This window comes from Kordia sp. (assembly GCF_965283645.1).
Lineage (GTDB): Bacteria > Bacteroidota > Bacteroidia > Flavobacteriales > Flavobacteriaceae > Kordia.
On the sequence record NZ_CBDIPG010000001.1, the window covers coordinates 288,358 to 346,028 of the forward strand.

Here is a 57,671-nt window from a genome sequence, read left to right on the forward strand (position 1 = left end):
CGACGAAATGATTGCCTCTCGATACGAACAGCAACTAGAAGATGTTCAAAAATGGTTATCGCTAACCGAATGGAGTCAGGAAATAATCGACGAAAAAACAGTTACCAAAGTACAAGACAAGTTACTCAGCTTGGACATTATTCCTGAAAAATGGAACTATAAAGATTTGACACACAAACTTCTATAAAATACAAGCGAACGCATCAGTTCGCTTTTTTTTTGTGCTAATCATACACACTACAAGCTACGCATCTATTCACGTTTCACGTATAAACACCTATATTCTTAGGGGCTTTTTCCCCTTTTTAAAAGGGGAAGATTGTCGGCGAATGGTTGTTTTTCCTCTACGAATCGACATAAATAAGCGTTTTTATGTCATTTAACGATAATTTAAACATGTAAACGATTAAATGTTTCGATTAAATATCGAGAATATACATTTGTATCAGAAAGTAATAAGGGCAAAATATTACTTCTAGGCTTATAACAACCAATTTATCAGATTATTAACATTACAACTACTATCATTATGAAAAAATCATTATTATTAATCGCAGCAACAGGATTATTATTAGCATCATGTGGATCAAACTGCATGGGAAAAGGTGTTAACTTTGCTGACACTGATGACGCTAAAGAAAACTATATCATGACAGCTGAAGACGCTTCATGTGTAGAAGTTTACTAAGAAAATACTATCCAATTATATATACATTTAGGTTGTAGCATTTTATGTTACAACCTTTTTTATGTTTTAATTTATCTTTATGTCATTCTTGGAACTCGTGCTGAACTTGATTTAGTAAGAAAGGAATCTAAACTTCCATCAAGATTCAAAATGACAAGATTCCGTATTTTGATTACTCTTTAACATTTATTCCGCATAGTTATTTAGATGCTGAATCAAATTTAGTATAATTTTTAATTTCAAAAGAAATTAAAAATTACCACCGAATTCCTTCAATGCGTTTGCTTACCAAATAATCATTACAGCGACTAAAGTGTTTATTGTCAAACCAAAAACCTCTATTCGCACTCAATGGTGACGGATGACCAGACGTTAAAACATTATGCTTCAATTTATCAACCTTTGCTCCTTTTTTCTTAGCAAATCCGCCCCAAAGTAAAAAGACAACATTTTCTTTTTTCTCAGAAATCACTTTAATCACTGCATCTGTAAACGTTTCCCAACCTTGTTTTTGATGGCTTCCAGCTTCATGCGCACGAACGGTTAACGTAGCATTTAATAACAACACACCTTGTTTTGCCCAACGTTCTAAATTTCCACTTGTTGGAGGTGCAATTCCAATATCACGTTTAATCTCTTTAAAAATATTTTGCAATGATGGCGGATGCGAAACTCCATCATTTACAGAAAAACACAAACCATTTGCTTGTCCAACTCCATGATATGGATCTTGGCCAATAATCACCACTTTCAATCGATGAAACGGACAATGATCAAACGCTGCAAAAATATCTTTTCCGCTTGGAAAACATTGATTTTGTGCATATTCTGACTTTACAAACGTAATTAAGTCTTTAAAATAGGGCTTTTCAAATTCGTCTTGTAAGTGGAATTTCCAGCTTTCTTCAATTTTTATATTCATCAATTTTATATTAAGAAGTACATATTACGAGTAGTCAATTTCAAAATAAACATATAAATAAGTACCTTTGCATTCGGCTAAAAATCTGCGCTGTTATGCAGGTTAACATTAGTTCAAATTTACAATGATTAAAATACATTCCAAAACATTAGACGATTTAGAATTTGAAACAGTTTTACAACAAGTTTCAGAACATGCAGTTACCGCATACGGAAAACAAAAAATTAGCAATACACAACCTTTTCGCGATAAAGATGTATTGCTAACAAACTTGGCGTACGTAAATGAATACTTAGCATCTTTTGAAAATGAAAACGTAATTCCAAACCATGGTTTTGAAGGAATTTCATTGGAAATTAAACTATTAGCCATAGAAAATAGTTTTCTGGAGATTCAAGGATTTCGAAAAATTTCGGCAATTTCGAATGCTGTCAATTTATTATTGAAATTTTTTAAAAAGTTTCATGAGTACTATCCAACCTTACAATCACGAGCAGAACAAATTGAATTTACAAAAGAATTAATTACAGCAATTGACAATGTAATCAATCGTTTTGGAGAAGTAAAAGACACGGCTTCGGCAGAATTATCAGGTATCCGAAAAGGAATTTTAAGTATTCGCGGAAAAATAAATCAAAGTTTTTCTTCAGCGTTGAGCAGATACAATCAAGCAGATTATTTAGATGAAATTCGGGAAACAGTTGTAGATAATCGTAGAGTTTTAGCTGTAAAAGCCATGTATCGCCGTAAAGTGAAAGGTGCCATCATGGGAAGTTCTAAGACAGGAAGTATTGTGTATATAGAACCTGAAATTACATTGCAATATTCGCGTGAGCTGACAAATTTAGAATACGAAGAAAAGGAAGAAGTTACACGTATATTAAAAGAATTGACAAACTTTGTACGTCCGTTTGCACCGCTTTTAGAAAACTATCAAGACTTTTTAAGCGATTTGGATGTAAGTTATGCAAAAGCAAAATATGGAGCTTCCATGGATGCTATTTTGCCAGAAATTAGTGAAAAACGTGAGTTATTACTAAAAGATGCATATCATCCACTACTCTATTTAACAAATAAAGAACGAAACGAAAAAACATATCCGCAAACCATTGAACTCAGTCAGGATAATAGAATTATTGTAATTTCTGGGCCAAATGCTGGTGGAAAAAGTATCACACTAAAAACCATTGGTTTACTTCAATTAATGCTGCAGAGTGGCATGTTAGTTCCTGTACATGAACGCAGTAAAATGTGTTTGTTTGAACGAATTTTAACAGATATTGGTGATGGTCAGTCAATTGAAAATCATTTAAGTACGTATAGTTATCGTTTGAAACAGATGAATTACTTCTTAAAGAAATGCAACAATAAAACACTGTTTTTAATTGATGAATTTGGTACCGGAAGTGATCCAGAATTAGGTGGCGCATTGGCAGAAACGTTCTTGGAAGTATTCTACGAACGTGAAGCATTTGGAATTATCACGACGCACTATTCAAACTTAAAGTTATTGGCTAACGAATTGCCATACGCAACGAATGCAAATATGATGTTTGATCGTAAAACGTTGTTGCCAATTTACCAACTCGCTTTGGGCCAAGCTGGAAGCTCGTTTACGTTTGAAGTGGCACAAAAGAATGGAATTCCTTACAGTTTGATTAACAAAGCAAAGAAGAAAATTGAACGTGGAAAAGTTCGGTTTGATGCAACCATTGCCAAGTTGCAGAAAGAACGCAGTGCCATGGAAAAGACGTCTAAATTACTAAAAGAAGAAGAAATTAAAGCGCGTGAAGAAAATGAACGTTTGGAAGTTTTAAATACAAAGACGAAGACAAAATTAGAGAGTTATCAGCAATTGTATGATCATGATAAACGCATGATTCATTTGGGAAATAAAATCAACGAAATTGCAGATCGTTATTTTGATAATAAAAAGAAACGTCCATTAATTTCTGAGTTTTTACGTATTGTAGAAACGGAGAATTCGAAACGTAAAAAGCAATCTGTACAAGAGAAAAAAATACAGAAGGCAAAACAAAAAGAAGCAAAAAAAGAAGTTGTGCAAAAAGTAGCGGTAATTCGTGAAGAAAAGAAAGTTGAAAAGAAAAAAGCCGCTAAAAAGGAAGCTTCAAAGCCAAAACCAATCTTAAAAGTTGGCGATCGTGTTCGTATGCACGACGGAAAAGCGGTTGGAAGTATTGATAGTTTAGAAAAAGGAAAGGCTGTTGTGAATTACGGATTGTTTACCACAAATATTTCTATAGATCAATTGGAATTGGTACAAGCGAAGAAGTAGTATTCAGTTGTCGGTTGTCAGTTGAACGCACTTTGCTCTTTGTATATTAGTGGTTTAGCTTTTGCTATAAATTTTAACTTTACTAATTCCTCATACCTATACTTTTGATTCGCTTAGCGCTTAGGTTTTGGTAGAAACACTTCTCAATACGCACTTCTAATATCTCAGAACTATTAAATGTTGTATCTTTGTACTGTTTTTTAAGAAGAAAAAATGATTGATCAATTACCAAAAGATAAGAAAATAGTATTGTTTGATGGCGTTTGTAACTTGTGCAATGGCTTTGTCAATAAAATTATTGCGCGTGATAAAAACGATACTTTTCGTTTTGCTTCTTTACAATCGGGTATCGGAATTGCGATCCAAAAACACTTACAACTTGACACTACAAAACTAGATTCTGTTATTTTATATGAACCTAGTGTGGCATATTATCATAAATCGACAGCGGCTTTAAAAATCATGAAAGAATTTGGCGGTGCTTGGAGTTTGATGCAGGTATTTATGATATTACCAAAGTTTCTCCGTGATGGAGTTTATAATATAATTGCCAAATATCGCTACAAATGGTTTGGTCAAAAAGATAGTTGTATGATTCCAACGCCTGAGTTGAAAGCGAAGTTTTTGTGATTTTTTAAGTATCAACTTTACTTTCTAACAAATTAGAGTAGCTAAACGGTTTTCCAAAGAAAAATTTTTGTTTTTTCATGTAAGCAGGTCTTTCGTCTTTGTTATTATTTTCGACTTCTAAATTTGAAATTTGATTCTTAAAATAACTTATTTGTTGTTCTCTTCTATTGTCTAATTTTTTTAATTGATATTTAGCTATTTTATTTTTATTTAAAAGTCTAAAACCATTACTCCAACATAAATCTTGTTTAAAATTTTTATTATTATAATTATAAATTGTAACTCTTCCTGTTGACATTGAAATTAATCGTTGCTGAAGACTAAATATTAGTTGTCTTTTACTTTTCCTTGAAAATGTACTTATTTTACTCAAATTCTGTTTGTGATCCATGCCAATAGCAACTAAAACTTTTTGAGTTTCCGATATTTGTTTTTTTATTTCTTTATTTATCGAATCTTTTCTTACTCTAATTTCTCGTTTATAATTTATCTGATATCCAACAAATGATAACCAAGGAACATTATTTATTCCATTAAATTTGTTTCCCCAATAATAAGGTTCTTTTGATTTAAAAGTCCAAAAATATTTCCCATTTTCTTCATAATTTTCAAACTTTTTAGGTTCGTGAAATAGTAAAAAGCATTTTTTAATATTTAACTTATATGTTTCTAAAGCTTCTTTACACACTTTTCTATTTGGATGCGCTATGATCATATCATCACAATACCTTACATATAAAATATCTTTATGTTTTTCTAAAACAGATTGATCAACTCTGTTTAATATTAAATTGGCTATAAAGCAAGAAACTGCATTTCCTTGTGGCACTCCGATTTTGAATTTTTTTGTATAATTTTCTCCAAATTCAGCTTTTAATTCCTTCATATTCCATCCAAATTCGTGATCTTCTTTGAAAAAGGTTAGATCATTATTCTTAGGTAATACATCTCGATTAAATGAATAAGAATTTAAAAAGTTCAAAAATATCTTTTTTACTTTTGACGTTATTTTTACACCATTTTGCTTTAATTTTTTGATTTCTTCAAAAAATATAGATATTAAATATTCATGTTGTACAGTGTCAAAGAATTTTTGTATATCGCATTCTGAAACCCAAAGCCTTTTATTCTTTTTTTTATACTTTAAAATTTGTACTATCGAATCATGATGTGAAGGAACTGTATTATTTTTGCGCGCTCTAAATGCGAATGAACAATCTAAGAATGTTTGATCAAAAACCTCTGTAAGATATTTAGCGAATCCGGAAGTAATTATTTTATCTTCTAAAGAATATTGTGCTATCGGTCGATAAATATGTTTTCCTTTTTCCTGTTTAAAAGATTTATAAATTGAGAATATTTCAGGCTTATTAATAAAGTAGCTACCATCAAAAATTCCATTAACTTTCTCTCGAATATTAGAACAAAAAAACAATAAATTGATATACCATTCATCAGGAACTTTACCGTCTTTTTCAACAAGAATTTTTTCAACAGAATATGACTTCCAAAGTCTTTCAGTATTTTTTTCAATACTATTATTTAATCTATTTGGACACAATCTTTCTTTTTTATTAAGCTTTTTCCAATTCCTTCTTGTAGGAAATAACTTTTGTATTTTCAAGAAATCTGGATGTGATTGCGAAACATGAATTTTATTAGTTTTATTATGCTTACTGATATCTCGTAACATATGCTTTTTATGGCGAGCGTGTGACATTTTTGCTCGATGCCTGCATAAATTTTTTATGATTTGTATATCGGTATAATATTCTTCTAATTCTTTCATTTAAAATGGCGTTGGCGTAACAATCAATATTGAGATACATAGCCGCATATACAAATACAGCTGAGCCCATAATTATCAGGATTTTAGGAACTCTTTAATTATTTAAGTATTTTCGGTCGTAATTTAAAAACTACTCTACTAACACCTAGAGAAAATAGATTCTCGTCCTGTTCTACGTAATGGATTTCCACTCTTGCCTACGCCATTTAGATACAATAAGCTATTCAAATATAATAAATTTGAATTTATTAAACTATAATTACATAATACTAATAGCTAAAATTTCAAAAGAAAAAGATTACTTTTAAAACTCTCTTTATTTACTAATATGATAATTACACTAAAAGAATTATATTTAATGCCCATACTACAATTTATAAATGAAAGTATCTAAGTTTAAAAATATTTACTCAAAGACCACTATTGTAAGTGACCTAGGTCAAGAATTGATGGATATTAAAAATGGTAAATATCAGAATGAAATAAAAAAATGTAGGTTTTACACTAAAGCTAACAAATATGATGAATACAAAACTTTAAAAATAAAATTACCATTAGTAGCATTTTGTGGCACTTTTGAGAAAGGAAGAAAATTAGAGAATTTGAGTATCTACAATAGATTAATAATTCTTGATATTGATCATATTGAAAAAACAGAAATTCTTGATGTCAAAAAGTTACTTAAAAATGATATATATATATATTCTGTATGGATATCTCCATCTGGTGAAGGGCTGAAAGCTCTTGTTAAATTAGATGGTGATATAGATGACCATAAGTCAAGCTTTGAATCATTAAAAAAGTATTTTCTTGATAATTATAATGTAAAGTTGGATAATAGTGGAAGTGATATTACAAGATTATGTTTTGCTTCTTGGGATTCTGAATTACATCTAAATGAATACTCTGAGGTTTATAAAGATAAAGTAGAAATAGAATCTAAAGTAAAAACTTCTAAAAAAAGTATTCGAGACAGATCTTTAAGTAAAAGTGCTTATGCAACGGAAGGACTTAATAAACCAGAACATAGACAAATAATTAAATTAATTATTAAATTCTTAAGAAAAAAAGAAATTTCAATTACAGAATCATTTGATAATTGGTTTAGAGTTGCAATGGGAATCTCCAGTACTTTTAGCTATGACTTAGGGGAGAAGTATTTTTTGAATCTATGTGAGCAGGACAAAGAAAATCACGATGAATTAGAAAGCATAAATATTTTAAGATACTGTTATAACAACAGAAAAATAGGCATTTCTACATTAATAACATTTGGAACAATTATATTTTATGCTAAGGAGAAAGGTTTTATTACAAAAAAAGATAAATTCTTGTAGTACGCATCAAAACACATTTCATCCAAAAAATCAACATTTGGTATACTTTCTACTAAAAAAACAGCAACGATTTGCATCATGCGAAGTTGAAGTACTATTTTTACATCATCAAACTAAAAGATATGAAACACTATATAGCAACAGCATTCCTCCTATTGGTTACAATTTCAACTTTCGCACAGAAAAAAGAAAAAATTAAAGGAAATCGTGAAGTAACAACCGTGATTTATGAATTGGATCCGTTTACAACACTTGAAATTAAAGAAGACTTAGAAATTGTATTAATCAACGGAACTACGCCACAAGTGGAAGTCAATACTGATGAGAACCTTCATGAAGTATTCAATATTGATGTTGTGAATGGAACACTAAGCATTTCAACATCAAAAGAAATTAGAAGTAGCAAAAAGCTTGAAATATTTGTAACCATTTCTGAAAATTTGGAACGTATTCATGTAGAAAGTGATGCGGAATTGAAATCATTAACTACATTGAATATCAACAAAGCAGAAATCAATGCTATGGGCGATTCTGAGTTGGATTTAAAGATAAAATCAGATTCGTTAGCCATCAATAGTTATGGAAAAGCAGAACAACGCTATGAAATTGACACCAACGAATTAATTTTAACAGCATTTGAAAATTCTAAAGTAAAAGCAAAAGTAACAGCTACCAAAGTAACGTCGCAAGTAGAGTTTGCAAATGTTCAGTTAGAAGGAAAAACAGATAGTTTATTTTTAGAAGTAAAAGAAAGAGGCGAATTTGTCACACCATTATTTACTGCAAAAGAAATCAGCGTTACAGCTACCGAACAAGCAAAAATTGTAATCAATGCTACAGAAAAGGTTACGATTGATGCGCATGACAATTCGGAAATTGATTTGTTAGGAAATCCAACTTCAATTATAATCTACAAATTTGAAGAAGAAGCCGTTTTGCGTAAAATTAGCGAAAACAGAAAAGGATTTTTGAAGCGAATTTTTTAAAATCCAGAATTTAATAAAATTGACTGTTTTGAGTAAGTTGAGCATCCATACTTTTTGTATTTTTGAATTCCTGTCTACACAGGAATGACACTAAGTTTATAAACAAACTCACACTTTACATGGGCACATTTTTCATCGTTTTTATCATTTTTGGGATTTTAGTTGTTGGCGGATTTGTAGTTTTAATTGCTTTTATCATTAAAAAAGCTACAGAACCAAAAACTGCCAAATTTATTGAAAATGAAAAGAAAGTAATGTACGAAAACGTTACTAAAAGTCGTAAAAACTTAAGTCCGCACAAAGCAAATATGTATGCGCAAGTAACAGATGCAATGGAGTTTAACTATAGAAAAGCTGTTACATATTACAAACTTTCTGGAACTATTTTTAATGAAAATCGCAAACCAATTGTAGCTTTTGAGCGCATTGAACGCGGTATGTACACCAAAGGTCATATGTATGCTATGACCAAAAAACAAACGTTTTATTTTGAATTTACAGGTTTGGAAGCTACGTTTTATTGTGACAATGTACTTTTAGGTCGATTTGATAAAGAAGGTATTATTTATGATGATACTAATCAAGCAATTGGTAAAGCAAAACATCCGATAAAAGCTTCTTTTCAAATAGAATTTTTCAAAAAAACAAATCATCGTTTGGGTGAAGGATTGTTTCCATTACAGCTAAACAACAGACAGTTAGCAACCATAAATGTGGCTCCAAATTATGATGATATTCCGTACGGACATTCGGTAAGTTCTGTATTTGATACTTTAGGATTTGGAACGCCAATCATAACAATTTCAGAAAATGAACAACCTACTTTAGAAGAAGAAAAATGGTTGCTTGCATTTGCTATTTTTGAAACTGCTTTTCATGGACATTGGCTTATTCCGTAATTAAAAAATAAAATCATTTACTAATTCAAAAAAACAGCGTCAATTCAAAATATGAATTGACGCTTTCTAGTTTTCCCTAAAACTGTCTGCTGTTTTTAATCTTAGTAGTGATCAGGACAGCAAAAACCTCCGCCACTACATGCCCAATTTGGAGGACAATCTGAATCTCTATCACAATAAATCATAATTCCTCCATTAATTTTCGATTGTGTTTCTTTCGTTAGTGTTTCCGCATTTTTTACGTTTAAAATTTTGTTTAACATACTTATTTGTTTTTTGATGATCCCTACTCTATTAAGGCTTTTCAGGTAACGCCTTTGTGAAAATCAAAGTAGCATTTATTAGTAAATAAACTGTCCATACCGATAAATGTTGATGAATTATAACAAAGATTGACATTTTTTAATTCAACTTATATCGTAGAAATAAAGCCTGTAAACTAAAAAAAATACTACAGGATAATATAGAGCTATCGAAATTTAATTAAAACTTTGAATTCACGTAAGTTCTCTACTTTACGCTGACAATTAGTTAATTTTAATAACTTAAGATACAGTGTCTGGGTTTTTATATTAAACTAATAAAGTTGTTATCTCTCAAAAATTTGGTTTAAAATGTTTTTTAGAAGTTGTAACGCGGGTTTTAGAAAGCGAAAGGGAAAAGTGGATAATTTTTAGCTTAAATTTATTAGGAAACCCTTTAACTACCTTTTGCATGAAACATAATATATCCCTGATTTTCATACATATACTAAGGTTTCCCTGTTGTAAACATTCAACACAAAAAGACGATGACAAAGAATCATATCGTTTTTTTGATACAACTGAGAATATGTATTCGTTCGAAAATATCAAAGATGTCTGGAATGCCCTATTGGAAAGAAACGAAATAGCTCAAAAAAGTAACAGCATACAGATAAAAGAACTCACAATTGAAGTGTTAACAGATAAAATAAATGATACAGATCAGCATGTGATTTTGGGCGAAACAAACAAAAATGGTGTCATGATCGTATCTAAATTAATGGTCAAAAACGAACATTATGTCTTATCAAATGAAATTGCAATGTATCATGATTGTACATCAATTTCAAATATCACTCTTATGAATGGTCATTGGACTTTTGAGAACAAAAATAATAAAATCGATACGATTGAGATTATATCAATACACTAGGTTTTAGCATTAAAACAAACCGATTTGTCCATCACCAGAAGGTTTTTCTCCACTTTCATCACCTTTTACAGTTTCTTCATCAACCACTTCTATTTCTTCCGCAGGCACTTCTTTTTCCTCTTCATATGGCAATGAATCCAACGTATTTATTTGTCGAACTTTGTCAGTTGTAAGTTGATTTCCAAGCGCTTTTATTCCTTTTACTGAGATGAATTCTTCTAAATTCACTTCCATGTTTGGCTTTTGATCTTTTCCACGTTGTTTGTAAAAAACTATTTCCGCCATTGGTCGCCAATCGGTCATTACAATTTCTAATTGTGATTTTGGATGATCGGTAATGAATTGTTCTACTTTGGAAGTGTTTTCAACCAAGAAACGTTTTACATAATACCGTTCTTTTTCTCCATCAAAATAGATAGCAGAAATTGGTTTTTTAGGATTCCATTTTTCTAAGACAATCATATAGCTATCAAAATGTGCTGTTAATTCTGGAAGAATTGTTTTTAATTCTCCTTTTTGATTGATGATTAGCAGACGATCTTCACCTCTAAATTCGCCGATCAATTCGCCTCTTTCGTCTACATTTAAACGTTGAACTGTATCATCAAACCATATTTTACGCGGTTTTAAAGTAGAAACTCCTTTTTCTTTGAGCTCAATACGTTTGATGGAATATTTTGTTACAATATTACCTTTTACACCACGACCTTTTATGGATAAATCGGCAAAATCAATATCCCATTTAAGCTTTTTAATGCTTCCAGCTTGGCGCAATAAAACTGTTACAACTTCAGCTTCTCCATTAGGATTTGCAGAAAAATACGTAACCATAGAACCTTTATTTCCTTGTGTTAAATCGTATTCTTTGTCACGTGTAATTGAAGTAACTGCAAATCGTTTTATATAACTTGCACCGCCTTTTCCATCACGATAAATCATGTTATAAACGGTGCGTTTGTCTTTTTTCTTAAAGATGGCGACATGAATGATGTTTTTACCAATAAATGTTTTCGAATCTACACGTGTAACTTGCATTTTACCATCTCGTGTAAATACGATAATATCATCAATATCAGCACAATCCGCTACGTATTCATCTTTCTTTAAAGAAGTTCCAATGAAACCTTCTTCCCTATTTACATAAAGTTTTGTGTTTCTAATTACAACTTTTCGAGCGTCTACATCATCAAAGATTCTGATTTCTGTTTTGCGCTCTTTTCCTTCTCCGTATTGCTTTCTTAATCGTGTAAAATAATCAATAGCAAACGTTATTAAATTTGCCAAATGATGCTTCACTTCAGCAATTGATTCTTCTAACGCATCAATTTTTTGTTGTGCTTTGTCAATATCAAATTTAGAGATACGTTTGATTCGAATTTCTGTCAAACGTGTAATGTCTTCAACCGTTACAGCACGTTTTAAATGTGTAATGTGTGGTTTTAAACCTTCATCGATTGCATTTATGACACCTTCCCAAGTTTCTTCTTCTTCTATTTCACGATAGATTCTGTTTTCAATGAAAATTCGCTCTAACGAAGCAAAATGCCATTGTTCTTGCAGTTCAGCTAATTGAATTTCTAATTCTGCTTTTAACAATTCTACAGAATGATCTGTTGAACGTCGCAACATTTCCGAAACACCAATAAATAAAGGTTTGTTATCGTAAATGATACAACCTAACGGCGATATAGAACTTTCACAATTTGTAAAAGCATACAACGCATCAATTGTTTTATCTGGCGAGATATTATTGGGTAAATGCACTAATATTTCAACATCTGCGGCAGTATTATCTTCAATTTTCTTAATCTTTATTTTTCCTTTGTCATTTGCTTTCAGAATCGATTCGATTAATGAAGTTGTATTTGTTCCGAAAGGAATTTCAGTAATGACCAAGGTATTTTTGTCTAATTGTGAAATTTTTGCGCGTACGCGAATTTTTCCACCACGCAAACCATCATTATAATTGCTTGCATCCATGATTCCCGAAGTTGGAAAATCAGGTAATATGGTAAAACGCTTTCCTTGTAAATGTTTGATGGAAGCGTCAATAAGTTCTAAAAAGTTATGTGGTAATATTTTGGTAGATAAACCAACGGCAATTCCTTCTGCACCTTGCGCTAATAGTAATGGAAATTTTACAGGCAGATTGATGGGTTCATTTTTACGACCATCATAGGATAATTGCCAATTTGTAATTTTTGGACTGAATACTACTTCCAACGCAAATTTAGACAAACGTGCCTCAATATAACGCGAAGCCGCCGCTCTGTCACCTGTGAGAATGTTTCCCCAGTTTCCTTGTGCATCAATCAATAAATCTTTTTGCCCAATTTGAACCATTGCATCAGCAATACTTGCATCACCGTGTGGATGATACTGCATTGTATGTCCAACAATATTGGCAACTTTGTTATAACGACCATCATCTAAATCTTTCATAGAGTGCATGATACGACGTTGTACAGGTTTAAAACCATCTTCAATTGCTGGAACTGCTCTTTCTAAAATCACATAAGAGGCATAGTCCAAAAACCAGTCCTTGTACATGCCTGTAACTTTAGTAATGGTATCTTGCGGATTGTTTTCTTGTTGCTGATTCTCAGCATGTAATTCGTTATTTTCTTCCATTAAGAAACTGCGTTATTATGCTTTAAGACTTTGTCTAATGATTGTTTTAATGCTTTTCTTTTTCTACTACTCAATAATGAAATATTGAATTGTAATCGTTTTGTTTTGTTACTTTTCGATTTGACATAGATATATAGCTTACAGAAAACTATGTAATTTTGTATGCGATACCGTTTTAGTTTTTCCTTTGGAAATTCAGCTCGTTGTTCTCTATAATTGATAAAGTTTGAGATAAATAATCCTTTATTTATGAACGTTAATACATTTCCATCACTATCAAATTCAAAATATTTGGCAGTACTGTATACGATTCCTAAAGTTATTAGTAAACATAAAGGAATTACATACCATAGTTTTCCTTGATTGAATTCATCCTGGAAAAAGATAATATACAGTATGGCCAAAATACTCGCCATTGTTAAGAAAAAGTAGAGAAAAGGAATCCACTTTTTTGTTTGTGCGTTATCAAATCGCATATACCCGATTATTTTTCTTCTATAAGGTCTAACTCTACCTTTAGATTGTTAATTATAAACTCTTGTCTGTTCGGGGTATTTTTACCCATGTAGAATTTTAATAATTCTTCAATGGACGTTTCACGATCTAGCATTACAGGATCTAAGCGAATGTCGTCACCTATGAAATGCTTAAATTCGTCAGGAGATATTTCTCCCAATCCCTTAAATCGTGTGATTTCTGGTTTCCCAGATAATTTTAATATGGCGGTTTGTTTTTCTTCTTGACTGTAACAATAAAATGTTTCTTTTTTGTTTCGAACTCTAAATAATGGTGTTTGTAGGATGTACAAATGTCCTTCTTTTATCAATTCTGGAAAGAACTGTAAAAAGAAGGTAATTAAAAGTAATCGAATGTGCATTCCATCCACATCGGCATCAGTTGCGATTACAATGTTGTTGTATCGCAAATCCTCCATAGATTCTTCAATGTTTAAAGCCGCTTGCAATAGATTGAATTCTTCATTTTCATATACAATCTTTTTTGACATTGCATACGAGTTCAATGGCTTTCCACGCAAACTAAATACAGCTTGTGTATTAACATCTCTTGATTTTGTGATGGAACCTGATGCAGAATCTCCCTCGGTGATAAATAACGTAGATTCTAAACGTCTATCTTTTTTTATATCTCCTAAATGAACTCTACAATCACGTAATTTTTTATTGTGTAAACTTGCTTTTTTAGCACGTTCTTTGGCTAATTTTCGAATGCCTGATAATTCTTTACGTTCACGTTCTGCTTGCAGAATTTTACGTTGTATTTTATCAGCTGTATCCGGGTTTTTATGTAAATAATTATCTAAGTATTTTCCAACAAAATCATTGATATAAGTACGAACTGTTGGTAATTTTCCGCCCATTTCGGTAGAACCCAATTTTGTTTTCGTTTGTGATTCAAAAACAGGTTCCATTACTTTAATGCTTACTGCAGAAATAATTGATTTACGCACATCAGACGCTTCAAAGCTTTTTCCGTAGAAATCACGAATTGTTTTTACAATGGCTTCTCTAAATGCTGATTGGTGCGTTCCACCTTGTGTGGTATGTTGTCCGTTTACAAACGAATGATATTCTTCGCTGTATTGGGTTTTACTATGGGTTATGGCTACTTCAATATCATCACCTTCTAAGTGAATGATAGGATATAGCATGTCTTCTTTGTTGTTGTTATCTTCCAAAAGATCTTTTAAACCATTTTCAGAGAAGAATTTCTCTCCATTGAAAAGAATTGTTAATCCTCTGTTTAGATAGACATAGTTACGAAGCATTTTTGCAACGTATTCTGTTCTAAATTTATAGTTTTTAAAGATTACTTCATCTGGAACGAATGTTACTTTTGTTCCGCGTCTTCTAGAAGTTTCGTCTAAAAATTCTTGATCGGTTAAATTTCCCTGAGCAAATTCTGCAGCGCTCGATTTTCCATCACGAGAAGATTCTACTCTAAAGTATGAAGATAATGCGTTTACGGCTTTTGTACCAACACCATTTAAACCCACAGATTTTTTAAAGGCTTTGGAATCGTATTTTCCTCCTGTGTTCATTTTGGAAACTACGTCTACTACTTTTCCTAATGGAATTCCACGACCATAATCACGAACAATTACTTTTGTTCCTTGAATGGAAACTTCAATTGTTTTTCCTGCGCCCATGACATATTCATCAATGGAGTTGTCTAGTACTTCTTTTACAAGAATATAGATTCCGTCATCGGCAGAAGATCCATCACCCAATTTTCCGATATACATTCCAGGACGCATACGAATATGCTCTTTCCAGTCAAGTGAACGTATATTATCTTCGGTATATTGTGTGTTTCCATCCATGGATTGAAGTAGTATTAGGGTTGGATGCTAATATAACACTTACCATCAAAAAATAAAACAGGAACGCCCGAAAATAATCAACAAAAAGCGCAATATTTTTGTAAATATTGCGCTTTTTTAAAGTATTATGAATTATTCTGGTTATTCTGACCAATAGCTAAGTGTTACAACGGCTTCTCCATTGTTATCAACTAAGCTTGGATCTAAGGTTAAGATGACACTTGATGCACCATCAAAATATCCATCATACGCATCAAAACGATACGTTCCTGCTGGCAAGTTTGAAAAGCTATCAAAGTTGTAACGGTCTGTGTAAAAAATTTCTCCCGTTGCTTGATTTGTAGCCGCATAGCCAGGTAGTGTTCCTGCTGGAACTGACGCACCTGAATTTTCATCCACTAATTCTATACGTACATTGTACGTAATTGCCAATGATTTTAGCGCAGTTGCTTCCGTTTTAATTTCTTTTGCTAAATTAATTTGATTGTTTAGTAAAGTTCTAATTTCACGAATTAACTGACGCGCCGTATTTCTGTTATTTTGCTGAATTGCAGTTGCTAATGCAGCACTTTTGATACGAACAAAATCTTCGTTTCCTTCAATGGTAGAAGCTTTGCTTTGAATACTTGCAGGATCAATGTTACTGTTTCCTTGCGCGGCTTGTCCGATGTAATAAATTACTTCATCACTGAACTCTTCAACAACTTCCATGCTTACATCCATAACTTGAAGATATGTAGCAACATCAGCATTTACGTTGTTGTTTACTAAATAATCAACTGTTAAGGTTTTTAAAGCGGCTTTTACTCTTTTGGCTTCAATACGAATTACGTCTGCGGAATCAAATGTTTCATCTAAATCGTCAATTACAGATTGCTGCGCTTGTGTTTGTACGGCGAAAAACATAAGTAATGCGCTTAATACATAGGTAATTTTTTTCATGGTATTATGATTTATTTGGTTATACCGTAAAAGTACGACTAGCATGTATCTAAATGATTACTGTAATATTATAAAAATCTTAATGTTTTCTATTACTTTTTAAAGCTGTTTTGTGTGAATTGCGCTGTTAATTTTAATATTACAATTGTACATAGAAAATTAATGAACTCATGAATGGCAGATTTCGAAGGCTTTAGAAGGTTTAAGGTTTTTTTTTCTTTAAATTAATCAATACGATTCCCAAAATAACAATCAGCGCGCCAAAATACTGTAAAAGGCTTAGTTTTTCTCCTAAAAATAGAACCGCCAAAATTATGGTAGCAATAGGTCCGATTGCTGCAATAATAGCAAAGTTTGAAGAGCTTATCCGCTTTATAGATTCTGAAACCAAAAATGAAGGAATTACAGTAGCAAATAACGCGATTAGGAATCCTAATAGGTATACTTCCCACGAAAAATTGAAGATATCAAAACTTCCCGCTATTCCATAATGAACAAATACACATATACAAGAAACCAACATAACATATGCAGTAAATTTTACAACGCCAAATTTTGGAATTAACCAACCGCTTCCTACTAAGTATACTGCATAAGTGAATGCGCTTAATAAGATAAATGCACCTCCAATGTATGTGTCGTTTCCAGAAAATTGAACTTCTTGTCCAAACGCAATGATGATTCCTATATACGTTATACCAATTACAAGCAGTTGCTTAGCTGTTATTTTTGTTTTTAAGAACAAACGATTTAATAAGAGTACAATGGTAGGATATAAGAACAAAATAATTCGTTCAAGACTTGCTTTTATATAAGTTAGCCCAATAAAATCAAACAAACTCGCTAAATAATAGCCAACAAATCCAAATACTAGTATCCATACATAATCTTTGTGTGTTGTAGGAGCAGAATTTTCTTTGTTTCTGTATAGATACGCAATCACAAGATATATGGGAAACGAAAAAAGCATTCTTAGCAATAAAGCATCTAAGGAATTTACTTCATAGTTGTACATTAATTTAACCATGACAGCTTTTGAAGAAAACAGTATAATTCCTAAAATACCTATACAGATTCCATATAAAAATGTGTTCCTAGATTTCATCCAATAAAAGTATGATTAGTTTAGATTAAATAATTATCAAATAAAATCATTTTACAACACTCAAACCTATAAATTGACACTAAAAAAACCTTCAAGTCTAACTTGAAGGTTTTAGTATATTATTTCATTTTTTTTGTTTATACATTGAATAAGAAATGCATCACGTCGCCATCATTAACAACATATGCTTTTCCTTCTACAGATAGTTTTCCAGCTTCTTTTACTTTGGCTTCTGTTCCGTAGGTTACATAATCATCGTATTTGATCACTTCTGCACGAATGAATCCTTTTTCAAAGTCTGTATGAATGACGCCAGCCGCTTGTGGTGCCGTTGCTCCAATAGGAATTGTCCATGCACGTACTTCTTTTTCACCAGCTGTAAAATAGGTTTGTAAATCTAATAATTTATATGCTGATCTGATAAGTCTTGAAACGCCAGCTTCTTCCAACCCGATGTCTTCTAAAAATAATTGACGCTCTTCATAGTCTTCTAATTCTGCAATATCTGCTTCCGTTCCGACAGCTAATACAATAATTTCTGCATCTTCATCTTTTATTGCTTCACGTACTTTTTCTACATATGCATTTCCTGATTTTGCTCCAGCTTCATCAACATTACATACATATAAAATTGGTTTTGCTGTTAACAATTGAAAACCTTTCATGAGTTCGGCTTCATCTTCGTTTACTTCTACGGCTCTTGCAGATATTCCTTGCTCTAATGCATCTTTAAATTTCGTAAGCACAGCTTCTTCTTTTTGTGCTTCTTTGTTTCCTGTTCTTGCGGCTCTTTTTACCTTTTCTAAACGTTTTTCAACAGTTTCAAGGTCTTTTAACTGCAATTCAATATCAATTGTTTCTTTATCTCTGATTGGATCAACACTTCCGTCAACATGAATAATATTGTCATTATCAAAACAACGCAATACGTGCATGATGGCGTTGCATTCGCGAATGTTTCCAAGAAATTGATTTCCTAAACCTTCTCCTTTACTTGCACCACGAACCAATCCGGCAATATCAACAATCTCAACAGTTGCTGGTAATACACGTTGCGGATTAACCAATTCTTCCAACTTTTCAAGTCTCAGGTCTGGTACATTTACAACTCCTAAATTAGGCTCAATAGTACAAAATGGAAAGTTTGCACTTTGTGCTTTCGCACTTGACAAACAGTTAAATAAGGTTGATTTTCCAACGTTCGGTAATCCTACAATTCCAGCTTTCATGTGATAGATAAAAATTTTGTGGTGCAAATATACTATTTATGCGTTGATAATATAATTTATTTTTAGACAACTTAGACCGTGTTAGAATGTTAACTAATTTGTGGTTGATTTAAATGAAAATATATTATTTTGTAATTATAGATTTTACAATTTCATAAAAGAAATCGCCAATACAATGATTGACGATTTCTTTAAACTGATATTTACTTTGATTGTTTTAACGCGCTCTTTTACGCATACTACCAAGCGAACGTAATTTTTTCTCAAATAACTCCATTGATCTTTGAAGTCCATCCTCCATTCCTTTTGTAAATACTTCTTGAATGATTGCTTCATCTTTTTCAGTAAGTCGTCTTTTAGGATTTCCAAATTTATCTTTCAATCTCGCAATTCCCATTCCCAAAGCAGTTCCTACCATTGGTTGATAATTAACAAATTGATTGTGAATTGCGTCTTCACTTGCATCACGTTCCTGATTCCAAACATCTAACTTTTCTGCCAATTCAGGCGCAACTGATTGCAACATTGTAATACAAAAGTCAAGTGCCTCTGCGGGAGATTCTTCACAACTAATAATATCTATCATATGCATTCCAATAATATATAAGTCAGACGTAGGAATTTCTTCCGCCTTCATATTCATATCCAAAATACTAGCTTCCAAAACTCGCCCAGAAAGCATTGTATACATAGTGTATCGAATGTAATGACACAATCGTCTTCTATGTTTGGCAATCCACTTGGTAATGTTTTTCGGATATTGATAGACAACTTGTAATGTTTGCGCATCAAAACCTTCAAGATTGATATTTAAAAAGTGATGCCAAGTAGAATCTACCACAATTCGTCCAACATCTGCTATGCGACCTTCAAAGGTGTGAACAGCAGGAAAACAATGTGGTTGTGTTGGTGATTTGTATCCACCAGTATTTCCTGAAGGAACAAATGATATTGCGATAGTTTGCGTTCTAATTTTATGAATTAAGCCCGTTTTTGGATTTTTAACATGAAATGTAGTTTCTGGCTTACATTCACCTTCATGCGGATGATCTGGTAAAATATCGATGATTCCAGAAGGTTTGATCGATCTCTTTATAGACAATACTGGATGCGGATACACATTAGGATAGGCTCCGTATAATCTTGTATGAATATCTTGTGGCAATTCGTCTTTTTGATCGTCGACGGTATATGAGGAAAAATTGCCTTCTGGTGGTTTATTGGTGTCATTTCTTCTATCTCCTATCATACTTACTTCGCCATTACCAAAATTTTCCCAATGGCGCATGTCTTTTACTCTAGTAACATTTCCTGAAAGACCTGAACCTATATTTCCGTGATCGCCTGTAGCAAAAACGCCGCCGCCTTTCACCATAAAGTCATCAATTACTGTTAATTCAGCTTTGGTAATCGGATTAGAAGTATGTCCCATTAGCCAAATTTGATCATATTTTTCTGGGTCAAAATGCGCAGGATTGTCAAATTTGAAGTCTACAATTGTTCGAACAAAATCTGGGTTTGACTCTTGCATAGCTACACTTCCAGGGTTTTCTCTGTGTGCTAGCGTAACTTTAAGTTTTAAATTGGTGTTACTTTCTTGCTCCATTTGTTTGAAGATGGTTAAAAAGCTAGACAAACCAAATTCACCAAGTCCGTAATTAATAATACCATCTGCTACCATTAACACCTCAAAGTCACAAGATACATCAAACCACCAAGGTTCTAACATTTCTGGACGATTTAGCATAATTTCATTTCGGAGTTGTACATGCTCATCTTTGGTCATTGAGCTCAGGTTTTTGAGACGGTTTTCAAAATCATTTTTTTCCATAATTTGATACATTAGTTGTTAGTAATACTCAAAGCTATAGTATTAAAACAAGCTAACAATCAGTAATTTACCTGTATTTCAGGTGAAATATCCCCTTTTTGAATAATTTAATTCTTACAAAGTTCTTTTTAAAGAATGTATAGTCGTATTTTACGAACTTCACTCAAAATTATTTTGATACGAAACGCTTCAATTTTGTTAAATACGGTATTCACGTTTTGAATTGAATCTCAAATAGTTGATTTTTGTGTTTCAAACCAATCAAAACTATTATATGTCTCGATTTTTTAAGCTCGTATTTTCAGTACTTTTCCTAAGTGTATTTGTGATGAATGCACAAGAAGCAACTTCTCTTTCATACTATTTACCACAAGATGTAACGTATAATAAAAACATTCCAACACCAGAAAGCGTGATTGGTCACGAAGTTGGAAAATGGCACGTAACACATGACAAATTGGTGATGTATATGAAAGTCTTGGCGAATAGTTCGGATAGAATTACGTTGGAAGATCGTGGTAAAACGTTTGAAGATCGTCCGTTGTTACTATTAACAGTTACATCTCCAAAAAATCATCAAAATATTGAAACCATTCGTAAAGAACATCTTGCATTAACGGAAAGAGACGGTCGAAATACAGATGTTTCTAACATGCCAATTGTGGTGTATCAAGGTTTTTCTATTCATGGAAACGAAGCTAGTGGAAGTAATGCGGCATTACTCCTCGCCTATTATTTGGCCGCCGCTGAAGGAACAGCAATTGATAATTTATTAGCTACGACTGTTATACTTTTAGATCCTTCTTACAATCCGGATGGCTTACAACGTTTTGCGAGTTGGGTAAATCAGCATAAAAGTGAACATTTAATTTCCGATCCGCAAGATAGAGAATTTGCAGAAGCTTGGCCGCGCGGACGCACAAATCATTATTGGTTTGACATGAACAGAGATTGGTTGCCTACACAATTGCCAGAATCGCAAGCACGTATTAAATCGTTTCATAGTTGGATGCCAAATATTTTGACAGATCATCATGAAATGGGTTCAAATTCTACGTTTTTCTTTCAACCTGGAATTCCGTCGCGAACACATCCATTAACACCACAAATGAATCAAGATTTAACCAAAGAAATTGCAACATACCACGCAAAAGCTTTTGACAAAATTGGTTCATTATATTATACAGAAGAAAGTTTTGATGATTTCTATTATGGAAAAGGCTCTACGTTTCCAGATATTAATGGAAGTATCGGAATTTTGTTTGAACAAGGAAGTGCGCGCGGACATGTGCAAGAAAGTGAAAATGGTTTGATTACGTTTCCGTTTGCAATAAGAAATCAATTTACAGCGGCTTTGTCTACGTTAGAAGCTGCTAAAAATATGCGCCCGACTATTTTAAAATATCAACAAACATTTTATAAAAATGCAGGACAATTTAAATCGCCACAACTTGGAAACGCAATTGTTTTTGGTGATGAAAAAGACGCAGCAAAGACATTTCATTTTGCAGAAATGCTACAACGACATAAAATTACATTTCACGAAGTAAAAAATGATTTTACGCACAACGGGAAAACGTATAAAAAAGGGGCAAGTTTTATTGTTCCAACTGATCAGCGTCAAAGTAGATTGATTACTGCAATGTTTGAAAAACGCACACAGTTTCAAGATAGTTTATTTTATGATGTTTCCGCATGGACATTGCCTTTAGCGTTCAATTTACAATATGATGCATTAAATTCTACAGCAAATGCAGGAACCGTTGTTTCTGAGTTAAAAGCTCCAAAAGGAACCGTTATTGGAAATGGTACTTACGCGTATGTTTTTGAGTGGAATGAGTATTATTCACCAAAAGCATTGGCACACATAAAAGCAAAAGGATTGCGAGCAAAAGTTGCCATGAAACCATTCACACTTGAGGGAAATAGTTATGATTATGGAACGATTATGATTCCTGTGCAAAATCAAAAATTGAATGCGCAAGAGTTGAAGCAATTTTTAAATAAGGTCGCTGCAGAAAGTCATATGAATATTACGGCTGTTCGTTCTGGCTTGACCGAAGGAATTGATTTGGGAAGTAATAATTTTGAAGCTGTAAAAGATATCAAAGTTGCTATGATTATTGGCGGAAATATTAATTCATATGATGCTGGAGAAATTTGGCATTTATTTGATCAACGTTATGAAATTCCATTGACAAAGCTAGATGTAAGCAATTTTGGTAGAATGAATTTATCAAAATATACACATATAATTTTACCTAATACTTTTTCTTTATCGACTAATGAAACTAGTAAATTGAAAACGTGGGTACAACAAGGAGGAACTCTTATTGGCTATAGAAATGCAAGTCGTTTTTTAACTAATAAGAAGTTTATCAATTTAGATTTCAAAAAGACTGGAATAGAATCAAAAAATGTTTCATTTGCTGCTAAAGGAAATCATAGAGGTGCACAAGTAATTGGTGGCGCTATTTTTAATACTAAAATTGATCGTTCGCATCCAATTAATTTTGGGTATATGTATGACGAATTGCCAATGTTTAGAAATACAACATTATTTATAAATCCAAATGAAAGAAGTTATAACAATCCAATTCAGTATACTAATACTCCTTTGTTAAGCGGATATATTTCAGAAGAAAACTTAGAACTTTTAAAAAACAGTGTTCCTTTTCAGACAACGAGAATGGGAAGTGGACGTGTGATTGTTTTTACAGATAATACAAACTTTAGAGCATTTTGGTACGGAACCAATAAGTTATTGATGAATGCAATTTTCTTTTCGGGAATGATGTAGGTTGAGTTGTGAGTTGTGAGTTGTGAGTTGTAAGTTGTAAGTTGTAAGTTGTAAGTTGTAAGTTGTAAGTTGTAAGTTAAATTAATTTAAAATTCAACATTTAGCACTTAACATCTAGATTTTTACGAGATTTTTAAACCATTTGGAATTTTAGCAGAAGGTTGCATCAAAATAACATCATCATTATCAACTGCGCCCATAACTAAACATTCTGAAAAGAAATTAGCAATCTGTTTTTTAGGGAAATTTACAACTGCCATAATTTGTTTTCCAATCAATTCTTCTTGCGAATAACGTTTTGTAATTTGTGCGGATGATTTACGAATTCCGATTTTCTCACCAAAATCAATTGTGAGTTGATACGCTGGTTTTCTGGCTTTTGGAAAATCATTAACTTCAATAATTGTCCCGATACGCATGTCTATTTTTTCAAAATCATTCCAAGTTAAGTCGCCCATTGTATTTTTTTGAGTAAATTTAAACCATAAAAACGATATATCAAATGGCACTTACACCTTCCAACATGCTTTCTTTAGGAACGAAAGCACCAGATTTTATGTTATACGATACTGTTTCAGGAGAAAATGTTTTTCTGACGCAAGAAAAAGGAACTAAAGGAACTGTTATTATGTTTATTTGCAATCATTGTCCATTTGTGATTCATGTGAATGAAGGTATTGTGAAATTGGCAAATGATTACATGTCAAAAGGAATTGGTTTTATAGCGATTTCTAGCAATGATGTTCGGAATTACCCAGCTGACTCACCTGATTTGATGCGAAAAAATGCTAAAAAGCATAAATTCCCTTTTGTGTATTTGTATGATGAAACACAGCAAGTTGCGCATAGATATGATGCGGCATGCACACCAGATTTCTATATTTTTGATGAAAAATTAAAATTAGTTTACAGAGGTCAATTAGACGATTCGCGTCCCAATAATGGAATTCCCGTTACTGGAAAAGATATGCGATCAGCACTAGACTCATTACTAAAAGGAGAACAAATTTCTGAAGTTCAGAAACCGAGTATTGGTTGTGGAATTAAGTGGATTTCTTAGGTTTTTTGCGTAAATGAGTTGTGAAAAGAAAAACTTTTACATTCAAAATGTAGCATTCAGTATTCATAATTTCATTACTTCCAACCTTTACGAATCATCAATTGTTCAATATGCGCATAATGGTGATTGCAATGCCATGCGTAGATTCCTATGTTTTCTTTAAGAGATACTTCTTCATTTCCATCTGGATGAATGAAAATTTGATTTAAATCATCATCATTCAAACCTTTTAAAAAATACACCCATTTTGCATGCAAAGCTGTTAATGTGTCTAATGAAAGTTGAATTGGTGCGTTTTTACTATCAAATAATTCTGCCCAGCGATTTTCATAATATGCTTTAATTACAGGTTTGTCTTCCGTTAATGTCCATTTGAATCGTGTGTAACTATTGTGATGACTGTCTGAAAGATGATGAATCACTTGTCTGATTGTCCAACCTTCTGGACGATATCGTGTATCTAATTGTGTTGAGGAAAGGTGAACAACCAATGTTTTTAATTTCTCTGGAAAATTTTCTAAAACAGCAATCCATTCTGAAATGTGCTCAGTTGTTATATGTTTGGGAATTTGTGTTTTCCCGATAGGATATTTTAGTTTTTCTAAATCCATAACTATGTAGTGTATAAAAAAACGCTCTGAGATTTTCAGAGCGTTTTATATATTTTTTATTTTACATCCATCAATTCTACATCGAACATCAGTGTTGCATTTGGTGGAATAACACCGCCAGCGCCTCTTTCTCCATATGCTAAGTGTGGAGGAATTACAAAACGCGCCTTGTCTCCTATTTTCAATAACGCTATTCCTTCGTCCCAACCTGGAATTACATTTCCTTGTCCTAATGGAAAATCAATTGGTTCATTTCTTTTATAAGAAGAATCAAAAACGCCACCATCAGGAAACATTCCTTTATAATGTACAGAAACTGTTTTTCCTTTTTCTGCTTGAGCGCCATCTCCTTTTTGAATAATTTTGTAGCGTAAACCGCTTTCTGTTTTATCAAAACCAGTTGCGATTTCTTCCAATTCTTTTTCTTGCTTTTCTTTTGCTGCTTGAATACGTGTTGCTTTTGCTCCTTCAAACAATCTAAAAGATTCTACAGCATTAAACGCTTCAGCTTCAGCTCCGACACGAACAATTTCTACTTTTTCTAATGTATCGCCTTGTGCAATAGCGTCTACAACTTCTTGTCCATGTGCTACATTTCCAAAAACAGTATGTTTTCCGTCTAACCATGGAGTTTCAACGTGTGTGATGAAAAACTGACTTCCATTAGTTCCTGGACCAGCATTTGCCATCGAAAGTACACCTGGCGCATTGTGTGTTAATTCTGGATGAAATTCGTCATCAAAAGTATACCCTGGACTTCCAGTTCCTGTTCCTTGTGGACAACCACCTTGAATCATAAAATCAGGAATTACTCTATGAAATTTTAATCCGTCATAATAAGGAGTTCCTTGTTCTTTGGCATTATTTTCAAGTTGACCTTCAGCTAATGCTACAAAGTTTCCAACTGTTCCTGGTGTTCTCTTAAAAGTTAGGCTCAATAGAATTTCACCTTTAGAGGTATGCATTTTTGCGTATAATCCGTCTTTCATTTGTTTATTTTTAATTTAAAATGCGAAGATACGCATCCTAGGACAATTACGAAACAGCCATATAAAATATTATTTGGGCTAGATTGTATTGTTATCCCATAGTTATTTTACCGAAAAACCATAACGAAATCCCAATTTTTGATTTTAACTTGATTTCATAAATCAAGTTAAAAATCTTTTGATTTTCAATTACTGATAATCAGATAGTTAGCTTTATTTAAATCAAAAAAAGCATTGAAATTCTGTTAATTTTTATCTAAAAACCAAATGTCATCTGCGTTTTTAAAATTAACACATGTATGATAAGTTTTAAGTGAAATTATGAAATAATATAGGAAGATTATTACGGTAATAACTTACAAATTACTAAAGATCAGCTTTTTTGAAATATAAGTGGAAAAAATGATTAACAAAATAGAAGAAAAATAACTAGTAAATAACTTAATTAAAATTAAAAAAATGAAAAAAGTATTCGGATTATTCGCATTATTAGTAGTAATAAATTTAGGATTCATCGCTTGCGAGCCAAACAGCACTTCTGATGCAGGTGACGATAACGTATTTGAAAATGTAACTGGAACTGGAGATGAAGATGATGAAGATTATGATGACAGCGGTCTTAGTACACCTTCGACAGCAGCTACTACAGCTGCCGCTACTAATTCAGGCAACTAAAAATATTTTGATAATATAGAGTTTATTCTATTAATTGAATTTTAATAAAAACTATAGTAGTATCTACTATAGTTTTTATTATTTTTATGGTATATGTGTTTAATGAAATTTAATATAAAAAATATTGTATGTTGTTTGATGCTCATTTGCTTTTGTAGCAATAGTTACTCACAGGAAAATATTTCTCTTGATTCTATAATTTCTAATATCAAAGAAGATAAATATCCTCAAATTGTAAAAAAACAAAAACTTGATGAAGCATTAGAGCTTACTTATAAAGTTTCTAATGATACATTAAGAAATGAATATATTTTATCACTATCTAATTTATATAGAAAAAACTCTGACTCTTTGATGTTCAGAAAAACAACATCACAATCTTTAGATTTGTCAGAAAAATTAAATGATTCTATTTCTATCGCTAGATCATATTGGAGATTAGGTAGTTTTCTTAAAACAATTAAAAGTGATAGTTCCTATCATTATTATCACAAAGCAAAAGAAATATATGAATTGAAATCGGAACAACTTCTTACAGGGCAAATGCTTTTTAATATGGCAGTGCTTCAAAAAAATGTTAAAGATTATATAGGAAGTCAAGTAACCACAACAAATGCTATTGAAGTATTTAATGCTTTAGATGATTATGACGGCTTGTATAGGTGTTATAATAATTTGGGAATAATTTTTAATAACTTAGAAGACCACGAAAACGCTATCGGTTATTACAATGATGCATTAGAGACTTTAAAGAGAATTCCAAAAAAGAAAATATTAGAAGCAACGGTTTTAAATAACATTGGGATTGTATATCGGGAAAAGGAAAATCATGTTAAAGCAATAGATTATTACAATAAAGCTTTAGCTTTTGATAGCTTACAAATAAAAAATCCTAAGTTATATGCTACTTTAACTGATAACATTGCATATTCTAAATTTAAAATGAATGATTTTTCAGAATTACCTGATTTATTTTATAAAGCTTTAAAGATCAGAGAAGATTTAGATATTTCTGCAGGCATCGTGATTAATAAGCTACATTTATCTGAATATTACTTATCACAAAAAGATACTATTAAAAGTTTTAATTACGCAAATAAAGCAAAAGAGCTTGCAAAAGAAATTAAATCATATGACCATTTACTTGATTTATACAAATTATTAGCAGTCATAACAACTAATGATAAAAACTCAATTTATTTAAAAAAATATATAAAGCTTAGTGATAGTTTAATTAAAAATGAACGAACAACACGTAATAAATTTGCTTTGATTAAATACGAAACTGATGTTGTTAAAAGTGAAAATAAAAAATTAAACCTTAAAATCAACTGGATTGTTGCCATATCATCTGCAGTTATCTTTTTTGGTTTCCTAATTTATGTCATTACACAACAACGAACTCGTAACAAAGAGTTGGAAATGGAACAACAGCAACAACGTGCCAATGAGGAGATTTATAACTTAATGATTGATCAACAAGACAAGATTGAAGAAGGACGAAAACGCGAAAAAGAACGTATTTCACTAGAACTTCATGATGGAATTCTCGGACGATTGTTTGGAACACGACTCAGTTTAGGAAGTTTGAATGCAAAAGATGATTCAAATTCTAAAAAAACTCGCGAGCAGTATATCAATGAACTTCAGAGTATTGAGGAAGAAGTAAGAAATATATCGCACGAATTAGGGCTAGATAATTTTGACACAACGACGAGTTATAGTACAATGATTGCAAATCTTTTGGAAGAACAATCTAAAATAACTAACTTTAAATACCAGATTGAGGATGATGATCGTATTGTTTGGACAGATATTCCAGGTCATATAAAGATCAATATTTACCGAATTATACAAGAATCTGTCCAAAATATTAATAAATACGCGAAAGCGAAAAACGTAATACTAGATTTCAAAAAGAACAATAATCATATTATTCTAACCATCAAAGATGATGGAATTGGCTTTAATCAAGAAAAAAGAAGCAGTGGTATTGGACTTAAAAACATGAAATCAAGAGTAACTTTACTACATGGGCAATTTACCATTAACTCGGTTCCAGGTAAAGGAACATCTATTAGTGTTGACGTTCCAATGACGTAGAGAACTTAACCTAACCATATGAATAATAAAGATATTAAAGTACTTATTGTAGATGATCATCCAATGATTATTGAAGGCTATAAGAATGCCTTGCTGGGAATAAATTCAGAAGAAATGACCTTGCGAATTGACACAGCTGATAGTTGTGATGGCGCGTATGCAAAAATTAAAAATGCTTCGACAGGAACACCATATGATGTCGTTTTCTTATATATCAAATTGCCTCCTTCTGCTGATGGAAAAATTATTTCAGGAGAAGATTTAGGTATAAAAGTGAAAGAATTATTACCAGAGACTAAAGTTGTTATCTTAACAATGTTTAATAATAACTTTAGAATTCATAATATTTTAAAAAATATAAATCCGGATGGGTTTTTAGTAAAAAGCGATGTTACTTCTGATGAATTAATGCGCGCTTTCCAAGTTGTACTAACTGACCCGCCATATTATAGTCATACAGTAACGAAATTATTACGAACTCGAATTATCAATGAAGTTGTATTAGATGATATTGATAGAAATATACTTTTTCATCTTTCAAAAGGAATCAAAACGAAAAACTTAACAGAATATATTCCATTGTCACTTGCCGCAATTGAAAAGCGTAAACGTCATTTAAAAGAAGTTTTTGATGTAGAAAAGAAAGGCGATGAATCTTTACTAGAACAAGCTAGAAATACTGGATTCTTATAGAGAAAGTATTTAATATAAAATATAAAAAGCGGTTTGATAGTACATATCAAACCGCTTTTGTATTTACATACATCAAATATTAATATGGCATTTGGCGGAATTACATTGCCAGCACATCTGTCTCCGTATCCTAAATGTAGAGAAAGTACGAATCATATCTTACCTCCTATTTTCAACAATGCAGTGCTTTCATCTTCTCTAAAAATTACTCTTCCTTGTCCTAATGGAAAATCAATCAGTTAATTCTACCATCAGGTAACATCTCTTTATGATTCAAAAACTGTTTTACCAACTTTTGCTTCTACTCCATTACCTTCTTGGATAATTTTTTAACGCAATCCACTTTCAGTTTAATCAAAACCAGTTGTGATTTTTTCCATTTCTTTTTCTACTTTAGTTCCATTAAACAATCTGAAAGTTTCCACAGTATTATGCATCCTCTTCAACTCTACAAGAATAATTTCAACTTTTTCAATTGAATCTCCTTGAGTATTAGCATTCACTACTTCTTGTCCGAGAACTACATGTATGCTTACCACCTAATCAAGGAGTTTCTATATGCGTGATAAAAATTAACTTCCGTTTGTTCTTGGTCCAGCATTTACCATAAAAAACACTCCAAGCGCATCGTGTTCTAATTACAGATGAATTTCATAATCAAAATTATATCCAGAACTTACTGTACCAGTTCCTAATGGACAACCACCTTGAATCATAAATTTGGAATTACTCTATGAAACTTAAGTCAGTAATAATCTGGAGCTCCTTCTAGTTTTACTTTGTTTTCTATATTACCTTCAGACAGCGCAACAAAATTACCAACTGTTCAAGTTCATTTTTGATAAATCAAATTTACAAGGATTTCTTCTTTGCTTGTATGAAATTTTGCATATAAACCGTCTTCCATGTTAATATTTTCAATTTGCATTGCTTACCTGTGCATAAAAGAGTTAGGAAATATATAAAAATAATTATTCACATTATTCGTAGTATTAATAGTGATATAACTATTGTAAAACCATATTTTTTTTACCGAAAAACCGTACTTAAAAATCAATTTATAATTATAACTTGATTCTGAAATCAAGTTATAAAAGAAAATACAGTAAACAACTGATTATCAGTTATTTATACTGTTTTATGTATTTAAAATATTAAAAAAAGACCTGATTTAACATATTAGATATGATTCAATCAGGCCTAACTTAAAGTTAACTCTAAATAGTGAGCAACATAAGATGTCAATGTTCCTGCATTTTCGACGACACAGAACAATGACAAAACTTTTGTAAATATACAAAAATCTTCAAAATCACTTTCACTATCGAAAGAAACTCTAAAGTTAAGCGTGTTTTGGCAAGAATATTTTACTAATATTTATGTAAAATATAGCCCTCCTCAATAAGTCCAAAATAAGAGGAAATGGTTAATCACCAAATTGTTTAACTCATTGTAAATGAGATTCAAATCTATGTTTTATCATAGTACGACAGTAAAAAAACAGATTAAGCACAAAATCATGAAGACTTTTATTAAATGGTTGTTTGTATCTTTTTCTATTATAAAAACTGCATTATTAAACATTTTAAAAAGCGTCAATAGTCTATTTAAAAACAAATTTCTTAAGGTTTATCGAATTATTCAAAAACTATTAGTAATCATATTACATAAATTAGTTCATCATATATTAATTAATACTGACCTAATCAATGAAATCATTACTAATACATCAAATTCAGAAATAACATCTAAGTATAGTTTAATAGATATTTCGCTTGCCTTAACAATACATCTCGGTTATTTACTTTTAAAAGGTGTCTACAACAAAAGCTATAGGTAGTTTGCATAATAGTTAAAGATCAAATATAAAAGTGGATATTGAAAAAGTACCTCCACAAAAAACCCAATCGATATGATTGGGTTTTTATTTTTTTTATTTTTTATTAATTTGCTACATCACTAATAAATTTGATACGATATAAGCGTAATTCTTCATCGTCATAATCACCATCAAACTCTTCCATGGCATCAGAAATTTTATCACTTTCAGATTCTAGGAAATATTCATGAATTTCTTCTTGCTGGTCTTCATCCAAAACTTCATCAATCCAATAATTGATATTTAATTTGGTTCCGCTATATACAATTTGTTCCATTTCTTTAATAAAATCATTCATAGCCAGCCCTTTAGCAGAAGCAATATCATCTAAAGGAAGCTTTCTATCTACATTTTGAATAATGTACAATTTTAAAGCAGAATTAACACCTGTACTTTTCACTACTAAATCATCTGGTCTAATAATATCGTTTTCATCAACATACTTTGTAATGAATTCAATAAAATCTTTACCATATTTCTTGGCCTTTCCATCTCCTACTCCATGAATATTTTTCATTTCTTCTACGGAAATTGGATATTTTAAAGCCATGTCTTCCAATGAAGGATCTTGAAACACTACAAAAGGCGGAACTCCTAAACGTTTAGAGACTTTCTTTCGTAAGTCTTTCAACATATTCATCAACTTTTGATCTGCGACAGCGCCACCACCTTTAGAAGCAGTAATAATACTATCATTACTGGCATCATCAAAACTATGATCTTCTGTCATCATAAATGAAGTTGGATTTTCCATAAAGGCTAATCCAGTTTCCGTAAGTTTTATGACACCATATGTTTCAATATCTTTTCTGAGTAAACCAGCAACTAATATTTGACGAATTAACGCCATCCAGTATTTATTGTCATGTTCATTTCCAAGACCAAAAAATGGTTGCAAGTGTGTTTTGTGCGATTTAATCAAAGCATTTTCATGTCCAACCAACACATTTACCACATTTCGTGATTTGTAGGTTTGCTTGGTATTTTGAATTGTTCTTAGCAATTCAACAACTTGATCCTGTGCTTCAACTTTCTTTTTCGGATAACGAACATTATCGTCCATATCTGCGCCTTCTCCATCATCTGGAAACTCTTCCCCGAAATAATGTAGTATAAATTTTCTTCTTGAAATAGACGTTTCTGCATAGGCAACAACTTCCTGTAAAAGTGCATGACCAATTTCTTGCTCAGCAACAGGTTTTCCAGACATGAATTTTTCTAACTTCTCAATATCTTTATACGCATAAAAAGCCAAACAATGTCCTTCTCCTCCATCTCTTCCAGCACGTCCAGTTTCTTGATAATAACTTTCGATACTTTTTGGAATATCATGATGAATTACAAAACGAACATCTGGTTTATCAATTCCCATCCCAAACGCAATGGTAGCAACAACTACATCACATTCTTCCATCAAAAACATATCTTGATGTCTGGCACGCTTTTTCGGATCTAAACCAGCATGATATGGAACTGCGTTGATACCATTTACCTGTAAAACTTGCGCCAATTCTTCAACGCGTTTACGACTTAAGCAGTATACAATTCCACTTTTTCCTTGATTTTGTTTGATGAATCGTGTAATATCTGCATCTACATTTTTTCCTTTCGGACGAACTTCATAATACAGATTAGGTCTGTTAAACGAAGCTTTAAATGTTCTTGCATCTGACATTCCTAAGTTTTTAAGAATATCTTCTTGTACTTTTGGAGTTGCCGTAGCAGTTAATCCAATAATAGGAATTTCCTGTCCTACGTTTTCAATTTTTTTGATGATATTTTTCAAATTCCTGTATTCAGGACGAAAATCATGTCCCCATTCTGAAATACAATGGGCTTCATCAACAGCCATAAACGAAATTTGTACCGTTCGTAAAAACTCTACATTTTCTTCTTTCGTTAAGGATTCTGGCGCTACATACAATAATTTTGTAACACCATTTGTAATGTCTTCTTTTACTTGTTTTATCTCTGCTTTCGTAAGCGAAGAATTTAAAACATGGGCAATGCCGTTTTCTGAGGATATTCCTCGTAACGCATCCACTTGGTTCTTCATTAAGGCAATTAGGGGAGAAACAACAATAGCAGTACCTTCTTTCATTAATGCGGGTAATTGGTAACATAAAGATTTACCGCCACCTGTTGGCATAATTACAAAGGCATTTTCATTGTTGATAATGCTTTTAATAACTTCTTCCTGTAGTCCCTTGAATTGACCGAACCCGAAGTGCTTCTTTAGTTCCTTGTGTAAGTCAATTTCCAATAAACTCATTCTATCTTTTTACTATTTTACATACATTTGCAATACACTAAAGATACTATTTTCTTTAGTAACCGCAATTTTTAAACTTATTCATTTTGAAATATAAAGATAGTATTATTAGTGTTGCCAAGCAAACCATTGAAACAGAATGTAATGCGATAAAAAATTTAATCTCCTTAATTGACGACGAGTTTGCAGAAGCTGTCTCATATATATACAATTCTAATGGTAGAGTTGTCGTTACAGGAATTGGAAAAAGTGCCAATATTGCTACAAAAATCGTAGCTACGCTAAATTCTACAGGAACTCCTGCAATTTTTATGCATGCCGCAGATGCAATTCATGGAGATTTAGGAATTGTGCAAAATGATGATACCGTAATTTGTATTTCTAAAAGCGGAAACACGCCAGAAATTAAAGTATTGGTACCGTTAATTAAAAATAGCAACAACAAATTAATAGCAATTACCTCTAACAGAGAATCATTTTTAGGAACACAAGCAGATTATGTATTACATGCCTACGCAGAAAAAGAAGCTTGTCCAAATGGTTTAGCACCAACAACAAGTACAACGGCTCAATTAGTTTTAGGAGATGCACTGGCCATTTGTTTGTTAGAATTACGAGGATTTTCGAGTAAAGACTTTGCAAAATATCATCCTGGTGGCGCTTTGGGTAAAAAATTATATTTACGTGTAAACGATTTAGCATCTGTAAATCAAAAACCCAAAGTACACGCAAACAGTTCTGTAAAAGATGTTATTGTGGAAATCTCCAAAGGAATGTTAGGTGCAACTGCAGTTGTAAACGATTCAGAAGAAATTATTGGTGTAATTACGGATGGAGATATCCGACGAATGCTATCAAACAATGACTTTATCGGAAACTTAAAAGCGAGCGATATTATGTCGTCCAATCCAAAACAAATTGCAAATGATGCAATGGCCGTGGAAGCTTTAGAAATTATGGAAGAAAACGGAATTTCACAATTAATGGTAGAAGACGCTGGAAAATATGCAGGAATCGTACATTTGCATGATTTAGTTAAAGAAGGAATCCTATAATGAAGAAAAATAAAAATGAAATGTCATTCTTAGATCATTTAGAAGAACTAAGATGGCACCTTATCCGAAGCTTTGCCGCTATTTTTATCATTGCATGTGTTGTATTTGTATACATGACTCCAATATATAACAACTTATTAATTGTTCATTTAGATGGAGATTTTGTTACCTACAAGTTTTTCTGTGAAGCATTTCAGTTAATCGGCGTAGAAAGTGATTTTTGTTCGTTAGTATTTGATGATAAATTGATCAATGTAGATGCTACAGGACAATTTACAATGGCAATTTGGACCTCATTAATTCTTGGACTCATATTTTCATTTCCATATATTATATATGAATTGTGGCGATTTATTGCGCCCGGATTAAGTCCGAAAGAACGAGGGAAGTCAAGGTGGTTTATCTTCCTAGCTTCACTTCTATTCTTTATTGGGTTGCTATTTAGCTATTACGTAATTATGCCAATGTCGTCGTTCTTCTTCTATAATTTTGAAATTACTGACAAAATTATAAATACCATCAAAGTTCAATCGCATATAAGTTTACTAACAAACACGTTATTAGGAGTTTCACTTGTGTTTGAATTGCCATTAGTGATCTATTTCCTATCGAGATTAGGACTAATCACACCAGCATTCTTACGAAAGTATAAAAAACATGCCATAGTGGTAGTATTGATTCTTGCCGCAGTAATTACACCACCAGATGTAGCAAGTCAGATTGTCGTTGCAATTCCAATATTAATCCTATATGAAATAGGAATCATCATATCAAAAAGAGTAGAAAAAAATTATAAAAAGAAATTTAAAAATGGCTAATCAAGTAGACGAATTTAATGCCTATAGAGCTAAAATGAACGATAAAATTTTAGCAGACAATAATAAAGTTATCAAACGAATTTTTAATTTAGATACAAATGCCTTTTCAGCAGGTGCTTTAGACGTAAAAACAAAGGAACTACTAGGTTTAGTAGCTTCTACGGTATTGCGTTGTGATGATTGTGTAAAATACCACTTAGAATCTTGCTACAAAGAAGGTTTGAGCAAAGAACAAGTTATGGAAACATTAAGTATTGCAACATTAATTGGCGGTACTATTGTAATTCCGCATTTGCGAAGAGCCTATGAATATTGGGAAGAATTGGAACAACAAAATGTGTAAATCGCTACGCTTTTGGATTCAAGATCGCTTTGCTGTTGGATTTTAGATTGCTTTGCTTTTTGAGTTTTGACAATAGAAGCATCTTGCTAAACATTTAACCAAAGTTAATTTAGTATTAAAAAGTATCAGCGTTATACTGAAATTAGTATTTTTACGCTAATAATGACCAAAATATATGATTTTAAAAGCCGATAGTATCATGAAGTCCTACAAAGGACGAAAAGTAGTAAAGGGAATTTCTCTTGAAGTAAATCAAGGGGAAATTGTTGGTTTGTTAGGTCCAAATGGAGCCGGAAAAACAACTTCTTTCTACATGATTGTAGGATTGATAAAACCTAACGGTGGAAAAATCTACTTGGATGACATGGAGATTACCAATTACCCAATGTACAAACGTGCACAAAACGGAATTGGATATTTAGCCCAAGAAGCTTCTGTATTTCGTAAATTAAGCATTGAAGATAACATCTTAAGTGTATTGCAATTGACCAAGTTGTCAAAAAAAGAACAACACATGAAAATGGAGTCGCTTATTGAGGAATTTGGCTTAGGGCATATTCGCAAAAACCGTGGAGATTTACTTTCAGGTGGAGAACGAAGACGTACTGAAATTGCACGCGCATTGGCAACAGATCCTAGTTTTGTATTGTTAGATGAACCTTTTGCTGGTGTTGATCCGGTTGCGGTAGAAGACATTCAACGAATCATTGCACATTTAAAAAATAAAAACATTGGCATCTTAATTACGGATCACAACGTACAAGAAACACTGGCAATTACTGATAGAACTTATTTAATGTTTGAAGGAAACATCTTGAAAGCAGGAAAGCCAAGAGAATTGGCTGAAGATGAAATGGTTCGAAAAGTATATTTAGGTCAGAATTTTGAATTACGCGAAAAGAAATTAGATTTTTAAGAATCAATCTTACATACATTATAAAACCGTTTGCAATGATTTGTAAGCGGTTTTTTTAGTTAAAAATTAAACTGATCAATTTATATTTTTTACTCAATACTAAGAAAGAAACTACTTTTTAAACAATGAGATCAATACATATAATAAGATGATAATTGGAATCGCTAAAAAGTGAAGAAATACTAACAGCAAGATACAAACTACCAAGAAAATGTATTTTGTCATATTATTTTTAAAACTCCAATCTTTAAATTTTAACGCGAATAACGGAATGTTTGCATTTAGTAAGTAGCTACAAAGTACTGTCAATCCTATTAAAAACCATTTATTCAACAAAATTGCATCAATAGTTGCACTTCCTTGATACATTAAAATTAATGGAAGAGAAATGATTAATAAAGTGTTTGCAGGCGTTGGCAATCCTATAAATGAAGAGGTTTGATTGTCGTCAATATTAAATTTTGCCAAACGATACGCTGAAGCCAACGTCACCATTAAACCAAATAATGGCAATATATGAACTTCGTTTTGAAACCAATGAACAGCATCTGACCACGAATGTCCATCGTTCACTTTCTCATGAATTCCCAATGATCTGTTAAACAACTGATACATAAAAATTCCAGGTACAATACCGCTTGTCACCATATCTGCCAACGAATCTAGTTGTAAACCCAATTCACTTTGTACTTTCAAAATTCTGGCAGCAAAGCCATCAAAAAAGTCAAAAAATATTCCTAAAAACACAAAAAATGCAGCAATTTCCAATTGGTTTTTCACAGCAAAAATAACAGCTAAACAACCACTGAATAGGTTTAAAAGTGTGATAAAATTTGGAATATGTCTTTTAATGTTCATAAATATGATTTTTTGTAAAAATAAATAAACTTTGCAAACTCAATCAAAAAGATTCGAAAATGTTACAGCAATAGGGACAATATCTATGAAATTTTTGAGTTTATTAGGTTAGAAAATCGCATATTTGTATAAAAATTATTCTCTTGAAAAAGTTATTACTCTGTCTCCTACTCACAAGTGCCTATTTTGCCAACAGTCAAACTGTCGTGAAATATTCAAATGAATTTATGAATATTGGTGTTGATGCGGCGGCTTTTGGTATGGGAAATGCTGTTGTTGCTAGTATTGACAATGTAAACTCAGGATATTGGAATCCCGCAGGATTAGTACAGTTAGAAGACAAACAACTCGCTTTAATGCACTCTAGCTATTTTGCAAATATTGCTTTGTATGACTATGCCGCGTTTGCAATGCCTATTGATGATAGAAGTGCTTGGGGAATTTCATTAATTCGTTTTGGAGTTGATGATATTTTAAATACTACACAATTAATTGACAGTCAAGGAAATATTGACTTTAACAGAATTAGCCTTTTTTCTACTGCTGATTACGGAATTACATTTTCATACGCTCGTAAATTACCTGTACAAGGTTTAAATTATGGTATCAATGCGAAAGTAATTCGTAGGATTATTGGAGATTTTGCATCTTCTTGGGGATTTGGATTTGATCTTGGATTACAATTTCAACATAAAGATTGGAAATTTGGTGTGATGGCACGCGATATTACGACAACCTTCAACACTTGGAGCATTGACGAAGATTTATTCAACAATGTAAGTGATCAAATTCCAGAACAAGATTTACCAGAAACAACGGAAATTACGATTCCTAAACTACAACTAGGAGTTGCGCGTTCATTTACATTTAATTATGACTATACATTAACTGCTGAAGTTGATTTAAATATGCGTTTTGCACAAACAAATGATATCATATCTACTTCATTTGCAAGTATTACGCCTGCTGTCGGATTGCAATTTGCATACACAGACTTAGTGTTTTTAAGAGCTGGTGTTGGAAATTTTCAAAACGAAAACAATTTTGGTTCAGAATCATTAACGTTTCAACCTAATTTAGGAATTGGATTCAAATACAAAGGAATTCAAGTTGATTACGCATTAACAGACATTGGAGATCAAAGTGCGGCTGTATATTCAAATGTATTTTCACTTAAAATTGATTGGAGTTTATTCAGATAATAATGAAAAAAGTTGTCCTACTTCTACTCTTTCTCTATACCGGAATCCTTCTTGGACAACAAATTAAGCTTTCACCAGAAGCTGAATTCTCAGTAGTTACTTGTGGTGCAGGTGAAGAACTGTATTCTTCTTTCGGGCACAGTGCTTTTCGCTTAAAAGATCCTGTATACGGTTACGATGTTGTATATAATTATGGTGTGTTTGACTTTAATACGTCTAATTTCTATCTAAAATTTGTACAAGGAAAACTTCCCTATCAACTAGGACGAACAAGTTTTAAAAACTTCATACGAACGTATCAATACGAAAAACGTTGGGTAAAAGAACAGATTTTAGACTTCACTCCTGAACAAAATAGAAAACTTCTTGATTTCCTAGAGAACAATTACAAAGAAGAAAATCGTTTCTATAAATATGATTTCTTTTACAACAATTGCGCAACGAAAAAAAGAGATGTTATAAAGCAGATTTTTGGAGATGAATTTATTTTTAATGAACATCATCTTACAGAAGAAAAAACATTCAGAGATTTAATACATGATAATTTAGATTCAAACTCTTGGTCTAGTTTCGGAATTGATATTGCTTTAGGTGCAGTCATTGATAAAGTTGCGCAACCAGAAGAATATCAGTTTTTACCAGAATATGTATTTAAAGCTTTTGAAAGTGCTACAAAAAAGGATGGGAAAACACCGTTAATTTCTGAAACTAAGCTAATTTTAGAAGCTCCTGAAAGCAAGACAAGTTCTAGTAAACTATTTAGTCCATATGTAGTATTTACTTTAATTCTACTACTAATACTAACAATTACCTTTGTAGATTTTAAAAAGAAAAAACGTACTAGATGGCTTGATTTTGCAATCATGCTTGGCACAGGAATCACAGGAATTGTCATTACATTACTTTGGTTTGCAACCGATCATACAGCAACAGCCATGAATATGAACATTTTGTGGTTGTTTCCTATAAATATATTTTTCGCGTATAAATTCTTATCAGCAAAAAAAGAATGCAGAGAGCTTTGGAGACATACAGCTTTCCTCCTAGTTTTAATCGTTGTGTTAGTCTTTTTATGGCTACTAAACTTCCAAGTCTTTGCTACAGCTGCAATTCCACTTTTAACTGCTTTAGCTATTCGTTATGCGTATTTGACGTTTTATTTTAGAAAGCTAGAATAGTGTAAATGAAGTATTGAGAAGTGAGATATTAGTATTGACTTTTCTCATTTAAAATTATAAAAAACTACCTTCCACGATAAAACAACACCGTACTCAGCGTTTTTATAATGATATTTAAATCCAAAAAGAAGCTTCTATGTTTTATATAATATAAATCATATTGAAGTTTGCGCAAACTGTCTTCTACGGAAGCTCCGTAATCAGTTTTTACTTGCGCCCAACCTGTAACACCAGGTTTCACAATATGTCGTATTTCGTAGAATGTGAGACTCTCAGAAAGCTGTTTTACAAATGCAGGTCGTTCTGGTCGTGGACCAATCATGCTCATATCGCCTTTCAAGACATTGAAAAATTGTGGAACTTCATCCAAACGTGATTTACGCAAAAAACTACCAAACCTCGTAATTCGATTGTCGTTTTTAGTTGCCCAAACCGCGCCATCTTTCTCTGCATTAATCACCATACTACGTAATTTGTAAATTTTAAAAGGAACACCATTTTTCCCTACGCGTTCTTGTGTATAGAATAATGGACCTCTATTTCCAATTAAATTCCCTATCAAAACGAATGGTAAAAAAAGTAAACTTACGGACAATCCTAAAATTGCAAACAACAAGTCAAATACACGATGAAAGAACAAATACAACTTGTTTTGATTACTTCTGCTAAACGGAAAATACTTGTAAAAATCTTTCCCAACATACTGTACAGGCACTCTAAACGTCAATTCTTCATACACTTGAATGTATTCTTTAATTGGCAAACCGGTTTCTAACAAAGAAATTAAACCATCAAACAACGGTTTATTGAGTTCCTTTCGCTCATTACTGGCAATAATAACTTCTGAAACTGCTTTTTCTTTGGTAATTTTTTGTAAATCTAAACTTGTAATTTCTTCAAAATCGCTCAAATCAATATCATCATCAGACGTTGTAGCACTTGAATTGATATAGCCAATAACTTTTGAATAATTTGTGTTATTCTTAATAGCGGTTGCTATAATACGGACTTCTTCTTTGTTCCCAATAATTAGAATATTTTTATAGAATCTAGGTGATGAAATAAAGAAAATATACGCACAACGCCACAAATAAATCGCGACAGCTATTGCTAAAAAGAAATAAAGAATCTGTAACCGATTTTCAGGTAATTCTGGCGTAAAGAAAGGTGTCAACAAATAACACAATACGGTAATAGAAACGGTTAAAACTAAGCTCTGGAAAGTACTGTCATACCTGCTTGATTTCTGCAAATTGTACATTTCCAATACAGTAGAAAACAATATGTAATAGATCACTAAAACTACAGACCAAAACCAACGTTCATGTGTGAGTTTAAAATAATCAAAATCGAAAATGCTAGACACAACATATAGTCCGCAGAGTAACGCTAGAATATCGCAAACTCTAAGCAATAGCTTACGTTCCGAAATTTCGAAATGTATATTAGATTTTGAGGCCATAATGCAAACTAAATATAAGAGATAAAACTTTTAGTTTTTCCTTTCACAGCTTTTTTCTTTACATTTTGATAAATGTTGTAGGTAATATCATCGTTAAAGTAGCTGTAAATCTCTTGTTTTAGTAATTGTTCTTGTTTATCGGTTATCGTTTCTTTGAGGTTAAATATAAGAATTCCTTTTTCTTTTTGGATAATTTGATAGGTAAGTTTTAAGTTATGTTTTTTACCCAAATTTTTAAAGATGTAATAAAAATACAAACTTGGATAAATTTGTTGTTTTCCATACACATTCTCTCCTATTCTACCTGTAATTTCTTCTAAAATATAGTGTGCTTTTCCACAGGAACACATCTTGTTTTTGGGTGCTAACTGAATATAATCACCTAATTCATATCGAATAATTGGAAACGCTTTCATTTGTAAATTCGTCACTACAATTTTATGATCTATTTCCTCAACAAATACACCTTCCATGTTTAAATGCATATGTCCTTTTTCACATTCGAACGCAATAATTCCCGTTTCTGCGGCGCCATATTCGCTAATAATTGGCACGCCAAAAGCAGTTTGAATCTCTTCTTTATAACTATCGTAAATTTTCTCTGAAGTTCCTTTCACCATTTTAATATGCGGTGGCTTTGGAAGTTTTTTATCATTAATCAATTTTGCCGCTTGATAAATCATAGACGAATACCCATGAATATATGTTGCTTTTTGTAATTTCTTTACAAATTTATTGAATGCTTTCTCTTTATAATCAAACACTCTAAAACGATTCTGTAGTGCATCTAAAATGCTAATTTTAAATCGTTTAGTTGACGAAAAATCAAATCCCCAAAAATATCCATTGCGTTCCCAAGGTTGTACATTGTGCCAAGAATAACCTCTAAAAATGGAAGCTCTGTTAAACGAATCGGCTTCTTCTTCTCTTTCATACACTAGCGGATCGCCAGACGAACCTGAAGTCGTTGCTGTAAATACTTTTTTGAACGAATGTTTTGTGTGAATTGTTTCATTGTACGCAATCGCATCTGACTTTGACAACAATGGCAGTTTTTTAATATCTTCTAACGTACTAAAAGACGAAACATCAATATCTTTAAACTTTTTTTTATAATATGGTGAAGTTGCTTTCGCGAATGTAATCAACTCGGTAAGTTGCTGTAATTGATAAGATTCTAACTCTTCAATGGACCATTTTTCAGACGTTTTTAAAAAGGCAAACCACTTCCGAATGGAAGGATTTCGTAAACGTTCGCCTAAGTTAAAAAGTAATTTATGGAGCATACTTTAGTTCAATATGAAGTGAAAGTAATTAATTTTTATGAGTTATAAAGGACTATTTACAATAGATTGTATTTGAAGATTGAAAATCAATTCTTTTTAAGAATCTAGTAATTTTTTCCACTGATTTTTCACAATTTTCCAATCGAATTGAATTGCTTTTTGTCTAGCTTCATGTGTTAATCTTTGCACCAACTCAGTAGAATTTACAAGTGTTTCAATCGCTTTTGCCATTTCAGCTACGTTATTTGGAGCTACGAGCAAACCATCTTTTTTATCATCAATTAGAAACGGAATTCCACCAACATTGGTAGAAACAATTGGCATTCCAAGCGCCATTGCTTCCAATAAACTCACAGGTAAATTGTCGAAATTGGTTGTGTTTATAAAAATATCATAATCCGCAGCGCGTGAAATCCAATCGCTTTTAGATAGTTTTCCTGTAAAAATTACATCAGCATTCAATTGTTTAGCTAACGCTTTTGTTTTTTGAAAAGAATCATCTTTTTCAGGTCCAATCATACACAAATCAACTACTAAACCTTTTATTTTTAGGGCATGAGCAACTTCAACTGCCATTGTAGGATTGTAAATTTCGGCAAACGAACGTACCCATAAAAGCTTCGCTCCTACTTTTTTTCGTTCCGTAAAAGGATAATCTGCTAATTCAATATTGTTTGGAATGTGAATCAGATTGGTATATCCGTATTTTTCAAACGTAGCTTTTAAAAACAATGACGGACACACATTTACTTCCGCATTTTGAAAAATGGCTTTACTTTTGGAAACACTATTTTTCAATCGTTCTTCTAAATTTCCTCCATGAAGAATTGGAATATAGTTGATTTTCAGTAAAATACACAGTTTACTCACTAAATACGCATAGTAAAAATTTGATGTACTATACGTGTCAATTAATACTTTAGACACTTTCTTTCGATGTTTAAAAACTGTCCAAAGCATAGCCAACATGCGAAGTATTTTGTTCTGTTTGTTAGAAGTTAACCGAATTTCAAGACCTTCTTGATGTAGCAATTTCCCCAACGTTTCAATTGTTGTTGCCGTTTTTCCGTGACCTGAGACGATATTTCCAACATAAATGATCATCTAGAAATTATTTGAAAAACTAAAGGTTATTTTTTCCGTTCCGTATCCATAACCATCATAAATAGCTTTGTACGTTCCGTTTGGTAGTTTATGAATGTCAATATGATGCATGCCATTTTTCGCCCACGAATCGCCTTGGTTTTTCAATATTGGATTATTCGGAAGTGATGATTCTTTGTAATACGTTTTTGAGATTGAATCGATAGAAAAACCATACACAGCGCGTCCGTAACCGCCAAAATGATCTTGCGCAAAACGAATGATTTTACCATCTTCTTGAAATACGCGTCCAGCCGAACGTGTGTAGTTTCCATTTTTTAATGGCGAACTTGGATGTTCTTTCCAATTTCCGTGTAAACTATCTGAATAATAGAGTTTTAATTCGTTATTTTTCGTAGCAAATAGATAGGAAACATTTTCTTTTTCAAACAATGTTCCATCAACCAAACGTTCATTTTCAATCAAAACTTTATCAACTTTCCAATCGAATGGAAAATTATCTGTTTTGTACAAACGAACTTGCTCATGCCGTTTCGTTTCAGGAATCATATAGGTTATTCCTTCTTTTTTAAATACAAACGGATATGATAAATGAACCGATTCGTCCAATGCAATTCCTAAGTATTTCCATGAACCATTTTCTTCAACAGCAACACCAATATCTGCATGTTTTCCGTTCATGATTTCAAAAAAAGCATACCATTTTCCGTTGTATTCATGCAAAAAAGGATCAGCCATTAGAAGCGTTTTTTTAATCGTATTCAACTCTCTATCAAACACTTTTGTTGTTGTGATATTCCACTCTAGTGGATTTTTAGAAGTGTTTGAACCAATAGAATAATACGCTCCTGTAATTTTTCTACCAAAGAAAGGAACTGGTTGTTTTGTGAAATAACAATAGCCGATGTAGCCTGAGAATATAAATCCTAGTATGAAAATGAATAATATGATTTTCTTAATAAATTTCATATATACTATCGAATAGTTTTTATTTCAGTTACTTTATACAATCGCCATGTTCCTTTCTGCAACACAAGTTCAAATTCTGGTAAATCTATGTAAATTAACACATAATCAACACCATAATCACGCAAAAACTGATTTCCTTCTATTCTATTTAATGCCGTAAATTTTGTGTAATCTTTATACCATTGTACAAATCGTTTCGGATTTCCTTCTATCAACATGTTTGCACCTTTGCTGTCCAAATCTACCGAACGTCTTCCACCCGATCTTCCAATGTCTGGCGCAAAAAATAATGCTTCTTTTGGTGTGTTTTCTCGAATGTAGGTCAATATTTCATTCAAATCTTCATCATCATTACCGTTTGCAATGTTTCCAATTGATAACGAATTTGGCAATACGCGTCGTATGATATCATTAGAAATCATTGGAATGGAATCGAATATTTGATGCTTAGAAATTACTAAAACAAGTGCAAAAGCTCCAAAAAAGAACGGAAATGCTCGCGCAAAGCGTTGATTTCGGTATAAAATATCCAAAATGAACAAAATTGCAAAGAAAAACGAAACGATCAATAGTTTCTGAATTCGAACTAATTGAAACGACATTCGAATGTTTTTATCAAATGTTTCATTGACAAACAATTCTACGTAAGTAAACAAATTTGGCAATACAAATAAGGTTAAACTTAAGATTAACAAGTAGTTGCAACGCAGTTTATCCGTTTTGTTTCCTCTGAGATATGCGTAGATTGTAAATAGCACAACCGGAATGAAATAGACAATATATTTTAGGTGTAACCATTGTTTCCAAAATGTAGTTGGTTCCCGTAAGAAAGAAGAAAATTTTAGTTCAATTGCTTTGTAATATAGCGATACATCATAATCGGCAGTTGTAGAAACATTTCCAAAATAGGTTAAGAAAAACGGTAACATTCCTAAAAAAGCCAACGCAATTACAATAATATTTCGTAAAGAAAATAGTTTTTGAAATTTCTTTTTTTCATAATAATCTTGCAATAACACATAACTTATAAATAGCAAAACGCCACCTAAACCAGTGATTGGGTGAAAGTTAAATAGTAAACCAGCTAAAAAAGAAGCTATGTATAGTTTTAGATTGTTTTTAAAATTGAAGAGTAAAAACGGTAATGGCAATACTGCGTAATACACAACACGTGGCAACATAGACCACATGTCCGAAATTCCCCAATATTCATAACCAGGAATCCAAATGATTCCGCGCATAAAGATGGAAACAAAGAAAGCAATCCAGAAGTTTTTTGTGATTCGGAACAGTAAGAAATACCAAAGTAATCCGAACAGAATGTGACAGATAAACGTAAGTATATTTAAGGCTTGCACATAGTTTCCATCTGTAAATTTTGCCAAAAAACGCAACGTTTCAATGTAAAAAGGTGTATAATATTCTACATTTTTGATATCATTACAGAATAAATCTTTCGCAAATAAACTTGGATCATCTTTTTTGAGACACACAGGAATAATATTGTGTAAGTCGGAGCTTAAATGTGTTTCGTTCGCTGACAGATTTCCTAGATAGTATCCAAAAGCAATGCAAACATTCAACAATAGTACAATGATGTGTTTGCGTTTCATGTTGCAGATTTTGGTGCTTTTAGAATGTCGTACTGAATTGCTTGCAGTAGTAATTGAAACCCAAGAATTAGTGAAACTGTAATCAACATAATGGTTCCTGTTGGTGTAAATTCGCCTAACGAAGCATAATGAACCCAGTTATAAATTCCGTAAACTACACCAAATAAAAACATCGGGAAACCGAATAATAGATATACCGAAGCAATGTTAAAATCGTAAATAAAATAGCTTTTAAAGATGCGTTTTAAGAATGTTTTTGTGAGTTTTGGGATGAATATGAATGGTATTTGCCAAACTTTCATGCTCGATTTTTCATCACCATAATTTGCAGGCATTGGCACATCTTTGATGCGTGCATCTTGAAAATATAGTTCTGCAATTAATGATGATTCAAAATAGTAATCGCGGTGAATGTTAGTGAAATCGAGTTGTTTGAGTACTGCTACTTTTATCGCAAAGAAACCATTTGTCGGATCGAAATTATTCCAATAACCCGAAGCTACTTTCGTTAGGAATGATAGTCCTAAGTTTCCAATTTTACGTACAAACGGCATTTGCTTTAATGCTTTGAAGTCTTTGAAACGATTGCCTTTTGCGTATTCCGCTTTGTTTTCAATTAGTGGTTTTAATAATTCGGGAATGTAACTGCTATCCATTTGATCGTCTGCATCAACTTTTATGACATAGTCAAGTTGTAAGTCAATTGCTTTTTGAAAACCATGTTTTGTAGCACCACCAACACCTAAGTTTTTTTCGTTTTTTACAATGATAATACGATCTGATAGTGTTGATTGTTTTACCAAACTTTCAGGAATTGGTTCTTTTCCACAATCATCAACAATGATAATTTTAGAAATGAACAACGGCAACTTATTCACCACATTTTCTAGGTGTTTTGCAGCATTGTAATACGGAATGATGACTCCTATGGTATACTGTTCAAAGTTGATCATACTTTTTTGTAATATCTTGGTGTAATAAGTATTGCGGTTGAAAATAAAAACAAGCCCAATATAGCAAAAACAGGTCGGTAAACGTATAAATGTTCTCCAAATAATAAGGTAACCATCATGGAAAGCACTAAACCTTTCATGGCAATTCCTAAGTATTTAAAGCGTCTGTATTCTATTGAAAAATAGTTTAATAACCATCGTACATAGAAATACAAACCTACCAAACCTACTTCATTAATTAGGGTTAGATAGATGTTATGTGCAGAGTTTCCAACCAAAATAAAGTTGTTAAAACCTGAGCCAAAAGGCACTACGTATAAGTGCGTTAGTAAGTAATCGATGTATTTTACAGATAGGTTTTTTCGTCCCGCACCTAAATCCTCATATAAACCTCCAACATCTCCCTGCGTGATTAATGATGGATCAGAAAGTTTGTCGGTTACACGTCCGTTAAAAACGTCTGCAATAATTGTAAATACTTCCGAATTATAGGCAGAAATTGCTAAGAAACCAATTCCGACCACAACCGACATGTATAAAAATTTTCCTGTTGATTTTACAAAGAAATACAACGCAAATACTAATAAACCTACATAACTCGTTCGCGATCCACTTAAGGATAAGGCAATGATGGTAAACAAGATTCCTGCAATAAGGAATATCCGATTGATTTTTAAGCTTCGTTCAAAGAATAAACCGATAAACGTAATGAGCGAGGTCATCATGACCATTCCTAATACAATTTTGTTTGGTCCTAAAATTCCTGAGAGAAATCCTGCATATGCTTTTTTATCAATATCACTCCACAAATAAGCAATTGCACCAAAATGCTGTCCTAACACAACAAGCGTAGCTATTATTGCCATGAGTATCTGCAAATAGACAAATTGCCGCAATACTTTAGGATTTCGCATGAGAATGAGAAAAAACACAAATGAAAAGTAAAACGTTAAGAAGTGATACATAAACAATGTTGTTCGTAAAATCCATGTCAGTCTTCCTGTGATGTAACTAATCAAGAAGGTGAAAATCATCATGAATAAACACCATCTGATGAATGTCCAAAGATATCGTAGGTATCGTTTACGATTAATAAACCATAGTAATAAATCTAAGTTGATTACAAATTGATAGAGAATTAGCAAGCCTAAAAAGTCATACAAACGTAATTCATTACTACCTGTAATACTGTATTTAAAAACGGCTAAATTGTAGAAATACGATATTAATATCCCAAATAGCAACAGCTTGAGAAAAGTTGATTTCCCGAGCTTAAATACGCGTGCTTGCATTTTTTTTGATGCTGTAGCCATTACAATTCGTTGTAAAATGTTATGAGTTGCTGTACAATTGCTTTTTGCGCAAAATGTTGCTTAATGTGTTTTTGCAAATTTGCTGCTTTTTTTATTCTGTCTGCTTCGTTTTCTATTAAATTATTTAGTTTTTGAGAAAAATTGGCAGTGTCTTTACTTTTTACCAAATATCCTTTAGTTTCGTCTGAAATTACACGTTTGCATTCGCCAACATCTGTTGCCAATACTGCCAAACCATGCAAACCATATTCCAATAATGCAATTGGCAATCCTTCTGATTGTGAAGATAATACGCCAATATTACATTGCGATAATATATGTGACACATCTTCTCTACTTCCGTAGACAAACACATTTTCTGCCAAACCATGATCGTGAATGTACAGCTTCACTTTTCGTGAATAATCGTCTTCAAAATCTTTTCCAACAATGTGTACTGTCCAATCTTTATTGGCTTTTTGAATCTTTTTAAAAGCTTCCAATAATAATATATGATCTTTCTGCGGACGCAAGTTTGCCAAACATACAATTCGTTTTCCCGAAATTCCTTTTAAATGCGTTGTTTTTGCTACAGCTATATTTTTTACAGGAAAATTTGACAAATAAATTACATTTTTAACGGCTAACTTCCGATCTGCCCAATCTTTCAATTGTTGATTTACAGAAATAATTCCGTTCATCCAATACGACGCAATTTTTAATATAAACGACTTCCGTTTAGCTAAAAACTCACTATTTCCATAATGATCGTGCCAAACCATTTTAAATTTCGGATAGACCATTTTAGTCAGAAATACTATAAAAAACGACGTTGCATGCGCGTGTACGATGTCGATTTCGTTTTCTTTTACAAATGCTTTCAATCGTTTTATTGCTTTAAAATCAATTGTTTTTGTGCGATTTAAAAAAAGATATTCAACATTTTCGGAAAGCTGATTTTTAAGAATTCCTTCTTTCCGAGTTGTGCATAAAAATGAAGCGTCTACTTCTGTCGCCAATGCATTTGCATACGTTACCGCTAATTTCTCAGCGCCGCCAGCTTCTAATGTATCGATGACTTGAAGGGTTTTCATTTATAGTTATGAGTTTATGAGTTTATGAGTGAAGTTAATTTAAAATTTAACATTTATAATTTACCATTTTTTATAAGATCATGAATTCTAGCAAAAAAGCTCGTTAGGGTTAAATATTCTTCCCAAAGTTTACGATTATTTTTTTGAATTTCTTCAAATTTTTCTTGTGTTAGATTTTTATGAAACGCTACTATTTTCTTTTCTAACATATGTTCTTTTCCTTGCGGAATTCGAATACAATGTTGTGTCCAATCAATGATTCCTTCCAGTGGTAACAAGCAATCGGTGTCAATTAATACCGGAATTCTTCCCATTGCCAAGGTTTGATAAAACCGAACAGAAAAATTTCCTGCGCCTCGTAAATTAAATATATAATCAGAGTCATTTATATTTTCATAAAATTCATACGTTGTTTTATCTATAGAACGATTGCTTTTTATGCCAGCTCTGTAGCGTTCTCTATAAATTATATTAGTTTCAATGCTTTTGTTTTTCTCTAATCGTTTTAAGTATTTATACCGCATATAAGGCGCGGCAAACCATTCTTGTGGTTCTAATAAGGACTTTCCAAGATGAAATTTTAGATTTCTATAGACAATCAAGCTAATGTCTTTTGTAGCTTTTAAAACGTTTGCAGTTGCCTGACCGACAAAACCAATTACAGGTTGTTCATTTTTTACACGAACTTGATGGTTTTCTTTTTCAATATAATGAACTAAAGGATCTTTAAAAAAAGCTGGAAACGAAATCTGATTTGGCAACTTTTTACTCTTATAACCACTTGTTCTAAAAACATATACATCTTTATTTTCAGGCATTACACCTTGATCTCCAGAAACATAGGTTAGCACTTTTAAATTTGCATTATGACAAGTATCTATAAAAGAAGTTGCTTCATTTTGTAATTTATGATTCAAATAATAATTCCATGAACATGGCAACATAGCAATTTCTGCATCTTCTATATTCTCAACGAGTTGATAGTGTTTTTTGACATCCGTAAATTCGTTTCGTTCATCAAATAACAACGCATACACCAACGGGAACTTCTCTCCATTCGGATGTTTCTTTAAAAATTCTGTATCTGTGTAAACGTTCAACATTTAGAGTAATGATTTTATTTCTTGTTCAAATTTATCCAACGTGTACGTTCTGCTCCATTCAATCGCTTTTTCAACAGCTATTTGATATTTCTCTTCAGATTGAAGCATCTTTTCAATGTTTTCAACTGCATTTTCTACATTCGGATCAGTTAAAATTCCTCTATTTCCATCATCTAACATATACGGAACACACGAAATTTTAGTCACAATTGGCAAACTTCCCCAAAACATTGCTTCTGCAACCACTTTTGGCCAACCTTCAGATTTTGAAGGCAATAACATAAAATGTGACGTTTTGTGTACTTCTTTGATAAATTCACCTTTTACATTTCCATGCAGTTTTATAATTTCTTGCAACTGATTATCAGTCACATACACTTCTAATTCGTTTCGCATAGCGCCATCTCCATAAACATCTAAGCGTACATTGTGACCTTTTTTAAAAAGTGCTTCCACAATTTGAATCGTCAATAACGGACGTTTTCCAACAGCTAACGAACCAATGAAACTAAATTTTACTATTCCGTCTAGTTTTCTTGAACTAATTGGTTCTTTATCTGAATCTCTATAGGTTGCGGTAAAAAATGATTTGATATTTTTTGTTTGATGTTTCCAATCGCCATACACCAAAACACTCATGTTTCTGGTTAAAAATGTATTTGATAATATTTTTCGTTGTATGCGATAACTCAATGGTTGCGGACTTTTTGGGTCCCAATTTCCTGCATATTTTGCGGTTTTTGTCTTCCAAGGAAATAGAATTTGCACAAAACAGGCAATCAATCCAACATTTCCAGGGCAACGCAAGTGAATATGATCTGCCCAAATAAAAGCTTTGATCAATTGAAATACAATCACAGGAACTAATAAAACGGTTCTAATTTTCTGTAAAAGCGTACTTGAAAAGAAAAAAGGCAACCAAAACCGTTTGATATCGTTGCGCTTGAAGTTCTTTTCTAAAATTTCGTCTTTGTAATAATATGGAGAAATAATTCCGATATTTTCAGCGTGTGCAAACCACAAATCCATCTCTTTTACATAAGGTGCATACGAAAAAAACTGATCTTTTCGTTTGATGGTCGGCGCGTATGTAACAACTAAAAAGTTCATTAAATATAAGCAGATGAATCGTTATTATTAATCTTCACAGCAGGAACACCAAGTACTGTCGTGTTTGCTTCTACGTCTTTTACAACCAACGAATTTGCGCCTAAAACACTATTCGATTCAATCGTAATTTTTCCAGCAACAGTCACATTTGCGCCTACATAAATATTATCCTTTAAGACAGGAACACCTCTTTTTTCGCCTCTTCCGCTTACGCCAATCGTAACGCCTTGCGAAATGTTGCAATTGTTTCCAATAACAGCATGTGCGTTGATGACGATGTGTCCAAAATGACCAATGTAGAACGAATGTCCAACTTTAGCAGTGTATGGCAATTGAATTCCAGCAACGATTTCTATCCACTTTTGTGAAATTACTGCAAAAAGTAAGATGATTTTTTTCAAGATAGAAGGCAAACGACTTTCGTAAATACTGTTCCAAAAACGATACGTAATAATTGCCCACAAACCCTGTTGTGTAAGAATTAAAAGCAACGCGTTTTTTCCGCTGTACTTTTTATATTTGGCAATATCTGATCGTATTTTTTTGAACATTTTTGTGTATTAATCTATTTTTCCTGCAAACGTGATGATTTCCCCATCTTTATAAAAAACGGTTTTGTAAGGATAGTTTTTTTCTTCAAAAAACGCTTCTACTTTTTTATACGTTTGTTCTTCATTTACCCAATGATAACTGGCGATTGCAAAATTTGGCTGATACTTTTTAAGTATTTCTACCAAACCGTCCATAGCTTCAATTTCGGCACCTTCAATGTCCATTTTGATAAAATCCAAACGATCTAAATTTTCTCGTTTTTGAAAAGAATCAATTGTAATGGCATCTTTTAGGATTGCTTTTGCATTTTCTGGCTTGTAATGAATGGAAGATGAAACACTTCCAGCTTCAAAAAACGCTAGTTTTGTATTTTCATTCCAAATGAGTTCTTCTTGAATTTGAATATTTTTCACTTCAGGATTCAACGCAATATTTTCTTCCATTGCTACAATATTGATCGCATCAGGTTCAAAAGCAAATACTTTTCCGTTTGCGCCTACTTTTTTACCATAGTAAATGGAAAGATATCCATGATTTGCTCCAGCATCTAACACAATATCATCTTTTTTTATGGTATAAAATGTCTCGTATCTAGCAATATCATTGACAACATAATACATTGGAAGTTTTGTCAACATATCAATTCCATCTGTAAAACGTGTTTGATAGGCATTTGTTTTTCGTTTAAATTTCTCCTTACGAATCCTATTGAAATACACTTGTTTAAGCGATTCCTTTACTGCTTTTGACGGCAACATTTTATATATAGTTTTTAGCAAACTCATTCTTCTATTCGGGGTTTTTGAAACCATAATGTGAACCAAGCGGTCATTCTACCAACTGATTCTGTAAAGGCTTCCATCTTTTTTTGCTGGGTAAATATATTTGTAAATCTAAGAAACGCCAAAAACAAAGACGTAACATTCCATTTAATTCTTGCTTTTAGAGTTGGATTCGGAAATTGAACACGCCAAACATACCAACCATTTTTGACGACCATTTTTCCATATTTGAATTGATTTGGACGTCCAGAAGCATTATGATGATGCTCCAAACGTGCAGCAGTATTGACATACAACTGTCCCATTTTAGAAACACGCAACGTAAAGTCAGTGTCTTCATACAAACCATAACCATCAAAATATGTAGAAAAATGAATTGAGCTGAATATTTCTTTTTTAAACGATGAAACGCCGCCCATAAAGACTTCAACAGGATATGTATTTCCTGAAGGCGGCAAAAAACCAACGGCACGTCCGTGTGCAAATGTTGGCATAATACACGGTTTTGTATCATCTAACAAACCAAGTTTTTTACGCATGCGAAATCGCAACGATTCAGAACGAAACCAACCATCATATATAAATGATGTTGAAGTTGGTTGATTCTCGGCAGAGATTTCTGTCCAATTGACTTCATTCGTAATATAACCGCCAACTCCAATTGCTTTTGGATGCGTTTTATAGGTTTCCAATAAGTTTTGAAAGTAAGTTTCTTCTAAAATTGTATCATCATCCAAAAAGCAAACAATTTCGCTTGTTTCAGCTACATTTCGTATTCCAAAATTACGTTGCCTGGTTAAACCTCTTTCAGAATCTTCAACTTTATGATAGCGTAGATTTTTGAACGAATTTTGAGTTAACATTTCTTTCGTTTCATCATTGGTTGATCCATCTACAATTAAAATCTCATCCGGATACAACAATTGCGTATCTACCGATTGCAATAGTGTTTGCAACGGTTTCGGACGCATATATGTACATATGATGAGTGTAAATTTCATTAATTATTCTGTACTAGAGATTTATAAACTTCTATATTTTGTTGTGCAATTTTAGTGATATCAAATCGTTTTATGACTTCTTTTCTAGCATTTTTTGCCATGTTAGAAGCTAATTCCGTATCGTTTAGTAATAGATTTATTTTTGCAGCAAAGTCGTTATGTGCTTTCGGGTTTTCAAGAAACCCAGTTTTACCATTTTCTACAATTTCATGTGCCCAAGGATAGTTTGTGTTTACAAACGGTTTTTCAAGTGCCATTGCTTCAATTGTAACCATTCCGAACGATTCTGCCAGCGAAGGAAATACACACACATTTGCTTCATTGATCAATTCTTTCATCACATCATAGTTGACTTTTCCCTTATAATCAACTTTTTTCAAAGCTTCTGAACTTAATTGTTCTTGCATAATTTTCCACGTAGAACGATTTTCCAACGCATCAATCGCATCATTTCCAACAATAACTAAGGAACAGTTTTTATTTTTTTGAATCAATTCATTGAAAATATGTGCCAATTCTAAGATTCCTTTTTTACGAATTAATGTTCCAAAGTATAGAATTACACCTTTTTTTAGTTTTGATGTATCTGGCTGAAAATCATTAATATATATTCCATTAGGAATTACAATTGCACCTTTTTTAGCTTTAAACAACATATTTGTTTTTTCAGCAACAAACTCGCTTACCGCAATAATTTTGTCTGCTTTTTCAAATGCTTTTTTCTCACGATTGAAATTACGCTGTTTTTGTGGACGATTTTCCAAGTGACAGAAAAATGTATCACTTCCGTGCAAACGCATTACATTCGGAATTGAAAAGTTCATATTTGCCGAAATTCCTGTCCAATCAACCACTTCCAAAACATCAATGTGATCTTGTTTGATTATTTTGTTTACATATGTTGCAATGATTCCTTCGTTCAATCGCCATGTAAATAAAGGATACTTACGCAGTTTTATCTTGTGAATTGTAATGCCTTCATCTGTAAAAACTTCTTGCTTATCTTGAAAATAGGTAAATACAGAAACTTTTAATCCTTTGTCTACCAAAGCTTTGAGTAAATTTTTTGTGCTCGTTCCTATTCCCGCAGCTTTCGGAAGTTTTTCGTGTGGATATTCAGGAAGTAAGAAACCTATGTGCATTAGTTCAATAGTTTTTGGAATGCCGAATGCATACGTTGTTGAACTTTTTCTAATGGATGTGCCGCAACACTTTTTGCCCAATTTTGGCGCGCATCTACGTTTTTTAACTTCAAGTTTTCAAAAGCATGCAACATCTCTTTGATATCTTCTTTTGAACGCAATACATGAACCGCTTTTGGGTGTTTGTCAAATGTTTTAAAATGTACAAATTGATACAACCGATGTATGTCAAAATCCTTATGTCCGTTTGGTTGCTTATAATGACAATAAAATGCTAGTTTCCCGAGTAATATCGCGTCAAGCGCCATGGTAGAACCAATATTAAAAATTGCTTCACTATAGTATAATGTACTGTATAAAACGCCCAAATTGGAGTTTACTTTGTACGATTCTGGCAACTGAAATTCGTCAGTATTCCACGTTGGAATTATTTCCGTAATCACATCTTTGTATTGTGCTAATATTGGAATAAATCCTGGATTGTAATCTGCAGGATTTGCACGTAAAATGACATGATATTGTTCAGCATTATTTTGATTGTGTGTGTGTACCGATTCCGCTAAATCCTTTAAATACAGCGGATCATCCATTCCGATAGATGTAAAGTTTCCAGAAAAACAGAGTAGTTTTTTATCAGAAGGTAATTTATATGCTTTGTAAAATAATTCCTTTGGAAGTAAGTATTCAGCTTTGGTATAAAACGTAAATTGTGGCGTTCCTGTAACCGTAATGTTATCATTTTTGACTTCTTCAGGATAGTATTCTTGCATTTCTTCCTGCATATAATCACTCCAAACAAAGTAATGATCGGCTTTTAGCATTTTATTTCCTTTCGGGAGATTGTCCCAAGAATGAATAAAACTTACTACAGGAATTCCCAAGTCGCGCGCCGCAATTACAGGTGCTAACGATAAACTTGATACTTGATGGGAACAATAGACCAAATCGGGTTTTTCAGCTTTTAAAAACGCTACACATTCATTGTAATAGCTTGAATTTCGTGTTTGTTGGAAGAATTGATCTTCTAATTTTTGAATTCCAGTTGCAGAAGCGTAAAATCGTGATAAGAAGTTTATCAAACCAAATTTTAGCTTCTTTTTAAAGTTACTTTTTCCAGGTGCAACTCTGTACAATAAGTGATCTTTTTTTGCTTGAATTTTATCATTGTAACGCAATGTTGCTTTCACTTTTAAATAGCGTAAAAAGTCTGTTTTCCCTTTGTAATCAAAGTCTGGAAGCTGTTTTGTTTGAATCGATTTTGGAAGCTTTTCCAATGCAGAAGATTTCACCGTGTGCCAAACAAGCATGTCAAATTCTTCTGGAATATCGAAGAAATTGCTTGCATAATGATTTTCGAAACTTTGAAAACCAACAAATATGGAAATTATCTTTTTTCGCATGGGGCAACAGCGTTATTGATCTTGTCCACAAATATAGCCATTGAAAGGATTCTGAAAAGAAAATAGAGTCCTCTATTCGGGCTTTTTTGTTGTTTTTTTGCAAGTTGTACTACTTTTTCCGTATCAAAGACAGTTTTTAATGCATGTATGTGCTTTTCGAGAAGTTTAATGAGCTTGTCTCCTATTTCATCTTCCATTCTGTGATTCCAGTTTTGTACACTTATTTCTGTCTTGATTGGATTTTTAAAATATTGCAATAAACCTTGATTTGCATTGTAAATGATTTGCTCATGAATTTTATCATTTTTGTAGCGTTCATGCGGTAAATTGTGCGTTTGTTTTATAAAATCTTCGTGTAGAAATGGCGTGATTTTGTTTCTGAAAACGGATATCATTTTGTGACGATTCCCAAAATTTCCTGGCAAACGTCCTTTTCGGTAAAAGTTAATTAGTACTTCAGCATTTGAGTTTCCCGCGTAGTTTTCGGCTACAGCCGACGAAATATTTTGAGGATATTGATTTAAAAATTCTTCATAATCACCTAAAAATGAATC

50 protein-coding genes and 1 pseudogene (2 of these 51 only partly in view) are annotated in these 57,671 nt (G+C 32.3%); 19 read left to right on the top strand and 32 right to left on the bottom strand.

The features are described from left to right. Together ACQ654_RS01295 and ACQ654_RS01300 are read left to right on the top strand one after the other, a co-directional pair. Positions 1 to 187 carry the 3' end of a substrate-binding domain-containing protein gene (locus tag ACQ654_RS01295; RefSeq protein WP_430408502.1) on the top strand. 668 nt of this gene lie to the left of the window's left edge, so the window shows 187 of its 855 coding nt (coding positions 669-855); the start codon falls outside the window, past its left edge; it ends in the stop codon at positions 185 to 187. 342 nt (positions 188 to 529) lie between these two features. Further along, positions 530 to 688, top strand: a complete 159-nt coding sequence (locus tag ACQ654_RS01300) for a hypothetical protein (RefSeq protein ID WP_430408503.1) — start codon at positions 530 to 532, stop codon at positions 686 to 688. Positions 689 to 944: 256 nt separating this feature from the next. Here ACQ654_RS01300 and ACQ654_RS01305 read toward each other — a convergent pair whose 3' ends face one another. Next, a complete protein-coding gene (locus tag ACQ654_RS01305; protein WP_430408504.1) occupies positions 945 to 1,610 on the bottom strand; it encodes a uracil-DNA glycosylase in 666 nt (221 codons plus the stop codon). A 124-nt stretch (positions 1,611 to 1,734) separates the two neighbouring features. On the opposite strand from ACQ654_RS01305, the gene ACQ654_RS01310 reads away from it, so the two are divergent. Next, on the top strand, positions 1,735 to 3,906 hold the full coding sequence (locus ACQ654_RS01310; RefSeq protein ID WP_430408505.1) for an endonuclease MutS2: 2,172 nt from the start codon (positions 1,735 to 1,737) through the stop codon (positions 3,904 to 3,906). A gap of 213 nt (positions 3,907 to 4,119) precedes the next feature. Continuing rightward, positions 4,120 to 4,536, top strand: a complete 417-nt coding sequence (locus tag ACQ654_RS01315) for a thiol-disulfide oxidoreductase DCC family protein (RefSeq protein WP_430408506.1) — start codon at positions 4,120 to 4,122, stop codon at positions 4,534 to 4,536. 4 nt (positions 4,537 to 4,540) lie between these two features. On the opposite strand, the gene ACQ654_RS01320 is transcribed toward ACQ654_RS01315, so the two are convergent. Continuing rightward, positions 4,541 to 6,325: a reverse transcriptase domain-containing protein gene (locus ACQ654_RS01320; protein WP_430408507.1), complete on the bottom strand. Its 1,785-nt coding sequence runs from the start codon at positions 6,323 to 6,325 to the stop codon at positions 4,541 to 4,543. Positions 6,326 to 6,705: 380 nt separating this feature from the next. Between ACQ654_RS01320 and ACQ654_RS01325 the strand changes: the two genes are divergently transcribed. The 3 genes from ACQ654_RS01325 to ACQ654_RS01335 all read left to right on the top strand — a co-directional run bounded on the left by ACQ654_RS01325 (position 6,706) and on the right by ACQ654_RS01335 (position 9,547). Next, positions 6,706 to 7,662, top strand: a complete 957-nt coding sequence (locus tag ACQ654_RS01325; protein WP_430408508.1) for a BT4734/BF3469 family protein — start codon at positions 6,706 to 6,708, stop codon at positions 7,660 to 7,662. Between the two features lie 122 nt (positions 7,663 to 7,784). Then, positions 7,785 to 8,648, top strand: coding sequence for a GIN domain-containing protein (locus ACQ654_RS01330; protein WP_430408509.1), 864 nt, complete (start codon positions 7,785 to 7,787; stop codon positions 8,646 to 8,648). 119 nt (positions 8,649 to 8,767) lie between these two features. Continuing rightward, positions 8,768 to 9,547 carry a hypothetical protein gene (locus ACQ654_RS01335; RefSeq protein WP_430408510.1) on the top strand — a complete coding sequence of 260 codons (780 nt, stop codon included), beginning with the start codon at positions 8,768 to 8,770 and terminating at the stop codon, positions 9,545 to 9,547. A gap of 101 nt (positions 9,548 to 9,648) precedes the next feature. On the opposite strand, the gene ACQ654_RS01340 is transcribed toward ACQ654_RS01335, so the two are convergent. Then, positions 9,649 to 9,810 carry a hypothetical protein gene (locus ACQ654_RS01340; protein ID WP_430408511.1) on the bottom strand — a complete coding sequence of 54 codons (162 nt, stop codon included), beginning with the start codon at positions 9,808 to 9,810 and terminating at the stop codon, positions 9,649 to 9,651. Between the two features lie 568 nt (positions 9,811 to 10,378). Between ACQ654_RS01340 and ACQ654_RS01345 the strand changes: the two genes are divergently transcribed. Continuing rightward, a complete protein-coding gene (locus ACQ654_RS01345) occupies positions 10,379 to 10,723 on the top strand; it encodes a hypothetical protein (protein ID WP_430408512.1) in 345 nt (114 codons plus the stop codon). A gap of 9 nt (positions 10,724 to 10,732) precedes the next feature. On the opposite strand, the gene ACQ654_RS01350 is transcribed toward ACQ654_RS01345, so the two are convergent. From ACQ654_RS01350 to ACQ654_RS01380, 7 genes are all read right to left on the bottom strand, one after another. Continuing rightward, positions 10,733 to 13,354 (bottom strand): DNA gyrase/topoisomerase IV subunit A, encoded by a 2,622-nt coding sequence (locus ACQ654_RS01350; RefSeq protein ID WP_430408513.1) that lies wholly within the window; start codon positions 13,352 to 13,354, stop codon positions 10,733 to 10,735. Then, a complete protein-coding gene (locus ACQ654_RS01355) occupies positions 13,354 to 13,830 on the bottom strand; it encodes a hypothetical protein (RefSeq protein ID WP_430408514.1) in 477 nt (158 codons plus the stop codon). Before ACQ654_RS01355 ends, ACQ654_RS01350 begins: the two co-directional genes overlap by 1 nt. A gap of 8 nt (positions 13,831 to 13,838) precedes the next feature. Continuing rightward, positions 13,839 to 15,695, bottom strand: coding sequence for a DNA topoisomerase IV subunit B (locus ACQ654_RS01360; protein ID WP_430408515.1), 1,857 nt, complete (start codon positions 15,693 to 15,695; stop codon positions 13,839 to 13,841). Positions 15,696 to 15,836: 141 nt separating this feature from the next. Further along, positions 15,837 to 16,637 carry a hypothetical protein gene (locus ACQ654_RS01365; protein WP_430408516.1) on the bottom strand — a complete coding sequence of 267 codons (801 nt, stop codon included), beginning with the start codon at positions 16,635 to 16,637 and terminating at the stop codon, positions 15,837 to 15,839. 202 nt (positions 16,638 to 16,839) lie between these two features. After that, a complete protein-coding gene (locus ACQ654_RS01370; RefSeq protein ID WP_430408517.1) occupies positions 16,840 to 17,742 on the bottom strand; it encodes a DMT family transporter in 903 nt (300 codons plus the stop codon). A 137-nt stretch (positions 17,743 to 17,879) separates the two neighbouring features. Then, positions 17,880 to 18,971 carry a redox-regulated ATPase YchF gene (gene ychF / locus ACQ654_RS01375; RefSeq protein ID WP_430408518.1) on the bottom strand — a complete coding sequence of 364 codons (1,092 nt, stop codon included), beginning with the start codon at positions 18,969 to 18,971 and terminating at the stop codon, positions 17,880 to 17,882. Between the two features lie 217 nt (positions 18,972 to 19,188). Next, complete coding sequence (locus ACQ654_RS01380) at positions 19,189 to 20,802, bottom strand: hypothetical protein (protein ID WP_430408519.1); 1,614 nt, start codon at positions 20,800 to 20,802, stop codon at positions 19,189 to 19,191. Positions 20,803 to 21,076: 274 nt separating this feature from the next. Between ACQ654_RS01380 and ACQ654_RS01385 the strand changes: the two genes are divergently transcribed. Next, on the top strand, positions 21,077 to 23,602 hold the full coding sequence (locus ACQ654_RS01385; RefSeq protein ID WP_430408520.1) for a M14 family metallopeptidase: 2,526 nt from the start codon (positions 21,077 to 21,079) through the stop codon (positions 23,600 to 23,602). Between the two features lie 122 nt (positions 23,603 to 23,724). Here the strand turns inward: ACQ654_RS01385 and ACQ654_RS01390 are convergent, their stop codons facing one another. Continuing rightward, the gene (locus ACQ654_RS01390; RefSeq protein WP_430408521.1) at positions 23,725 to 24,060 is read right to left on the bottom strand and encodes a tRNA-binding protein; all 336 of its coding nucleotides are present in this window, start codon (positions 24,058 to 24,060) and stop codon (positions 23,725 to 23,727) included. 44 nt (positions 24,061 to 24,104) lie between these two features. Between ACQ654_RS01390 and ACQ654_RS01395 the strand changes: the two genes are divergently transcribed. Beyond that, positions 24,105 to 24,662 carry a thioredoxin family protein gene (locus ACQ654_RS01395; protein ID WP_430408522.1) on the top strand — a complete coding sequence of 186 codons (558 nt, stop codon included), beginning with the start codon at positions 24,105 to 24,107 and terminating at the stop codon, positions 24,660 to 24,662. 74 nt (positions 24,663 to 24,736) lie between these two features. On the opposite strand, the gene ACQ654_RS01400 is transcribed toward ACQ654_RS01395, so the two are convergent. Beyond that, the gene (locus ACQ654_RS01400; RefSeq protein ID WP_430408523.1) at positions 24,737 to 25,273 is read right to left on the bottom strand and encodes a YfiT family bacillithiol transferase; all 537 of its coding nucleotides are present in this window, start codon (positions 25,271 to 25,273) and stop codon (positions 24,737 to 24,739) included. A gap of 56 nt (positions 25,274 to 25,329) precedes the next feature. Next, positions 25,330 to 26,262 (bottom strand): peptidylprolyl isomerase, encoded by a 933-nt coding sequence (locus ACQ654_RS01405; RefSeq protein ID WP_430408524.1) that lies wholly within the window; start codon positions 26,260 to 26,262, stop codon positions 25,330 to 25,332. Between the two features lie 459 nt (positions 26,263 to 26,721). Between ACQ654_RS01405 and ACQ654_RS01410 the strand changes: the two genes are divergently transcribed. The 3 genes from ACQ654_RS01410 (at position 26,722) to ACQ654_RS01420 (ending at position 29,733) form a co-directional block, all read left to right on the top strand. Continuing rightward, entirely contained in the window at positions 26,722 to 26,937 is a 216-nt protein-coding gene (locus ACQ654_RS01410) for a hypothetical protein (RefSeq protein WP_430408525.1), read from the top strand. A 102-nt stretch (positions 26,938 to 27,039) separates the two neighbouring features. Then, positions 27,040 to 29,040 carry a tetratricopeptide repeat-containing sensor histidine kinase gene (locus tag ACQ654_RS01415; RefSeq protein ID WP_430408526.1) on the top strand — a complete coding sequence of 667 codons (2,001 nt, stop codon included), beginning with the start codon at positions 27,040 to 27,042 and terminating at the stop codon, positions 29,038 to 29,040. 18 nt (positions 29,041 to 29,058) lie between these two features. Next, positions 29,059 to 29,733, top strand: coding sequence for a response regulator (locus tag ACQ654_RS01420; RefSeq protein WP_430408527.1), 675 nt, complete (start codon positions 29,059 to 29,061; stop codon positions 29,731 to 29,733). Positions 29,734 to 29,801: 68 nt separating this feature from the next. Here the strand turns inward: ACQ654_RS01420 and ACQ654_RS01425 are convergent. Both ACQ654_RS01425 and ACQ654_RS01430 read right to left on the bottom strand, forming a co-directional pair. Further along, positions 29,802 to 30,640 (bottom strand): annotated as a pseudogene (locus ACQ654_RS01425) (peptidylprolyl isomerase); the annotation flags it as partial. Positions 30,641 to 31,676: 1,036 nt separating this feature from the next. After that, positions 31,677 to 33,884: a RecQ family ATP-dependent DNA helicase gene (locus ACQ654_RS01430; protein ID WP_430408528.1), complete on the bottom strand. Its 2,208-nt coding sequence runs from the start codon at positions 33,882 to 33,884 to the stop codon at positions 31,677 to 31,679. 86 nt (positions 33,885 to 33,970) lie between these two features. On the opposite strand from ACQ654_RS01430, the gene ACQ654_RS01435 reads away from it, so the two are divergent. The 4 genes from ACQ654_RS01435 to lptB all read left to right on the top strand — a co-directional run bounded on the left by ACQ654_RS01435 (position 33,971) and on the right by lptB (position 37,016). Beyond that, complete coding sequence (locus ACQ654_RS01435; protein WP_430408529.1) at positions 33,971 to 34,939, top strand: KpsF/GutQ family sugar-phosphate isomerase; 969 nt, start codon at positions 33,971 to 33,973, stop codon at positions 34,937 to 34,939. After that, on the top strand, positions 34,939 to 35,757 hold the full coding sequence (gene tatC, locus ACQ654_RS01440; protein WP_430408530.1) for a twin-arginine translocase subunit TatC: 819 nt from the start codon (positions 34,939 to 34,941) through the stop codon (positions 35,755 to 35,757). The genes ACQ654_RS01435 and tatC overlap by 1 nt, the downstream gene beginning before the upstream one ends. Beyond that, the gene (locus ACQ654_RS01445) at positions 35,750 to 36,100 is read left to right on the top strand and encodes a carboxymuconolactone decarboxylase family protein (protein ID WP_430408531.1); all 351 of its coding nucleotides are present in this window, start codon (positions 35,750 to 35,752) and stop codon (positions 36,098 to 36,100) included. The genes tatC and ACQ654_RS01445 overlap by 8 nt, the downstream gene beginning before the upstream one ends. A gap of 175 nt (positions 36,101 to 36,275) precedes the next feature. After that, entirely contained in the window at positions 36,276 to 37,016 is a 741-nt protein-coding gene (lptB, locus tag ACQ654_RS01450) for an LPS export ABC transporter ATP-binding protein (RefSeq protein WP_430408532.1), read from the top strand. Between the two features lie 111 nt (positions 37,017 to 37,127). Here lptB and ACQ654_RS01455 read toward each other — a convergent pair whose 3' ends face one another. Beyond that, a complete protein-coding gene (locus ACQ654_RS01455; RefSeq protein ID WP_430408533.1) occupies positions 37,128 to 37,874 on the bottom strand; it encodes a CDP-alcohol phosphatidyltransferase family protein in 747 nt (248 codons plus the stop codon). Between the two features lie 143 nt (positions 37,875 to 38,017). Here ACQ654_RS01455 and ACQ654_RS01460 point away from each other — a divergent pair, with 143 nt between their 5' ends. Together ACQ654_RS01460 and ACQ654_RS01465 are read left to right on the top strand one after the other, a co-directional pair. Further along, a complete protein-coding gene (locus tag ACQ654_RS01460) occupies positions 38,018 to 39,076 on the top strand; it encodes a PorV/PorQ family protein (protein ID WP_430408534.1) in 1,059 nt (352 codons plus the stop codon). A gap of 2 nt (positions 39,077 to 39,078) precedes the next feature. Continuing rightward, positions 39,079 to 40,254, top strand: coding sequence for a DUF4105 domain-containing protein (locus ACQ654_RS01465; protein WP_430408535.1), 1,176 nt, complete (start codon positions 39,079 to 39,081; stop codon positions 40,252 to 40,254). Between the two features lie 64 nt (positions 40,255 to 40,318). Here ACQ654_RS01465 and ACQ654_RS01470 read toward each other — a convergent pair whose 3' ends face one another. From ACQ654_RS01470 to ACQ654_RS01545, 16 genes are all read right to left on the bottom strand, one after another. Beyond that, on the bottom strand, positions 40,319 to 41,716 hold the full coding sequence (locus ACQ654_RS01470) for a sugar transferase (RefSeq protein WP_430408536.1): 1,398 nt from the start codon (positions 41,714 to 41,716) through the stop codon (positions 40,319 to 40,321). A gap of 8 nt (positions 41,717 to 41,724) precedes the next feature. Then, positions 41,725 to 43,002: a phenylacetate--CoA ligase family protein gene (locus ACQ654_RS01475; RefSeq protein ID WP_430408537.1), complete on the bottom strand. Its 1,278-nt coding sequence runs from the start codon at positions 43,000 to 43,002 to the stop codon at positions 41,725 to 41,727. A gap of 96 nt (positions 43,003 to 43,098) precedes the next feature. After that, positions 43,099 to 44,106, bottom strand: a complete 1,008-nt coding sequence (locus ACQ654_RS01480) for a glycosyltransferase family 4 protein (RefSeq protein ID WP_430408538.1) — start codon at positions 44,104 to 44,106, stop codon at positions 43,099 to 43,101. Next, positions 44,107 to 45,075, bottom strand: a complete 969-nt coding sequence (locus ACQ654_RS01485; RefSeq protein ID WP_430408539.1) for a glucosamine inositolphosphorylceramide transferase family protein — start codon at positions 45,073 to 45,075, stop codon at positions 44,107 to 44,109. It abuts the gene before it with no gap. 5 nt (positions 45,076 to 45,080) lie between these two features. Then, positions 45,081 to 46,688: a hypothetical protein gene (locus ACQ654_RS01490; RefSeq protein WP_430408540.1), complete on the bottom strand. Its 1,608-nt coding sequence runs from the start codon at positions 46,686 to 46,688 to the stop codon at positions 45,081 to 45,083. Continuing rightward, positions 46,685 to 47,641 carry a glycosyltransferase family 2 protein gene (locus ACQ654_RS01495; protein ID WP_430408541.1) on the bottom strand — a complete coding sequence of 319 codons (957 nt, stop codon included), beginning with the start codon at positions 47,639 to 47,641 and terminating at the stop codon, positions 46,685 to 46,687. The genes ACQ654_RS01490 and ACQ654_RS01495 overlap by 4 nt, the downstream gene beginning before the upstream one ends. After that, positions 47,638 to 48,954 carry a hypothetical protein gene (locus ACQ654_RS01500; protein ID WP_430408542.1) on the bottom strand — a complete coding sequence of 439 codons (1,317 nt, stop codon included), beginning with the start codon at positions 48,952 to 48,954 and terminating at the stop codon, positions 47,638 to 47,640. The genes ACQ654_RS01495 and ACQ654_RS01500 overlap by 4 nt, the downstream gene beginning before the upstream one ends. Then, a complete protein-coding gene (locus tag ACQ654_RS01505) occupies positions 48,954 to 50,027 on the bottom strand; it encodes a glycosyltransferase family 4 protein (protein WP_430408543.1) in 1,074 nt (357 codons plus the stop codon). Before ACQ654_RS01505 ends, ACQ654_RS01500 begins: the two co-directional genes overlap by 1 nt. A 53-nt stretch (positions 50,028 to 50,080) precedes the next feature. Continuing rightward, positions 50,081 to 51,130 carry a hypothetical protein gene (locus ACQ654_RS01510; protein WP_430408544.1) on the bottom strand — a complete coding sequence of 350 codons (1,050 nt, stop codon included), beginning with the start codon at positions 51,128 to 51,130 and terminating at the stop codon, positions 50,081 to 50,083. Further along, positions 51,131 to 52,240, bottom strand: coding sequence for a glycosyltransferase family 4 protein (locus ACQ654_RS01515; protein WP_430408545.1), 1,110 nt, complete (start codon positions 52,238 to 52,240; stop codon positions 51,131 to 51,133). Beyond that, on the bottom strand, positions 52,240 to 52,791 hold the full coding sequence (locus ACQ654_RS01520) for a serine O-acetyltransferase (RefSeq protein ID WP_430408546.1): 552 nt from the start codon (positions 52,789 to 52,791) through the stop codon (positions 52,240 to 52,242). The genes ACQ654_RS01515 and ACQ654_RS01520 overlap by 1 nt, the downstream gene beginning before the upstream one ends. Positions 52,792 to 52,800: 9 nt before the next feature. After that, positions 52,801 to 53,577: an FkbM family methyltransferase gene (locus ACQ654_RS01525; protein WP_430408547.1), complete on the bottom strand. Its 777-nt coding sequence runs from the start codon at positions 53,575 to 53,577 to the stop codon at positions 52,801 to 52,803. Continuing rightward, positions 53,574 to 54,575 (bottom strand): glycosyltransferase family 2 protein, encoded by a 1,002-nt coding sequence (locus ACQ654_RS01530; RefSeq protein WP_430408548.1) that lies wholly within the window; start codon positions 54,573 to 54,575, stop codon positions 53,574 to 53,576. Before ACQ654_RS01530 ends, ACQ654_RS01525 begins: the two co-directional genes overlap by 4 nt. Further along, positions 54,575 to 55,717, bottom strand: coding sequence for a glycosyltransferase family 4 protein (locus ACQ654_RS01535; protein WP_430408549.1), 1,143 nt, complete (start codon positions 55,715 to 55,717; stop codon positions 54,575 to 54,577). The genes ACQ654_RS01530 and ACQ654_RS01535 overlap by 1 nt, the downstream gene beginning before the upstream one ends. Next, the gene (locus ACQ654_RS01540) at positions 55,717 to 57,117 is read right to left on the bottom strand and encodes a glycosyltransferase family 4 protein (RefSeq protein WP_430408550.1); all 1,401 of its coding nucleotides are present in this window, start codon (positions 57,115 to 57,117) and stop codon (positions 55,717 to 55,719) included. The genes ACQ654_RS01535 and ACQ654_RS01540 overlap by 1 nt, the downstream gene beginning before the upstream one ends. Continuing rightward, positions 57,102 to 57,671, bottom strand: the end of a protein-coding gene (locus ACQ654_RS01545) for a hypothetical protein (protein WP_430408551.1). 1,005 nt of this gene lie beyond the right edge of the window; 570 of the gene's 1,575 nt are visible here — the last part of the coding sequence; the start codon falls outside the window, past its right edge — the gene reads right to left on this strand; the stop codon is at positions 57,102 to 57,104. The genes ACQ654_RS01540 and ACQ654_RS01545 overlap by 16 nt, the downstream gene beginning before the upstream one ends.

Excerpts from the sequence above, each read along its gene's own strand:
- ACQ654_RS01405 (WP_430408524.1), bottom strand. The coding sequence starts at position 26,262 with ATGAAAGACGGATTATACGCAAAAATGCATACCTCTAAAGGTGAAATT.
- ACQ654_RS01540 (WP_430408550.1), bottom strand. The coding sequence starts at position 57,117 with ATGCGAAAAAAGATAATTTCCATATTTGTTGGTTTTCAAAGTTTCGAA.
- ACQ654_RS01330 (WP_430408509.1), top strand. The coding sequence starts at position 7,785 with ATGAAACACTATATAGCAACAGCATTCCTCCTATTGGTTACAATTTCA.
- ACQ654_RS01325 (WP_430408508.1), top strand. The coding sequence starts at position 6,706 with ATGAAAGTATCTAAGTTTAAAAATATTTACTCAAAGACCACTATTGTA.
- ACQ654_RS01365 (WP_430408516.1), bottom strand. The coding sequence starts at position 16,637 with ATGAAAAAAATTACCTATGTATTAAGCGCATTACTTATGTTTTTCGCC.
- ACQ654_RS01530 (WP_430408548.1), bottom strand. The coding sequence starts at position 54,575 with ATGAAATTTACACTCATCATATGTACATATATGCGTCCGAAACCGTTG.
- ACQ654_RS01505 (WP_430408543.1), bottom strand. The coding sequence starts at position 50,027 with ATGAAAACCCTTCAAGTCATCGATACATTAGAAGCTGGCGGCGCTGAG.
- ACQ654_RS01370 (WP_430408517.1), bottom strand. The coding sequence starts at position 17,742 with ATGAAATCTAGGAACACATTTTTATATGGAATCTGTATAGGTATTTTA.
- ACQ654_RS01395 (WP_430408522.1), top strand. The coding sequence starts at position 24,105 with ATGGCACTTACACCTTCCAACATGCTTTCTTTAGGAACGAAAGCACCA.
- ACQ654_RS01495 (WP_430408541.1), bottom strand. The coding sequence starts at position 47,641 with ATGATCAACTTTGAACAGTATACCATAGGAGTCATCATTCCGTATTAC.
- ACQ654_RS01510 (WP_430408544.1), bottom strand. The coding sequence starts at position 51,130 with ATGTTGAACGTTTACACAGATACAGAATTTTTAAAGAAACATCCGAAT.
- ACQ654_RS01485 (WP_430408539.1), bottom strand. The coding sequence starts at position 45,075 with ATGAAATTTATTAAGAAAATCATATTATTCATTTTCATACTAGGATTT.
- ACQ654_RS01455 (WP_430408533.1), bottom strand. The coding sequence starts at position 37,874 with ATGAACATTAAAAGACATATTCCAAATTTTATCACACTTTTAAACCTA.
- ACQ654_RS01400 (WP_430408523.1), bottom strand. The coding sequence starts at position 25,273 with ATGGATTTAGAAAAACTAAAATATCCTATCGGGAAAACACAAATTCCC.
- ACQ654_RS01380 (WP_430408519.1), bottom strand. The coding sequence starts at position 20,802 with ATGGAAAAAAATGATTTTGAAAACCGTCTCAAAAACCTGAGCTCAATG.
- ACQ654_RS01360 (WP_430408515.1), bottom strand. The coding sequence starts at position 15,695 with ATGGATGGAAACACACAATATACCGAAGATAATATACGTTCACTTGAC.
- ACQ654_RS01465 (WP_430408535.1), top strand. The coding sequence starts at position 39,079 with ATGAAAAAAGTTGTCCTACTTCTACTCTTTCTCTATACCGGAATCCTT.
- tatC (WP_430408530.1), top strand. The coding sequence starts at position 34,939 with ATGAAGAAAAATAAAAATGAAATGTCATTCTTAGATCATTTAGAAGAA.
- ACQ654_RS01480 (WP_430408538.1), bottom strand. The coding sequence starts at position 44,106 with ATGATCATTTATGTTGGAAATATCGTCTCAGGTCACGGAAAAACGGCA.
- ACQ654_RS01445 (WP_430408531.1), top strand. The coding sequence starts at position 35,750 with ATGGCTAATCAAGTAGACGAATTTAATGCCTATAGAGCTAAAATGAAC.
- ACQ654_RS01410 (WP_430408525.1), top strand. The coding sequence starts at position 26,722 with ATGAAAAAAGTATTCGGATTATTCGCATTATTAGTAGTAATAAATTTA.
- ACQ654_RS01390 (WP_430408521.1), bottom strand. The coding sequence starts at position 24,060 with ATGGGCGACTTAACTTGGAATGATTTTGAAAAAATAGACATGCGTATC.
- ACQ654_RS01475 (WP_430408537.1), bottom strand. The coding sequence starts at position 43,002 with ATGCTCCATAAATTACTTTTTAACTTAGGCGAACGTTTACGAAATCCT.
- ACQ654_RS01500 (WP_430408542.1), bottom strand. The coding sequence starts at position 48,954 with ATGGCTACAGCATCAAAAAAAATGCAAGCACGCGTATTTAAGCTCGGG.
- ACQ654_RS01385 (WP_430408520.1), top strand. The coding sequence starts at position 21,077 with ATGTCTCGATTTTTTAAGCTCGTATTTTCAGTACTTTTCCTAAGTGTA.
- ACQ654_RS01310 (WP_430408505.1), top strand. The coding sequence starts at position 1,735 with ATGATTAAAATACATTCCAAAACATTAGACGATTTAGAATTTGAAACA.
- ACQ654_RS01535 (WP_430408549.1), bottom strand. The coding sequence starts at position 55,717 with ATGCACATAGGTTTCTTACTTCCTGAATATCCACACGAAAAACTTCCG.
- ACQ654_RS01470 (WP_430408536.1), bottom strand. The coding sequence starts at position 41,716 with ATGGCCTCAAAATCTAATATACATTTCGAAATTTCGGAACGTAAGCTA.
- ACQ654_RS01350 (WP_430408513.1), bottom strand. The coding sequence starts at position 13,354 with ATGGAAGAAAATAACGAATTACATGCTGAGAATCAGCAACAAGAAAAC.
- ACQ654_RS01520 (WP_430408546.1), bottom strand. The coding sequence starts at position 52,791 with ATGTTCAAAAAAATACGATCAGATATTGCCAAATATAAAAAGTACAGC.
- ACQ654_RS01420 (WP_430408527.1), top strand. The coding sequence starts at position 29,059 with ATGAATAATAAAGATATTAAAGTACTTATTGTAGATGATCATCCAATG.
- ACQ654_RS01300 (WP_430408503.1), top strand. The coding sequence starts at position 530 with ATGAAAAAATCATTATTATTAATCGCAGCAACAGGATTATTATTAGCA.
- lptB (WP_430408532.1), top strand. The coding sequence starts at position 36,276 with ATGATTTTAAAAGCCGATAGTATCATGAAGTCCTACAAAGGACGAAAA.
- ACQ654_RS01430 (WP_430408528.1), bottom strand. The coding sequence starts at position 33,884 with ATGAGTTTATTGGAAATTGACTTACACAAGGAACTAAAGAAGCACTTC.
- ACQ654_RS01515 (WP_430408545.1), bottom strand. The coding sequence starts at position 52,240 with ATGAACTTTTTAGTTGTTACATACGCGCCGACCATCAAACGAAAAGAT.
- ACQ654_RS01355 (WP_430408514.1), bottom strand. The coding sequence starts at position 13,830 with ATGCGATTTGATAACGCACAAACAAAAAAGTGGATTCCTTTTCTCTAC.
- ACQ654_RS01335 (WP_430408510.1), top strand. The coding sequence starts at position 8,768 with ATGGGCACATTTTTCATCGTTTTTATCATTTTTGGGATTTTAGTTGTT.
- ACQ654_RS01320 (WP_430408507.1), bottom strand. The coding sequence starts at position 6,325 with ATGAAAGAATTAGAAGAATATTATACCGATATACAAATCATAAAAAAT.
- ACQ654_RS01490 (WP_430408540.1), bottom strand. The coding sequence starts at position 46,688 with ATGAAACGCAAACACATCATTGTACTATTGTTGAATGTTTGCATTGCT.
- ACQ654_RS01315 (WP_430408506.1), top strand. The coding sequence starts at position 4,120 with ATGATTGATCAATTACCAAAAGATAAGAAAATAGTATTGTTTGATGGC.
- ACQ654_RS01345 (WP_430408512.1), top strand. The coding sequence starts at position 10,379 with ATGTATTCGTTCGAAAATATCAAAGATGTCTGGAATGCCCTATTGGAA.
- ACQ654_RS01415 (WP_430408526.1), top strand. The coding sequence starts at position 27,040 with ATGAAATTTAATATAAAAAATATTGTATGTTGTTTGATGCTCATTTGC.
- ACQ654_RS01525 (WP_430408547.1), bottom strand. The coding sequence starts at position 53,577 with ATGAGTTTGCTAAAAACTATATATAAAATGTTGCCGTCAAAAGCAGTA.
- ACQ654_RS01305 (WP_430408504.1), bottom strand. The coding sequence starts at position 1,610 with ATGAATATAAAAATTGAAGAAAGCTGGAAATTCCACTTACAAGACGAA.
- ychF (WP_430408518.1), bottom strand. The coding sequence starts at position 18,971 with ATGAAAGCTGGAATTGTAGGATTACCGAACGTTGGAAAATCAACCTTA.
- ACQ654_RS01340 (WP_430408511.1), bottom strand. The coding sequence starts at position 9,810 with ATGTTAAACAAAATTTTAAACGTAAAAAATGCGGAAACACTAACGAAA.